Source organism: Arthrobacter sp. B0427-1-12, assembly GCF_059092905.1.
This window is the reverse complement of record NZ_JBNHIC010000007.1, coordinates 55877-111443: the sequence shown is the minus strand read 5'-3', so window position 1 is coordinate 111443 and position 55567 is coordinate 55877. Positions and strand designations below refer to the sequence as shown.

The 55567-nt window shown below is 67.6% G+C and carries 56 protein-coding genes (2 of these 56 cut by a window edge); 13 read left to right on the top strand and 43 right to left on the bottom strand.

The features are described from left to right. The 3 genes in view from argB to argC are tightly spaced (at most 6 nt apart) and all read right to left on the bottom strand, a layout consistent with a single transcriptional unit that may run on beyond the window. Window positions 1-680 carry the 5' portion of an acetylglutamate kinase gene (argB, locus tag AC5RWU_RS07345; protein WP_494028704.1) on the bottom strand. 244 nt of this gene lie to the left of the window's left edge, so 680 of the gene's 924 nt are visible here — the first part of the coding sequence; it begins with the start codon at window positions 678-680; the stop codon falls past the left edge of the window. A gap of 6 nt (window positions 681-686) precedes the next feature. Then, on the bottom strand, window positions 687-1886 hold the full coding sequence (gene argJ / locus AC5RWU_RS07340; protein ID WP_494028705.1) for a bifunctional glutamate N-acetyltransferase/amino-acid acetyltransferase ArgJ: 1200 nt from the start codon (window positions 1884-1886) through the stop codon (window positions 687-689). Continuing rightward, on the bottom strand, window positions 1883-2914 hold the full coding sequence (argC, locus tag AC5RWU_RS07335) for an N-acetyl-gamma-glutamyl-phosphate reductase (protein WP_494028706.1): 1032 nt from the start codon (window positions 2912-2914) through the stop codon (window positions 1883-1885). Before argC ends, argJ begins: the two co-directional genes overlap by 4 nt. 161 nt (window positions 2915-3075) lie before the next feature. Here argC and AC5RWU_RS07330 point away from each other — a divergent pair, with 161 nt between their 5' ends. The 3 genes from AC5RWU_RS07330 to AC5RWU_RS07320 all read left to right on the top strand — a co-directional run bounded on the left by AC5RWU_RS07330 (window position 3076) and on the right by AC5RWU_RS07320 (window position 9337). Then, window positions 3076-4041: a quinone oxidoreductase family protein gene (locus AC5RWU_RS07330; protein ID WP_494028707.1), complete on the top strand. Its 966-nt coding sequence runs from the start codon at window positions 3076-3078 to the stop codon at window positions 4039-4041. A 62-nt stretch (window positions 4042-4103) separates the two neighbouring features. Further along, the gene (locus AC5RWU_RS07325; protein ID WP_494028708.1) at window positions 4104-7985 is read left to right on the top strand and encodes a Pls/PosA family non-ribosomal peptide synthetase; all 3882 of its coding nucleotides are present in this window, start codon (window positions 4104-4106) and stop codon (window positions 7983-7985) included. Further along, window positions 7982-9337 carry a M1 family metallopeptidase gene (locus tag AC5RWU_RS07320; RefSeq protein WP_494028709.1) on the top strand — a complete coding sequence of 452 codons (1356 nt, stop codon included), beginning with the start codon at window positions 7982-7984 and terminating at the stop codon, window positions 9335-9337. Before AC5RWU_RS07325 ends, AC5RWU_RS07320 begins: the two co-directional genes overlap by 4 nt. Window positions 9338-9352: 15 nt before the next feature. On the opposite strand, the gene AC5RWU_RS07315 is transcribed toward AC5RWU_RS07320, so the two are convergent. From AC5RWU_RS07315 to pheS, 3 genes are all read right to left on the bottom strand, one after another. Beyond that, a complete protein-coding gene (locus AC5RWU_RS07315) occupies window positions 9353-10102 on the bottom strand; it encodes a 4'-phosphopantetheinyl transferase family protein (protein ID WP_494028710.1) in 750 nt (249 codons plus the stop codon). Window positions 10103-10195: 93 nt separating this feature from the next. Then, entirely contained in the window at window positions 10196-12724 is a 2529-nt protein-coding gene (gene pheT / locus AC5RWU_RS07310) for a phenylalanine--tRNA ligase subunit beta (RefSeq protein WP_494028711.1), read from the bottom strand. Further along, the gene (gene pheS / locus AC5RWU_RS07305; protein ID WP_494028712.1) at window positions 12725-13816 is read right to left on the bottom strand and encodes a phenylalanine--tRNA ligase subunit alpha; all 1092 of its coding nucleotides are present in this window, start codon (window positions 13814-13816) and stop codon (window positions 12725-12727) included. A gap of 212 nt (window positions 13817-14028) precedes the next feature. Between pheS and AC5RWU_RS07300 the strand changes: the two genes are divergently transcribed. Further along, window positions 14029-14535, top strand: a complete 507-nt coding sequence (locus AC5RWU_RS07300; RefSeq protein WP_494036947.1) for a hypothetical protein — start codon at window positions 14029-14031, stop codon at window positions 14533-14535. Here the strand turns inward: AC5RWU_RS07300 and AC5RWU_RS07295 are convergent. Genes AC5RWU_RS07295 through AC5RWU_RS07275 form a run of 5 tightly spaced genes read right to left on the bottom strand, consistent with a single transcriptional unit; the run spans window position 14421 to window position 17600 of the window. Next, window positions 14421-15257 (bottom strand): hypothetical protein, encoded by an 837-nt coding sequence (locus tag AC5RWU_RS07295; RefSeq protein ID WP_494028714.1) that lies wholly within the window; start codon window positions 15255-15257, stop codon window positions 14421-14423. The genes AC5RWU_RS07300 and AC5RWU_RS07295 overlap by 115 nt on opposite strands. Window positions 15258-15259: 2 nt before the next feature. After that, on the bottom strand, window positions 15260-15721 hold the full coding sequence (locus AC5RWU_RS07290) for a hypothetical protein (RefSeq protein ID WP_494036946.1): 462 nt from the start codon (window positions 15719-15721) through the stop codon (window positions 15260-15262). Between the two features lie 18 nt (window positions 15722-15739). After that, window positions 15740-16099, bottom strand: a complete 360-nt coding sequence (locus tag AC5RWU_RS07285) for a hypothetical protein (RefSeq protein ID WP_494028716.1) — start codon at window positions 16097-16099, stop codon at window positions 15740-15742. Continuing rightward, window positions 16090-17265: a hypothetical protein gene (locus AC5RWU_RS07280; RefSeq protein WP_494028717.1), complete on the bottom strand. Its 1176-nt coding sequence runs from the start codon at window positions 17263-17265 to the stop codon at window positions 16090-16092. The genes AC5RWU_RS07285 and AC5RWU_RS07280 overlap by 10 nt, the downstream gene beginning before the upstream one ends. After that, window positions 17262-17600 (bottom strand): DUF6507 family protein, encoded by a 339-nt coding sequence (locus AC5RWU_RS07275; protein WP_494028718.1) that lies wholly within the window; start codon window positions 17598-17600, stop codon window positions 17262-17264. Before AC5RWU_RS07275 ends, AC5RWU_RS07280 begins: the two co-directional genes overlap by 4 nt. Before the next feature lie 140 nt (window positions 17601-17740). On the opposite strand from AC5RWU_RS07275, the gene AC5RWU_RS07270 reads away from it, so the two are divergent. Continuing rightward, entirely contained in the window at window positions 17741-18763 is a 1023-nt protein-coding gene (locus AC5RWU_RS07270) for an Rv2578c family radical SAM protein (RefSeq protein WP_494028719.1), read from the top strand. Between the two features lie 8 nt (window positions 18764-18771). Here AC5RWU_RS07270 and AC5RWU_RS07265 read toward each other — a convergent pair whose 3' ends face one another. Continuing rightward, window positions 18772-18963, bottom strand: coding sequence for a DUF5302 domain-containing protein (locus tag AC5RWU_RS07265; RefSeq protein WP_494028720.1), 192 nt, complete (start codon window positions 18961-18963; stop codon window positions 18772-18774). A 179-nt stretch (window positions 18964-19142) separates the two neighbouring features. On the opposite strand from AC5RWU_RS07265, the gene AC5RWU_RS07260 reads away from it, so the two are divergent. Beyond that, window positions 19143-19511: a bleomycin resistance protein gene (locus AC5RWU_RS07260; protein WP_494028721.1), complete on the top strand. Its 369-nt coding sequence runs from the start codon at window positions 19143-19145 to the stop codon at window positions 19509-19511. A gap of 8 nt (window positions 19512-19519) precedes the next feature. Here the strand turns inward: AC5RWU_RS07260 and AC5RWU_RS07255 are convergent, their stop codons facing one another. Continuing rightward, entirely contained in the window at window positions 19520-19939 is a 420-nt protein-coding gene (locus tag AC5RWU_RS07255) for a (deoxy)nucleoside triphosphate pyrophosphohydrolase (RefSeq protein ID WP_494028894.1), read from the bottom strand. 201 nt (window positions 19940-20140) lie between these two features. Between AC5RWU_RS07255 and AC5RWU_RS07250 the strand changes: the two genes are divergently transcribed. Next, complete coding sequence (locus AC5RWU_RS07250; protein WP_494028722.1) at window positions 20141-21433, top strand: MFS transporter; 1293 nt, start codon at window positions 20141-20143, stop codon at window positions 21431-21433. Here AC5RWU_RS07250 and AC5RWU_RS07245 read toward each other — a convergent pair. Beyond that, window positions 21397-22335 (bottom strand): cation diffusion facilitator family transporter, encoded by a 939-nt coding sequence (locus tag AC5RWU_RS07245; RefSeq protein ID WP_494028723.1) that lies wholly within the window; start codon window positions 22333-22335, stop codon window positions 21397-21399. The genes AC5RWU_RS07250 and AC5RWU_RS07245 overlap by 37 nt on opposite strands. Window positions 22336-22509: 174 nt before the next feature. Here AC5RWU_RS07245 and AC5RWU_RS07240 point away from each other — a divergent pair, with 174 nt between their 5' ends. After that, complete coding sequence (locus tag AC5RWU_RS07240) at window positions 22510-22785, top strand: GlsB/YeaQ/YmgE family stress response membrane protein (protein WP_494028724.1); 276 nt, start codon at window positions 22510-22512, stop codon at window positions 22783-22785. Window positions 22786-22921: 136 nt separating this feature from the next. Here the strand turns inward: AC5RWU_RS07240 and AC5RWU_RS07235 are convergent, their stop codons facing one another. The 4 genes from AC5RWU_RS07235 to infC form a co-directional block, all read right to left on the bottom strand. Next, window positions 22922-23815, bottom strand: coding sequence for a TrmH family RNA methyltransferase (locus AC5RWU_RS07235; protein WP_494028725.1), 894 nt, complete (start codon window positions 23813-23815; stop codon window positions 22922-22924). A gap of 57 nt (window positions 23816-23872) precedes the next feature. Further along, the gene (gene rplT, locus AC5RWU_RS07230; RefSeq protein ID WP_494028726.1) at window positions 23873-24535 is read right to left on the bottom strand and encodes a 50S ribosomal protein L20, sunset domain variant; all 663 of its coding nucleotides are present in this window, start codon (window positions 24533-24535) and stop codon (window positions 23873-23875) included. 114 nt (window positions 24536-24649) lie between these two features. Next, the gene (gene rpmI / locus AC5RWU_RS07225) at window positions 24650-24844 is read right to left on the bottom strand and encodes a 50S ribosomal protein L35 (RefSeq protein WP_494028727.1); all 195 of its coding nucleotides are present in this window, start codon (window positions 24842-24844) and stop codon (window positions 24650-24652) included. A 145-nt stretch (window positions 24845-24989) separates the two neighbouring features. Beyond that, window positions 24990-26150, bottom strand: coding sequence for a translation initiation factor IF-3 (infC, locus tag AC5RWU_RS07220; RefSeq protein WP_494028728.1), 1161 nt, complete (start codon window positions 26148-26150; stop codon window positions 24990-24992). Window positions 26151-26460: 310 nt separating this feature from the next. Here infC and AC5RWU_RS07215 point away from each other — a divergent pair, with 310 nt between their 5' ends. Continuing rightward, window positions 26461-26874 (top strand): DUF1844 domain-containing protein, encoded by a 414-nt coding sequence (locus AC5RWU_RS07215; protein WP_494028729.1) that lies wholly within the window; start codon window positions 26461-26463, stop codon window positions 26872-26874. Between the two features lie 68 nt (window positions 26875-26942). Here the strand turns inward: AC5RWU_RS07215 and AC5RWU_RS07210 are convergent, their stop codons facing one another. The 7 genes from AC5RWU_RS07210 to AC5RWU_RS07180 all read right to left on the bottom strand — a co-directional run bounded on the left by AC5RWU_RS07210 (window position 26943) and on the right by AC5RWU_RS07180 (window position 31782). Then, window positions 26943-27806, bottom strand: coding sequence for an SseB family protein (locus tag AC5RWU_RS07210; protein WP_494028730.1), 864 nt, complete (start codon window positions 27804-27806; stop codon window positions 26943-26945). Between the two features lie 3 nt (window positions 27807-27809). Further along, entirely contained in the window at window positions 27810-28562 is a 753-nt protein-coding gene (priA, locus tag AC5RWU_RS07205) for a bifunctional 1-(5-phosphoribosyl)-5-((5-phosphoribosylamino)methylideneamino)imidazole-4-carboxamide isomerase/phosphoribosylanthranilate isomerase PriA (RefSeq protein ID WP_494028731.1), read from the bottom strand. 116 nt (window positions 28563-28678) lie between these two features. Next, window positions 28679-28843 (bottom strand): hypothetical protein, encoded by a 165-nt coding sequence (locus AC5RWU_RS07200; protein WP_494028732.1) that lies wholly within the window; start codon window positions 28841-28843, stop codon window positions 28679-28681. A gap of 7 nt (window positions 28844-28850) precedes the next feature. Next, window positions 28851-29492 (bottom strand): imidazole glycerol phosphate synthase subunit HisH, encoded by a 642-nt coding sequence (hisH, locus tag AC5RWU_RS07195; protein WP_494028733.1) that lies wholly within the window; start codon window positions 29490-29492, stop codon window positions 28851-28853. Then, window positions 29489-30106 carry an imidazoleglycerol-phosphate dehydratase HisB gene (gene hisB, locus AC5RWU_RS07190; RefSeq protein ID WP_494028734.1) on the bottom strand — a complete coding sequence of 206 codons (618 nt, stop codon included), beginning with the start codon at window positions 30104-30106 and terminating at the stop codon, window positions 29489-29491. The genes hisH and hisB overlap by 4 nt, the downstream gene beginning before the upstream one ends. An 85-nt stretch (window positions 30107-30191) precedes the next feature. Beyond that, entirely contained in the window at window positions 30192-31286 is a 1095-nt protein-coding gene (locus AC5RWU_RS07185; protein ID WP_494028735.1) for a histidinol-phosphate transaminase, read from the bottom strand. A 94-nt stretch (window positions 31287-31380) separates the two neighbouring features. Continuing rightward, window positions 31381-31782, bottom strand: a complete 402-nt coding sequence (locus AC5RWU_RS07180) for a LysM peptidoglycan-binding domain-containing protein (protein WP_494028736.1) — start codon at window positions 31780-31782, stop codon at window positions 31381-31383. Between the two features lie 263 nt (window positions 31783-32045). Between AC5RWU_RS07180 and lexA the strand changes: the two genes are divergently transcribed. Beyond that, the gene (gene lexA / locus AC5RWU_RS07175; RefSeq protein ID WP_494028895.1) at window positions 32046-32789 is read left to right on the top strand and encodes a transcriptional repressor LexA; all 744 of its coding nucleotides are present in this window, start codon (window positions 32046-32048) and stop codon (window positions 32787-32789) included. A 31-nt stretch (window positions 32790-32820) separates the two neighbouring features. Here lexA and AC5RWU_RS07170 read toward each other — a convergent pair whose 3' ends face one another. After that, the gene (locus AC5RWU_RS07170; RefSeq protein ID WP_494028737.1) at window positions 32821-34875 is read right to left on the bottom strand and encodes an ATP-dependent DNA helicase; all 2055 of its coding nucleotides are present in this window, start codon (window positions 34873-34875) and stop codon (window positions 32821-32823) included. Beyond that, window positions 34868-36502, bottom strand: a complete 1635-nt coding sequence (gene hflX / locus AC5RWU_RS07165; protein ID WP_494028738.1) for a GTPase HflX — start codon at window positions 36500-36502, stop codon at window positions 34868-34870. Before hflX ends, AC5RWU_RS07170 begins: the two co-directional genes overlap by 8 nt. Window positions 36503-36664: 162 nt before the next feature. Here hflX and AC5RWU_RS07160 point away from each other — a divergent pair, with 162 nt between their 5' ends. Next, window positions 36665-37282, top strand: coding sequence for a class I SAM-dependent methyltransferase (locus tag AC5RWU_RS07160; RefSeq protein WP_494028739.1), 618 nt, complete (start codon window positions 36665-36667; stop codon window positions 37280-37282). Between the two features lie 6 nt (window positions 37283-37288). Here the strand turns inward: AC5RWU_RS07160 and dapF are convergent, their stop codons facing one another. The 7 genes from dapF to AC5RWU_RS07125 all read right to left on the bottom strand — a co-directional run bounded on the left by dapF (window position 37289) and on the right by AC5RWU_RS07125 (window position 44464). Next, window positions 37289-38275, bottom strand: a complete 987-nt coding sequence (dapF, locus tag AC5RWU_RS07155) for a diaminopimelate epimerase (RefSeq protein ID WP_494028896.1) — start codon at window positions 38273-38275, stop codon at window positions 37289-37291. Between the two features lie 11 nt (window positions 38276-38286). Next, window positions 38287-39231: a tRNA (adenosine(37)-N6)-dimethylallyltransferase MiaA gene (miaA, locus tag AC5RWU_RS07150; RefSeq protein WP_494028740.1), complete on the bottom strand. Its 945-nt coding sequence runs from the start codon at window positions 39229-39231 to the stop codon at window positions 38287-38289. Next, window positions 39224-40747 (bottom strand): tRNA (N6-isopentenyl adenosine(37)-C2)-methylthiotransferase MiaB, encoded by a 1524-nt coding sequence (miaB, locus tag AC5RWU_RS07145; RefSeq protein WP_494036945.1) that lies wholly within the window; start codon window positions 40745-40747, stop codon window positions 39224-39226. The genes miaA and miaB overlap by 8 nt, the downstream gene beginning before the upstream one ends. Before the next feature lie 55 nt (window positions 40748-40802). Continuing rightward, window positions 40803-42158: a coiled-coil domain-containing protein gene (locus AC5RWU_RS07140; protein ID WP_494036944.1), complete on the bottom strand. Its 1356-nt coding sequence runs from the start codon at window positions 42156-42158 to the stop codon at window positions 40803-40805. A 95-nt stretch (window positions 42159-42253) separates the two neighbouring features. Then, a complete protein-coding gene (locus AC5RWU_RS07135) occupies window positions 42254-42796 on the bottom strand; it encodes a regulatory protein RecX (RefSeq protein ID WP_494028897.1) in 543 nt (180 codons plus the stop codon). A gap of 149 nt (window positions 42797-42945) precedes the next feature. Then, complete coding sequence (gene recA / locus AC5RWU_RS07130; protein ID WP_494028743.1) at window positions 42946-43998, bottom strand: recombinase RecA; 1053 nt, start codon at window positions 43996-43998, stop codon at window positions 42946-42948. A gap of 247 nt (window positions 43999-44245) precedes the next feature. Then, a complete protein-coding gene (locus AC5RWU_RS07125) occupies window positions 44246-44464 on the bottom strand; it encodes a DUF3046 domain-containing protein (protein WP_494028744.1) in 219 nt (72 codons plus the stop codon). A gap of 102 nt (window positions 44465-44566) precedes the next feature. On the opposite strand from AC5RWU_RS07125, the gene AC5RWU_RS07120 reads away from it, so the two are divergent. Next, complete coding sequence (locus AC5RWU_RS07120) at window positions 44567-45100, top strand: MarR family winged helix-turn-helix transcriptional regulator (RefSeq protein WP_494028745.1); 534 nt, start codon at window positions 44567-44569, stop codon at window positions 45098-45100. 84 nt (window positions 45101-45184) lie between these two features. Here AC5RWU_RS07120 and AC5RWU_RS07115 read toward each other — a convergent pair whose 3' ends face one another. The 7 genes from AC5RWU_RS07115 to AC5RWU_RS07085 all read right to left on the bottom strand — a co-directional run bounded on the left by AC5RWU_RS07115 (window position 45185) and on the right by AC5RWU_RS07085 (window position 53441). Continuing rightward, on the bottom strand, window positions 45185-45625 hold the full coding sequence (locus AC5RWU_RS07115) for a helix-turn-helix domain-containing protein (protein WP_494028746.1): 441 nt from the start codon (window positions 45623-45625) through the stop codon (window positions 45185-45187). A gap of 161 nt (window positions 45626-45786) precedes the next feature. Further along, window positions 45787-46329 (bottom strand): CinA family protein, encoded by a 543-nt coding sequence (locus AC5RWU_RS07110; RefSeq protein ID WP_494028747.1) that lies wholly within the window; start codon window positions 46327-46329, stop codon window positions 45787-45789. Continuing rightward, window positions 46326-46931, bottom strand: a complete 606-nt coding sequence (gene pgsA / locus AC5RWU_RS07105; RefSeq protein ID WP_494028748.1) for a CDP-diacylglycerol--glycerol-3-phosphate 3-phosphatidyltransferase — start codon at window positions 46929-46931, stop codon at window positions 46326-46328. Before pgsA ends, AC5RWU_RS07110 begins: the two co-directional genes overlap by 4 nt. Before the next feature lie 38 nt (window positions 46932-46969). Continuing rightward, a complete protein-coding gene (locus AC5RWU_RS07100) occupies window positions 46970-49885 on the bottom strand; it encodes an FtsK/SpoIIIE family DNA translocase (RefSeq protein WP_494028749.1) in 2916 nt (971 codons plus the stop codon). A gap of 96 nt (window positions 49886-49981) precedes the next feature. After that, a complete protein-coding gene (locus AC5RWU_RS07095; protein WP_494028750.1) occupies window positions 49982-51673 on the bottom strand; it encodes a ribonuclease J in 1692 nt (563 codons plus the stop codon). A gap of 8 nt (window positions 51674-51681) precedes the next feature. After that, entirely contained in the window at window positions 51682-52593 is a 912-nt protein-coding gene (gene dapA / locus AC5RWU_RS07090) for a 4-hydroxy-tetrahydrodipicolinate synthase (RefSeq protein WP_494028751.1), read from the bottom strand. Window positions 52594-52640: 47 nt separating this feature from the next. Beyond that, complete coding sequence (locus AC5RWU_RS07085) at window positions 52641-53441, bottom strand: alpha/beta fold hydrolase (RefSeq protein WP_494028752.1); 801 nt, start codon at window positions 53439-53441, stop codon at window positions 52641-52643. Window positions 53442-53622: 181 nt separating this feature from the next. Between AC5RWU_RS07085 and AC5RWU_RS07080 the strand changes: the two genes are divergently transcribed. Next, window positions 53623-54843: a heparan-alpha-glucosaminide N-acetyltransferase domain-containing protein gene (locus AC5RWU_RS07080; RefSeq protein ID WP_494028753.1), complete on the top strand. Its 1221-nt coding sequence runs from the start codon at window positions 53623-53625 to the stop codon at window positions 54841-54843. A gap of 27 nt (window positions 54844-54870) precedes the next feature. On the opposite strand, the gene AC5RWU_RS07075 is transcribed toward AC5RWU_RS07080, so the two are convergent. Together AC5RWU_RS07075 and dapB are read right to left on the bottom strand one after the other, a co-directional pair. Next, on the bottom strand, window positions 54871-55308 hold the full coding sequence (locus AC5RWU_RS07075) for a hypothetical protein (RefSeq protein ID WP_494028754.1): 438 nt from the start codon (window positions 55306-55308) through the stop codon (window positions 54871-54873). A gap of 4 nt (window positions 55309-55312) precedes the next feature. Next, on the bottom strand, window positions 55313-55567 hold the final stretch of the coding sequence (gene dapB, locus AC5RWU_RS07070; RefSeq protein WP_494028755.1) for a 4-hydroxy-tetrahydrodipicolinate reductase. It continues 507 nt past the right edge of the window; 255 of the gene's 762 nt are visible here — the last part of the coding sequence; its start codon lies off the right edge, out of view — the gene reads right to left on this strand; it ends in the stop codon at window positions 55313-55315.

Genomic DNA, 55567 nt, shown 5'->3' with positions numbered 1-55567 from the left:
GAGTACAGGCCCTCGACGTCGGTGAGGATGACCAGCTTCGACGCGTGGAGGGCCGAGGCCAGGGCTGCCGCCGCGGTGTCTGCATTGACATTGAGCACCTGCTGCGTGGCTTCGCCGTCGTGCCGGATCTCCGGAGCCACGGTGGAGATGACCGGGATCCGGCCCGCTTCAAGGATGTCCAGGATCGCGGACGGATTCACGCCGACTACCTCCCCGACCAGGCCCAGGTCCACTTCCTGCCCGTCGACAACAGTGCCGGTCCGCTCCGCCTGCAGCAGGCCGCCGTCCTCTCCGGACAGTCCGACGGCGTACGGACCGTGGGAGTTGATCAGCCCGACCAGCTCCCGCCCGACCTGCCCGGTCAGCACCATGCGGACCACGTCCATGGCGTCCGGTGTCGTGACCCGCAGGCCGCCCTTGAATTCGGATTCGATGCCGAGCCGGTTGAGCATCGCGTTGATCTGCGGGCCTCCCCCGTGCACCACGACCGGACGGATCCCCACGTGGTGCAGGAACACGATGTCCTCGGCGAAGGCGCGGCGCAGGTCATCGTTGACCATGGCGTTGCCGCCGTACTTGACCACCACGGTGGTGCCGGCAAAGCGCTGGATCCATGGCAGGGCCTCGATCAGGGTCGCCGCCTTGTCCTGGGCCTGGCGCATGGATGCAGTCACAGTCATTTTCTCCTAGCTGCTGTACGCGGAATTCTCGTGGACGTAGTCGTGGGTCAGGTCATTGGTCCAGATCGTGGCACGTTCGACGCCGGCACTAAGGTCAATCTCGACGGTCACGTCCCGCGGGCCAAGGTCCACGAGGTCGCGGGAATCGCCGATGCCGCCGTTGCGGCAGACCTGGACGCCGTTGATCGCAACGTTGAGGCGGTCCGGTTCGAAGACGGCGTCGGTGGTTCCGACCGCCGACAGGACACGTCCCCAGTTAGGATCCTTGCCGAAGATCGCCGTCTTGAACAGGTTGGAACGCGCGACGGCGCGGCCCACCACCTCCGCGTCCCGCTCGCTGGCCGCATTGAACGTAGTGATCGCAATATCATGGCTGGCGCCTTCGGCGTCCCGGATCAGCTGCAGGGCCAGATCGGTGCAGACCTCGGTGAGTCCGGCGGCGAATTCCGCACGGTCCGGAACCACGGAGCTGGCGCCGGAGGCCAGCAGCACCACGGTGTCGTTGGTGGACATGCAACCATCCGAATCCGCCCGGTTGAAGGACACCCGGACCGCCTCGCGCAGCGCAGCGTCCAGATCCGGGGCCGGCAGGTCCGCGTCGGTGGTCAGCACGACCAGCATCGTGGCCAGGCCCGGCGCCAGCATCCCCGCGCCCTTGGCCATGCCGCCAATGCGGTAGCTGCCTGCACCCTCGGCGCCCGGGCTGCTCCAGCCGGACTGCTTGGAGACGGTATCGGTGGTGATGATCGCGGCGGCAGCTTCAGCGCCGCCGTCGTGCTTCAGCGCCGCTGCAGCGGCCTCCACGCCCGGCAGGACCTTATCCATCGGCAGCTGCTCGCCGATCAGGCCGGTGGAGCAGACCACCACGTCGCCGGCGGAGACGCCCAGCGCCTCGGCAGTCTTCTCCGCCGTGGCATGCGTATTCTGGAAACCCTGGGGCCCGGTACAGGCATTGGCACCGCCGGAGTTCAGCACGACCGCATCCGCGCGGCCGTCGGTGAGGACCTGCCGGGACCAGTGCACGGGCGCCGCGGCAACCCGGTTGGACGTGAACACCGCGGCGGCCGCCTTGGCGGGGCCATCGTTGACCACCAGCGCCAGGTCCGGTTTCCCGGAAGCCTTCAGGCCGGCGGTGATGCCCGCGGCGCGGAACCCTTGGGGGCCGGTGATGCCTGCACCCTGGGCTGGATCTGTCACAACCGTCACGGTGCTACTCCTTGCATGGTCAGGCCCGCGGTTTCCTCGAAACCCAGGGCGATGTTCATGGACTGCACGGCACCGCCGGCGGTGCCCTTGGCCAGATTGTCGATCACGGCGGTGACGATGACACGGCCGGCATGCGGATCCAAGGCCAGCTGCATCGCCACGTGGTTGGAACCCAGGACCGCCTTCGTATGGGGCCACTGGCCCTCGGGAAGCAGGTGGACGAACGCCTCGCCGTCGTAGGCCTTGGCCCAGGCGCTGCGCAGCTGCTGGGCCGTGGCACCGTTCCGGACCCGGGCGGTGGCGGTGGTGAGGATGCCGCGGGCCATCGGCGCCAGGGTCGGGGTAAAGGAGACCTTGACAGGCTCTCCGGCCGCAGCGGACAGGCCCTGTTCGATCTCGGGTGTATGCCGGTGCCCGCCGCCTACACCATAGGGGCTCATGCCGCCCATGACCTCGGAACCAAGCAGGTGCACCTTCGCCGATTTGCCCGCGCCGGAGGTGCCGGAGGCGGACACGATGACGACGTCCTCCGGCTCCAGCAGCCCGGCGGCAAAGCCCGGCGCCAGGGCCAGCAGCGAACCGGTGGGATAGCAGCCGGGGACTGCGATGCGCCGCGCCTGCTTCAGCTTCTCCCGGTGGCCCGGCAGCTCCGGCAGGCCGTACGGCCAGGTGCCGGCGTGCGCCGAAGCATAGAACTTTTCCCACGCTGCCGGGTCTTCGAGCCGGTGGTCGGCGCCGGCGTCGATCACCAGCGTGTCCGCCGGCAGCTGGGCCGCGATTTCCGCGCTGGCCCCGTGCGGCAGGGCAAGGAACACCACATCATGACCGGCCAGGTTTTCAACGGTGGTGTCGACCAGCACCCGGTCGGCCAGCGAGTGCAGGTGCGGCTGCAGTTCACCCAGCCGGGAGCCCGCATTGCTGTGGGCCGTGATGGCGCCGATGGACACCTCTGGATGGGCCGCCAGCAGGCGGAGGACTTCACCGCCGGCGTAGCCGCTGGCACCGGAAACAGCCACTGAAATCGTCATGGGACCCACTATAACAGCAAGAATATTCATTGCAGTAAATATTTATGCATCGGCACCTGTGCCATACACGACAGTACCCACTCAGCCACATTGTCCACGGCTGACTCTACGATGGGAAGCGGCGCAACCGATGTTTCATACTTCCCGAAGAGGAGCCCTCCATGAGCAGAGCGATTGTTGCGGCGGAACCAGGAGGCCCGGAGGTACTCCGGCTCGTGGACGCCGAACTCCCCGTTCCCGGCCCGGACCAGCTGCTGGTCAAAGTCGCGGCCACCGGCGTGAACTTCATCGAGACGTACGAACGCAGCGGTATCTACAAGATCCCGTTTCCCTACACTCCCGGCACGGAGACCGCCGGGACCGTGGTGGAGACCGGTTCCGGCGTCCGGGACTTCGCCGTGGGCGACCGCATCGCCACCGCAGAGGCCGCCAGGACTTACGCCGAATACGCCGTGGTCGACGCGGACAAAGCCCTGCCCGTCCCGGACAGCGTTTCCGACGAAACCGCCGGAGCCATCCCGCTGCAAGGCATGACCGCGCACTACCTGTGCAACTCCACCTTCAAGGTGGAAGCCGGCCATACGGTCCTCACGCACGCCGGAGCCGGCGGCGTGGGACTGCTGCTGACACAGCTGTTGAAGGCCAAGGGCGCCAAGGTCATCACGACGGTATCCACGGACGAAAAGGAGGCCCTGGCCCGCGAGGCCGGGGCGGATGAGGTCCTGCGCTACGACGGCTTCGCGGACCAGGTCCGGGACCTGACCGGTGGTACCGGCGTGGATGTGGTGTTCGACGGCGTGGGCAAGTCCACCTTCAATGAGTCCCTGGCCAGTCTGCGCACCCGCGGCATGATGGTGCTGTTCGGCGGCGCATCCGGGCAGGTCCCGCCGTTCGACCTGCAGCGGTTGAACGCCGGCGGTTCCCTGTTCGTCACCCGGCCCAAGCTCAAGGACCACCTGCTGACGGCCGAGGAACGCCGCTGGCGTGCCTCGGAATTGTTCCAGGCGGTGTCCACCGGAGCGCTGCGGGTCCGGATCGGCGCCAGCTACCCGCTGGCCGACGCCGCCCGGGCCCACGAAGACCTCCAGTCGCGCCGGACCACCGGCAAACTCCTGCTCATCCCCTAGCAGCACCAACAATTCATCCGACAACTCTGCCCAACACTCAAGAGACAAGAAATACTGACTACGTGACTGTCCACCTCCCCCAACTGCCGGGGTTACATGCAGTGCCACCACCGCGGACGCTGATCGATATCCTGACTCAGTCCGCCCAGGAGAATCCGGACGCGTCCGCGCTGGACGACGGCGAAGGAAGCCTCAGCTACAGCGAACTTCTGGACGCCGTCCGCGACAAGGGCCGCGAACTGCACCTAGCCGGCCTGGGCGCCGGGGACAAGGTCGGCATTCGGATCCAGTCCGGCACCCGCGAGCTCTACATCAGCATCCTGGCGGTGCTCATGATCGGTGCCGCCTATGTGCCGGTGGACGCAGACGATCCGGACGAACGCGCCCGGCTGGTGTTCACCGAAGCGAAGGTGGACGGCATTCTCCGCACCGGAGGAAAGATCAGTGTCGGCAAGGACAAGCCCGCGCCCTTCCCGCACCCGCGGATGCCCGCCGGGGAAGACGATGCCTGGATCATCTTCACTTCCGGCTCCACCGGAACGCCCAAGGGCGTCGCTGTGTCCCACCGTTCCGCTGCCGCATTCGTCGACGCCGAGGCGCGGATCTTCCTGCAGGAGGATCCGCTGGGACCGAATGACCGCGTGCTGGCCGGCCTGTCCGTGGCCTTCGATGCCTCCTGTGAGGAAATGTGGCTGGCCTGGCGCCACGGTGCCTGCCTGGTGCCGGCGCCACGCTCGCTGGTGCGCAGCGGCATGGACCTCGGCCCGTGGCTGGTGAGCCGCGGCATTACGGCCGTGTCCACCGTGCCGACGCTGGCCGCGCTGTGGCCTGCGGAGGCCCTGGAGTCCGTGCGCCTGCTGATCTTCGGCGGCGAGGCCTGCCCACCTGAACTGGCCCAGCGGCTGGCGGTCGAGGACCGCGAAGTATGGAACACCTACGGCCCCACGGAAGCCACCGTCGTCGCCTGTGCCGCCCCGCTGGGCGGCCCCGGTCCGGTGCGCATCGGCCTGCCCCTCGACGGCTGGGACCTCGCCGTCGTCGACAAGGACGGCGTTCCGGTCGCCGAAGGCGAAACCGGTGAACTCATCATCGGCGGCGTTGGCTTGGCGCGCTATCTGGATCCGGCCAAGGACGCCGAGAAGTACGCGCCGATGGAGACCCTGGGCTGGGAGCGGGCCTACCGCAGCGGCGATCTGGTGGTCTTCGATTCCGCCGGCCTGCTGTTCGTCGGCCGCGCCGACGAACAGGTGAAACTGGGCGGCCGCCGGATCGAACTGGGCGAAATCGATGCCGCGCTCCAGGCCCTGCCGCGCGTCTCCGGCGCAGCCGCAGCGGTCAAGACGACGGCGGCCGGCAACCAGATCCTGGTCGGTTACCTGGCTGCCGCGGAGGGCGAAGCGTACGACGTGGAATCCGCCCGTGCCGAGCTGCTGACCAAGCTGCCCGCCCCGCTGGTACCACTGCTCGCCGTCGTCGATACACTACCGACCAAGACCAGCGGCAAAGTGGACCGCAATGCGCTCCCGTGGCCGCTGCCCGGCGCCGCGGAGGACGAGGCCGCCGGCAGCCTCGACGTCGACGATGAGAGCCGCTGGATCCTCGAGCAGTGGGGCTCGGTCCTGGGCACCCAGGCCGCGTCCCTCGACGCGGATTTCTTCGCCCACGGCGGCGGCAGCCTGGCCGCCGCCCAGTTGGTGTCCGCGCTGCGGCGCCGCTACCCCACCATCACCGTGGCGGACATCTATTCGCATCCGCGCGTCGGCGCCCTGGTGGAAGCCGCCAAGGCGTCGCTGCCCAACGGGCCGGCGGCGCCGGTTGCTGAACGGACCGTCCGCCGGACGGCCCGCAGGACCCAGGTGGTCCAGACGCTGCTGGGCATTCCGCTGTTCATTCTCGTCGGAATGCGCTGGATCACGTACCTGATGGCCATCAACAACGTGCTGGCCGGATTCGGAGTGCTGACCGGAGCCCCGGTGGTGTCCTGGTTGTGGGTTGCCGCCCTCTGGCTGGTCTTCGCCAGCCCCTGGGGACGCATGGCGATCTCGGTGGCGGCGGCCCGCCTGCTGCTGCGCGGCCTGAAGCCGGGCAGCTACCCGCGCTCCGGGCGGGTGCACCTCAAGCTGTGGCTGGCCGAGCACATCGCCGAATTGGCCGGTGCCGTGAGTCTGGCCAGTGCGCCCTGGGTGCCGTACTACGCCCGCGCCCTCGGTGCCAAGATCGGCCCCAACGTCGACCTGCACTCCATGCCGCCGGTCACCGGCATGCTCTCCCTCGGTGCCGGCTGCTCGATCGAACCGGAAGTCGATCTGTCCGGCTACTGGATCGACGGCGACTGGGTCCGCATCGGCAGGATCCAGGTCGGCGTCGGCGCTACCGTGGGCGCCCGCAGCACCCTCATGCCCGGCTCCCGGATCGGCGCCGGTGCCCATGTTGCCGCAGGATCCGCCGTGTCCGGCAAGGTCAAGGCGGGAGTGCAGTTCTCCGGTTCGCCCGCGGTCCGTGTGGGCAAGGCGAAGCCGGCATGGCCCGAGGAGCCGATCCAGCCCAGCCGCCTCTGGACGGGTGTCTACGCCGTGGCCTCGGCCCTGCTGGCGCTGATCCCCTACGTCAGCGCGGCCGGCGCCGTAGCCGTCTTCGGCTGGGCGGTGCGCGGACACGAGACTCTCAGTGCCGCCGTCGTTCCTCTGCTGGCGGCGGTGCCGCTGGCCACGATCGTCTGGTTCCTGCTGAACCTGCTGCTGATCGCCGGCACCACCCGCCTGCTGGGGCTTGGGCTGCGTGAGGGGTACCATCCGGTCCGCAGCCGGATCGGCTGGCAGGTCTGGGCTACCGAACGCGTCCTGGACATGGCACGGGACCTGCTGTTCCCGATCTACGCGAGTCTTGCCACGCCCGCCTGGCTGCGGCTGCTGGGAGCCACCGTGGGCAAGGGCGTTGAAGCCTCCACGGTGCTGCTGGTGCCGAAGATGACCACGATCGGCGACGGCGCGTTCCTGGCCGACGACACCATGGTTGCCTCCTACGAACTCGGCGGCGGCTGGATGAAGGTGGCTCCGGCGAAGGTGGGCAAGCGCGCGTTCCTGGGAAATTCGGGCATGACGGCGGCCGGCCGCCGCGTGCCGAAGAATTCGCTGGTGGCCGTGCTGTCGGCGACGCCCGCAAAGGCCAAGGCCGGCACCTCCTGGCTGGGCAGTCCGCCGGTCCGGCTGCGCCGCACGGCCATCGCCTCGGACACCAGCCGCACCTTCGAACCGCCGACCCATCTGAAAATCGCCCGCGGGCTCTGGGAGCTGTGCCGTTTCATCCCCACAATGCTGACCGTCGCCATCGCCGCAGGCGTGCTGGCAGTGTTCGACTGGATTGCGGTATCGACCAACTACCTGGTCGCCATCGCAGCAGGCGGACTGGTCATGATGGCCGCCGGCGCAACCGCGGCCGCCGCCGCCGTCGCCGCCAAGTGGCTGCTGGTGGGACGCATCCAGTCCGGGGAACATCCGCTCTGGAGTTCCTTCATCTGGCGCAACGAAGTGGTGGACGCGTTCATCGAAATGGCGGCCGCCCCGTGGTTCGCCCGCTCCGCCGGCGGCACGCCGGCACTCGTGTGGTGGCTGCGGGCCATGGGCGCCCGGATCGGCCACGGCGTCTGGTGCGAAAGCTACTGGCTGCCGGAGGCGGACCTGGTCACCCTCGGCGACGGTTCCACCGTCAACCGGGGCTGCGTCGTCCAGACCCATCTGTTCCATGACCGCATCATGGCCACGGACACGGTCACCCTGGCCGCAGGCGCCACCATGGGTCCGCACGGGGTCATCCTCCCGGCGGCTTCGATCGACGCCGGTGCCACGGTGGGACCGGCTTCCCTGGTCATGCGCGGCGAGTCCGTGCCCGCGTCCAGCTACTGGATGGGCAACCCCGTGGCCCCGTGGAACTACGCGGTTTCATGAGTCCAAAGAAGGCAAACGGAAGCACCGGTCCGTGGATCCCGGACCCCTACATCAAAGACTCCGGCTCCCCGGACTTCCGGATCATGCACTACGACCTGGAGCTGGACGTCCGGCTGGCCAGCAACCGGCTGGCCGGCCGCGCCGTCCTGACCGGCCGCGCCGCGGAGAAGCTAGCGAAGTTCGAGCTGGATCTGAACGGCATGAAGGCGTCCAAGGTCCAGGTGAACGGCACCAAGGCGCAGAAGTTCTCGCACCGGAACGGCAAGCTGGTCATCACCCCGAAGAACGCCGTCGGCGCCGGATCGGACCTGCTGATCGACGTCCGCTATGAGGGCAACCCCTCGCCGAACAGGGGACCGTGGGGTGACGTCGGCTGGGAGGAGCTGGAGGACGGCGTGCTGGTCGCCGGCCAGCCCAACGGTGCGTCCTCCTGGTTCCCCTGCAACGACCATCCCAGCCAGAAGGCCACCTTCCGGATTGCCGTGACCACCGACGCCAACTACCGGGTGGTCTCCAACGGCCGGCTGGCCAGCCACGCGCGCAAATCCCGCGGCGATACCTGGGTCTACGAGCAGCCTGAGCCCATGGCCACCTACCTGGCCACGGTGCAGATCGGCCGGTACGAGCTGCACACGCTGGCCGGCGGCAAGGGGGCCGGACCCGCGCAGCTGGCCGCCGTGCCCGCGGAACTGGCCAAGGAGGCCAAGCGGGGGCTGAGCCGCCAGAAGCACATGATGAAGGTCTTCTGCGAGGTCTTTGGTCCGTATCCCTTCGGCAGCTATACCGTGGTGGTCACCGAGGACGAACTGGAGATTCCGCTCGAGGCGCAGTCCCTGTCCGTGATCGGGCGCAACCATCTGGACCGCAGCTGGGATTCGGAACGCCTGATCGCCCACGAGCTCTCCCACCAGTGGTTCGGCAATTCACTGACGCTGTCCACGTGGAAGGACATCTGGCTGCACGAAGGCTTTGCCTGCTACGCGGAATGGCTCTGGTCGGAGGCCTCCGGATCAACGGAAACCACGGCGCGGGCCAAGGAAGCCTGGCAGAAGCTGCGCCACGAGCCGCAGGACATCGTCGTCGGTGACCCCGGTCCGGACCTGATGTTCGACGACCGTGTCTACAAGCGCGGCGCCCTGGCCGTCCACGCCGTCCGGCAGGAGGTCGGCACGCACCGCTTTTCCGTCATGCTCCGCAAGTGGATCGCGAAGAACCAGCATGGCTCCGTGACCACGGAGATGTTCCTCGACCATCTGGACGCACAGTTCAGCGACATCCGCGGCTTCTCCGCCACGACATTGCTGGAGCCTTGGCTGTTCCAGGCGCGGCTGCCCGACTGGCCGTGGAACTAGCCGCCCTACCCGGCATCAGCGGTAGGTGACGCTGACGGCGCAGGTATCCTGGCCGCCGTCGGGCGCGCCCACCACCGCCCAGGAGGCAGCGAACGACGGCGGCAGGCCCAGCGTGTGTGCCGGCAGCCCGCCCAGGCGGACCTGCCCCGGATGCGCTGCTTCCGCGGGCCAGGCCGTCAGCTCCGCGCGTCCGGCGGTGCCGGTGCCCACCCCGGAGGGATCCGTCCGCAGCCCGGTTCCGGTGGCCTTCAGAACCGCTTCCTTGCGCGACCAGAACTCCGCCCGCAGCCGCGCCCTGGCTCCGCGGCGCCGGCGGCGGCGCACCTCGGCGGCCTCGGCTTCAGTGAGCATGACAGTGTCGATGGCTGTCCCGTCCGCGAAGGCAGCGGACGCGGAATCCTCCACGTCCACGCCCAGCCCCAGCCCGGGGTCCGAGACAGCCAGCAGCAGCCAGCCCCCGCTGCGGGAGAAGCTGACCGACGCCGGGACCACCTCCCCCTGGTGCCGGTAGCGCGGCCGGCCGTGGCCGCCGTCGTTGCCTTTGAGGCAGCCGGGACAGTCGAAGTCCGCCGCCAGCTCCTGTTCCGGCAGCCCGAGGCAGGCAGCCAGTTCCCGGCGCACCGCCAGCCGCCCGGCGAGGAAGTCCCGGCGGGCCTGCCCGTCCATTAGAGTTTGCGCCCTGTTCAATTCCGGTGCAGTGAGTGTGGACACGCTGTCCATCGGCACTTCCGCCAGAAGCCGGGCAACTACAGCAATCTCAGGCATTCCGGCTCCCAGGAAATCAAGCGCCGAAACCTCAGTTTTTGCTGGATTTGACCTCTCAAATCAGCAAGAACTGAGGTTTCGGCGTTAGAAGGGCTAGCGCTGGACGGCGCCGAAGCGCTCCGCGGCCAGGGCCACCGCCGCAGCCCGGGCTTCGGACGCTTCGTCTGCCGTCAGGGTGCGGTCGTTGGCGCGGAAGCGCAAGCCGAAGGCCAAGGACTTCTTCCCCTCGTCGATACCCTTGCCCTGGTAGACGTCGAACAGCGCCACATCCTCGAGCAGCTCGCCGGCCCCCTCGCGCAGGGTTTCCAGCACGGCGTCGGCCGCCACATCGGCGGCAACCACCAGGGCAACATCCTGGGTTGCCAGCGGGAACGTGGAGATGTGCCTAGCCACGATCACATCCGCGGCGGCGTCGAACAGCTTGTCTGCGTCCAGCTCCAGCGCCACCGACCGCGGCGGCATATCCATTTCGGCCAGGAGCTTGGGATGCAGTTCCCCGGCGAAGCCGACTAGCTCGCCGCTGCGCAGCGACAACTGCGCCGTGCGGCCCGGGTGGAAGGCCTGGTGCGTTCCCTGGCTGACCACCAGTTCAACACCGAGCACATCCCCCATCAGCCGCGCGACATCCAGCGCATCGGACCACTCCCACAGCCGCGGCGTGTGTCCGGCACCGGCGGGTGAATCGTGGCCGGTCAGGACCGCGCCCACGTGCAGAGGCTGGGCGGGCAGGCCCTCATACAGCGCATCAAGCACGTCGTCGGCGGGCCTGGCCCCCAGCGGCGGGATGGTCTCCGTGCCCAGTTTGCCGTCCGGCAGGAACACCAGACCGGCTTCGAACAGCGCCAGGTCGCGGAAGCCGCGGGAGTGGTTGCGCTTGGCTGCCTCAATCAGTCCGGGCAGGATGCTCGTGCGCAGGTAACCGTGGTCATCGCTGAGCGGATTGGCCAGCTTGACCGCAGTACGGACGGCGCCCGCCTCGGGAGTCCCGAAGGTGTCATTGGCGGCCTTGGTAACAAACGGGTAGGCCAGGACCTCGGTCAGGCCGGCGTCGGCCAGCGCCTGCAGAAGGCGCCGCCGCTGCTGCTGTACGCGGGTCAGGCCGCGGCCGGGAGGCGCCACGGGCAGCCGGGACGGGATCTTGTCGTAGCCGACCAGCCGGGCGATCTCCTCGGTCAGGTCCTCCTTGGTTTCCAGGTCCTGCCGCCAGCTCGGCGCAGTCACCCGGTAGCCGCCGTCGCGCTTTTCAACGGCCGCACCCAGGTCCGTCAGCGAACCGACGATCTGCTCCTCGGTGAAGTCGATGCCGATGCGCTCGGCGGCGAAGCCGGCCGGCAGGTCAATGACGACGGCGGCAGGTTCCGTGCCGACGTCGGTCACCGCGGCGTCGGCGGTGCCGCCAGCCAGTTCGACCAGCAGGTCAACGGCGCGCTGCGCCGCCTCGTCGGCGACGTGCCAGTCCACCCCGCGCTCGAAGCGCTTGGACGCCTCCGACGGCAGCTTGTGGCGGCGGCGGGAGCGGGCGATACTCACTTCCTCGAAGTGCGCGGCTTCGACCAGCACGTTGACGGTGCCGTCCGAGACCTCGGTAGTGGCCCCGCCCATGACGCCCGCGATGCCGATCGGACCGGAATCGTCGGTGATCAGCAGGTCCTCGGCGTCAAGCGTACGCTCCTTGTCATCCAGGGTCCGCAGCTTCTCCCCCGGCTTGGCACGGCGCACCACGATGGCCCCGGACAGCTTGTCCTGGTCGTAGAAGTGCAGCGGCTGGCCCAGCTCCAGCATGACGTAGTTGGAGATATCCACCACCAGGGAGATGGAGCGGATGCCTGCCAGCCGCAGGCGGGAGGACATCCAGGTCGGCGTGGGCCGGGTCGGGTCCACGCCGCGGACCGTCCGGGCGACGAAGCGGTCGCAGCCGGGCTTGCCGTAGATGGGCGACTGGTCCTCGAGGCGGACCGGGAAGCCCTCGCCTTTGGCGGCGGGAACAACGACGGCTGCAGCCGGGTCCGTGAACTGCGTTCCGGTGGCGTGGGCGTACTCACGTGCGACGCCGCGGATGGAGAAGCAGTAGCTGCGGTCCGGGGTGACGTTGATTTCCGCGGCCTGGTCGTAGAGGCCGAGCAGTTCCATTGCGTCCGTGCCGACCTCGCCGTCCAGGCCCAGGGACTTGAGCGTGAGGATGCCGTCGTGGTCCTCGCCGATGCCCAGTTCGCGGACGGAGGCGATCATGCCTTCGGACAGGTGGCCGTAGGTCTGGCGCGGGGCGATCCGGAAATCGCCGGGCAGCACGGCGCCGGGGAGGGTGACCACTACCTTGTCGCCCTCCTCGAAGTTGTGCGCGCCGCAGACGATGCCGTGGATGTGGTTGCCGCCGTCGGCCGCCTCCTGGCCCTCGGGGGCCACCTGGACCTGGCACCAGTTGATGGTTTTGCCGTTGCTCTGCGGTTCCTTGACCACGGAGAGCACTTGGCCGACCACGATCGGACCCTGCAGGGAATCGGTGGGGCGGTGGACGTCTTCTTCCTCCAGGCCGACCTTTACCAGCTCGGCCATAACGTCCTCGGCGGTGGCGTCCGCCGGTACCTGCGCGAACTCACGCAGCCATGAAAGGGGGATTCGCACTTAGATCTCCATCCCGAAATGCTCGCTGAAACGTACGTCGCCTTCGATCATGTCGTGCATGTCGCTGACTTCGTTGCGGAACATGAGCGTGCGTTCCACGCCCATGCCGAAGGCGAAACCTGAATAGACCTCCGGGTCGATCCCGGCGGCGCGCAGCACGTTGGGGTTGACCATGCCGCAGCCGCCCCACTCGATCCAGCGGGGACCGCCCTTGGCGCCCGGGTGCCAGATGTCCAGCTCGGCGGAGGGTTCGGTGAACGGGAAGTAGTTCGGGCGCAGCCGGATCTGCGCTTCGTCGCCGAACATCTGGCGGGCAAAGTGCTCCAGTGTGCCGCGCAGGTCCGCCATGCTCAGGCCCCTGTCGATGGCCAGGCCTTCGAACTGGTGGAAGACGGGGGTATGGGTGGCATCCAGCTCGTCGGTGCGGAAGACCTTGCCCGGGCACAGCACGTAGATGGGCACCTCCCGTTCCAGCATGGAGCGCACCTGGACCGGGGAGGTATGCGTGCGCATCAGCAGGTGCGCGCTGGGCGGCTCCACGAAGAAAGTGTCCTGCATTTCACGGGCCGGGTGGTCCGGCTTGAAGTTCAGGGCATCGAAGTTGAACCACTCCGATTCCACCTCGGGGCCTTCGGCGATCTCCCAGCCCATGCCCACGAAGATGTCGCTCACGCGGTCCTGCAGCGTGGACAGCGGGTGGCGGGCGCCGGCGCGCCGGCGGCGCGGAGCGGCGGTGACGTCCACCGCCTCTTCCACCAGGATCCTGGCATCCCGCTCGGCTTCAAGCTCGGTGGTGCGGCCGGCGAGCGCCTTGTTGATCCGGCCGCGGGCCGGGCCCAGGACCTTGCCGGCGGCGGCTTTCTGGTCCTTGGGCAGCTTGCCGATTTCGCGGTTGGACAGGCTCAGCGGCGACTTCTCCCCCGCATGCGCCAGGCGCACCGTCTTCAGCTCATCGAGATCGGCGGCGGCTGCGATATCGGCCAGTGCGCGGTCGACCGCAGCATTGACCGCGGCATCGTCCAGCGGACTGGGCACCGCGGCCTCGGCGGCAGTCTCGTGTGGGGTCAGTGTCCCCTGGGTGGAGTCAGACATTTATTGTTCTTACCTAATGTCGGTGGTGGTTCGTCCCGCGACCTGGTGCTGCAGTGGTCCTGGGACCGGGAAGAGGCAGGCCCTACGGTCCTGCCCGGCATTTCCAGTCTAGTTGACAGCGGCCGGGCACTTGCCACGGGGCGGGACAGCACCGTCAAGTACGACGGCGGCTGGTTACCATGGGCTGCATGGGAGCCGGCCTGCGTTTGAGAATGGTCCTGAACTGGCTGAATCTGTCCACGCCGCTGGGACTGCTGCTGGCCGCCGGGACGCGGTGTGTCGTGGTGCGCGGCACAGACGGGCTGATCTATGCCTGTGGCTACCGCCCCAAGCTTCCCCTCGCCGGTGCCTTCGCCGTCGGGAACGTGGTCCTGTTCCGCGCGGGCCCGGACTATCCGCCGGCCCATCCTGTGCTGGTCCGGCACGAGGGTCGGCACAGCACCCAGTACGCCGCCTGCCTGGGGCTGCCGTTCCTGCCCCTGTACTTCCTGGGCATGCTGTGGTCCTTCCTCCGCACGGGTGATCCGGCATCGCGCAATCCGTTCGAGCGGTGGGCCGGCCTGGCCGAGGGCGGGTATGTCGAGCGTCCGGTCCGTCCGCTGCGTCAGCGCCGCCGGCCGGCGGCTGCGCCGCCGATTTCGTTGACCAGCACGCTCCACAACTGTCCGGACGGCAGCGGCGTCAGTCCCACACCGCCGTCGACCTTGCCGAAGCGGTAGAAACCGGACGCTGCCGCGTTGATCAGGCCGGCCCGAAAACCGCCCGGTGACATCGCCACGGTGTAGACCGCCCAGGGCTCATGCCACATGCGCAGGAAGCGGGAGTCAGCCTCCGCCGGCGCGGGCGCCGTATCGTCCGCGATCCGGGCCTCGAGCACCGCTGCCGGGAGCACCCCCGGTTCGCCCGCGATCGACCACGCCGGGCCAAGTCCCAGCCACTGGCCGACGGCCGTTGGAATGGATTCGTGGCCCACGAAGTCCAGCTGCATCAGCTGGCTGTTGACCGGCTCGCCGCGCCGGGCGGCAGCCAGCAGCGCGTGGTACGACGGTCCTGCCGCCACCAGCGCACCGGACTCGCCGATCCACAACTGCAGCCCCGTGCGCAGGCTTCCCAGCGAGCCGCTGAGCTGCACGCCCGCGGCCGCGGAACGGGCAGGTCCGGCCAGGAATTCGCCTTCCCGGGTCAGTTTTCCCGTGACCGTCATCAGCCCGGCCTCCGCGAGCCGGTCGATCGGCTCCTCCTGGCCGCTCAGCTCGAACCTTCCGAGCTTGCCTTTAGGGGCAGCCTTGAACAACAGCTGCAGGGCCGCCAGGTCCACCCACGGGCCGCCGGAGGTGTACGGCTGCTTGGCCGAAATTCCGGACAGCACTTCCAGCTCCTCCTGGGCAATGCCGGAGGTCCACTCATCCAGCCGGGGCTGCTTGGGGGGATAATCCGTCATGGTCAGCGTCCTCCCGCAGTTTCCGAAGTGAACTCCACGGACGACGCCATGAAGGTGAACAGCTGCGCATAACTCTGCAATTGCGGCACGGTACAGCTGAAGGTCAGTTCAACGGCCCGGCCGGAAACGGCAAAGATGTACTTGTTGACGTAGATGCAGCGGCCCTCAGCCTCATAGGTGAATTCCAGGCTGCGCGCCGGCACAGCGGCCGTCGGCCAGAGGTTGACCGCGATCATGTACACGTTGGGCAGGTCCGCCATGGCGGAGGCAATGGACCAGGTGGACAACTGCTGGATCGTGGCATCCGTGGCCTCGCTGCGGATCACCGCATTGGCACGGAAGGTGCCCTTGCCCGCCTCCGGTGCGGCGAGCGCGAAATCAACCTGTTCCTGCTGTACCGGCTGCCAGTTGATGGGGTGCCGCAGGCGCAGCACGCCGGCGTTGATCACCGGGTAATCATCCATTGGAAGTTCCGCCACCTGTTATCCCCACCACGCTTTCTCTCCGGGTCGTGCGAACTCGTTCCGGTCCGCCCCGCGCGCTTCCCATTCACGGTACCAGCGCGGCCGCATGAACTTCGGCAGCCAGAAAACGGCCATGATCGTGATCCACGTCCCGGCTATGCCGAGGATCATCAGTATCCGCGCCGGCCACACCAGATCCACCTCGGCCGCAAGGGCAGCAACCGGGAACAGCAGAAACGCCAGGCCGGCGTACAGCATTGCGAAGCCGAAGTACCGCCAGTTGAGGATGTCCCTGACGAGCCAGCGCTTCCACCGGCCGGTGTAGGCGGCCAGGCCAAGGCTGGTGAAGAGCAGTCCCGCGACGGCTGCTAGCCCCATATGGATTCCCACATTTCCTTGGCCGCTTCGCCCAGGAACTCGCCCGCGCTGCTGCCGACGATGCCTCCCACGAGACCGCCGATCACCGCTCCTGCGGCCGCTCCGACCGGGCCGCCGAGCGCCCCTATGGCGGCGCCGGCCTGGGCGCCTGCCCAGGCGCCAGCTGCGCCTCCGGCCAGGGATAATCCTCCCACGACGGCAACATTGGCCCCGGCACTGGCTGCCCGCTGGCCGGTATCCCACTCCGGGTGCGCCTGCAGGTCTTCGTTCCACTGGGCGCTGCCCTCGTCCCAGACGGTGATTCCGGCGTCGAGGGCAAACAAGCCTTTGCCGGCGAACCGCGCCCAGCCGGGCGGCGAAGCCATTTCCGGATCCGCCACAAGGCGCGTTCCCGGTTCGTCGAACGCCGCCATGCTGATAGGCGTCTGCGCCCTGATCTGCGGATCGGCGGCGGAGCCTGCTTCAACGGCGATGCCGAAGGGCAGGGTGACGTACTTCTTCCCGTCGGGGCCGATGAAGTCATGGACCAGTTCGTCCACGTGCAGCGGAGCCCCGGGTGGCCAGGTCAGCGGCGCTCCGTCCTCCAGCGGGTACAGCTGAGGGTCTTTTGGCGTGTAGAGCCGCTGGTGGTGGACCCGGTCCACCACGTCCTCGGCAAGGCCCGTGTACGTTCCGAAGGCGTCGGTGCTCAGGAAACCCGGCGTGGGAGCCTGGGCGAATGCCGCGTTGATCGCGCCGGCGCAGCGCAGCTCGGCCGCGTCGTAGTCGGCCAGCAACGTGTTGATCCGCTCCTGCAGCGCCCAGTAGGTTCCGGCATCCGGTTCCTCCGCCGTCAGTTCGGCGGTGTTATGGCTGCCGATATCCGCCATCAGGGCCGTGCGGCGGGTCAGCAGCCCGCGCACGTCCTCGGCGAAGTCCTTCAGCGCCCCGCCCACCACCTCCGCCACCCGCTTGGCTTCGTTGCCATGCTCGCGGACCTGGTCGAACGCCGAGAGCACCTGCTCCTGCTCCGGGGCGTGGTAGACCGCGGCCAGGCCGGACCACGTGGTTTGCGCGGTCTGTGCTGTCTCCTGCATGTCCGATGCACCGGTGATGATGGTGTCGGCATGCCCTGCCAGGGTGCCGGGATCCGCCCACTCAGGAAACGTCGCAGTGACCTGCGTCATTGGCCGGATTCCTCACTGGTTTCGGGGGTCTTCGCCGCCTGCTGCTGGGCGTTCCCGGCCATCTCCAGGTCACCCCTGACGTAATGGTCCACCGCTTCGGACGTGGCGTTGGCCGCGTTCGCCGCCCGGTCGCGCGCCCACTGGGCCTGGCCGACGATGCCCAGGGAGGCCGCGCTGTACAGTGCGTCGGAGATCCTGGAGCTCTTGCTGGCTGCGGCCGCATCCTCGATGGCGGTTTCCAGCTGAGTCTTCAGGGATTCCAGAGCCAGGTACTCCTCCACCGTCTTGCTGATGATCGTGCGCGCCAGCGCCGCATCGATGTCCCACTTGGCCACAGGCCCTCCTCGCAATCTTCTCGCTTGCCACCGTAGCGCAGCCCGATCACGGCGCTCCATTCGGTGGCATGGGGAGAAGTACCCATGCCACGGCGCAGCAGGCCTCCACTGAGGTCCGAAACTATGTTCTAATAGCTTTTATGAGATGGGAAGGCCAGGAAACAAACGTTCCCGCCGAAACGGCGCTCCTGCCCCTGCAGGGCCTGGTCCGAACCGTCAGGACCCCGGAATTCGCCGGGGTGACGTTCCATGAAGTGCTGGCCAGGAGCGTGCTCAACCGCGTGCCGGCGACCTCCGCCATGCCCTTTGAATGGACCATCAACCCCTACCGCGGCTGCAGCCACGCCTGCGTCTACTGCTTCGCCCGCAAAACCCACACGTACCTGGATCTGGATGCGGGACTGGATTTCGACAGCCAACTGGTGGTGAAGATCAACGCCGGAGACGTGCTCCGGAAGGAAGTCGCGAAACCTTCGTGGCAGCGGCACCACGTTGCCATGGGAACCAACACGGACCCGTATCAGCGGGCCGAAGGCCGCTACCGCCTGATGCCGGACATCATCAAGGCGCTGGCGGACTCGGGAACACCGTTCTCCATCCTCACCAAAGGGACGCTGCTGGCCCGGGACATCCCGCTGCTTAAGGCTGCCCGCGAAAGTGTCGACGTCGGCATGGGCATTTCCCTGGCACTGATCGATCCGGCGCTGGCGCGGGCGGTGGAACCGGGGACACCGGCACCGAAGGCGCGGCTGGAACTGATCAGCCGGCTGCGGGACGCAGGGCTGCCCTGCGCCGTCATGGCCATGCCGATCCTGCCCTGGCTGACCGACGGGGACGAGGCCCTCGACCATTTGTTCGGCAGCCTGGCGCAGGCCGGAGCCACCGGCGTCACAGCCGGGGCCCTGCATCTACGTCCCGGCGCGCGGGAATGGTACATGCAATGGCTGACGTCCGAACATCCGCGGCTGCTCGGACCCTACCGGCGCCTGTACCGCGGCGGCGCCTACGCCTCGAAGGAGTACCGGCAGTGGCTGGCCGGACGGATCAACTACTTCCGGAGACGCCACGGCTTCAGCAGCGGCGCCCGGTTTATCCGCGACACCGGCACAGCGGCGGCGGATGCCGGCATGCCGGACGCTGCCGCCCAGCCGACGCTGTTCTGAGCGCAGGCTCAGCCGCTTTTGCGCCGGAAGTCCCGCTTGTGGCTCTCCGGACCATGGGCGTTGTTGATTTTGGCCGGCCCCGCGGCCCGGACGGACGCGTGGCGGCGTTCGTTCTTCTGCTCCAATGCCTCGCGGAACTTGCGTTTGATCTCCTCAGTGTCTGCTGCAGCCTCGGGATCACCGTCTGACTCTTTGACCATGCCGCCTGTCTCCTCACTCCCCTTGTCGATGCGCTCACCAAACGGCGCGCCCACTCATTGTTGCGCCCACCAGTTGGATTCAGCCAGTCTGCCACCCTGCAGCTGGCATGACCAGCATCACCCGCTGCGAACCTGCCTGTACTTGCCCGAAGCGAGGCGGGTGCCGTTAGGCTCAAGCCATGGTCAACCTTGAACTGGCAGCTCCCGTTTTTCCCGTTCTCGATATCAACCGTTCGATCGCCCATTACCGTGCGCTCGGATTCGATGTGACCCCTTTCGACGGCGACGAGGCCTACGCCTATGCCCGCCGCGGAGCCGTTCGGCTTCATTTCTGGGAAGCCCCAGGCCTGGATCCGGCCGAGAACTTCGCCTCCGCCTTCATTTACGTGGACGATGCGGATGCCCTGGCCGCTGAGTGGCAGGCCATTTCGGCAGCATCGGAATATGACTGTCCCACCAGCGCGCCCGTTGACACGGACTATCAGCTGCGTGAAGGAGCGCATGTAGATCCGGACGGCAACCTGATGCGGTTCGCCCACCGGCTGTAGCCACAGCCTCAGGCTGCCGCCAGCAGCGCCTTGACGATCGGGAAATCCGCCGGAATCCACGGCAGGTCCAGGACGTCAGCGGGTGATCCAAGGTCCAGCCAGCGAAGTTCGTCGTGGTCCTCCAGCGGCTGAGGCGTGCCGGCGTCGATCTCGGCGAACCAGACCCGCATCGCAGCAGTGTCGTTCAACGGCCAGCCCTGCGCCAGCGGACCGGCGACCTCGGCGCCCAGCCGCACCCGGATCCCCAGCTCTTCAACCAGTTCCCGGCGCAGTGCCGCCTCGCAGCCTTCGCCGGGCTCCACTTTGCCGCCCGGGAATTCCCACAGCCCGGCCAGCTGCACGGGCGCGCTGCGGCGTGCAGCCAGAAGCCGCGACGGCGCGGCGAGGGAATCGACCACGGCGCCGCCGACGATCTGCTTGAGCCTCATGTCCTGGGAACGCAGTTCCGAATCGGTGATGTCCACGCTCCGAGTCTAGACTGGACGCCGCCTGCCCTAGACTTAAGACCGGCCCTGCCGATCCGGCAGGTCAACCGGGCAGCCGCCTGCCCCCTTCCTTCGCCGCAGCGCCGCGTGCCTCCCCTGCCCCGGCCGGACATCCAGCACCGGCACCCCCTGCGAAAGAGCCACATGACCCAGCAAACCGGCGCACCGACCACCGGCCGACAGAATTACCGCACCGCCCCTTCCGCTCCGGCCGGCCGTCGCCGGCACTTCGCTCTGGCCCTCCTGGCCCTGGCCATGGGCGGCTTCGGCATTGGAACCACGGAATTCGCCATCATGGGGCTGCTGCCCAACGTCGTCAACGAGTTGGGCATCACCGAGCCCGAGGGCGGCCACCTCATCTCGGCCTACGCCCTCGGCGTTGTGGTCGGAGCTCCTGTCTTCACCGCGCTCGGCGCGCGCTGGCCCAGGAAGTATCTGCTCCTGGCCCTGATGGCGCTCTTCACCGTGGGCAACGTCTCCTCGGTGATCGTACCGGAATATTGGACGCTGATGGGTACCCGTTTCGCCGCCGGACTGCCGCATGGAGCGTTCTTCGGTGTGGCCTCGGTCGTCGCTGCCTCCATGGCGGTCCCCACCAAACGCGCCAGGGCCATCGCCATGGTGCTGCTGGGGCTGTCGGTCGCAAACGTCATCGGGGTTCCGTTCGCCACCTGGCTGGGACAGAGCTTCGGCTGGCGGCTGATGTTCGTCGTCGTCGGCCTGATCGGCGCCGCGGCCTTCGCCATGATCGCCGCCTTCGTGCCGTTCCAGCCGGCCCTGGCCGAGTCGAGCATCCGCCGGGAACTGGGCGCGCTGCGGCGGGTGCAGGTGTGGCTGGCGCTGCTGATCGGCGTGGTGGGCTTCGGCGGGTTCTTTGCTCTCTATTCCTACATCGCCTTCACCATGACCGAGGTCTCGGGTTTCTCTCCCGCGGCCATACCCTGGATCGTCGGGCTCTACGGAGCTGGCATGGTCGCCGGCAGCCTTGCCGGTGGACGGCTGGCCGACATCTCGGTCATGGGCAGCATCCACTGGGTCATGGTGGCCATCGCCGTGCTGCTGCTCACTTTCAGCCTGACCGCACAGAACCAGGTCGCCGCCGTCGTACTGGTGTTCCTGATCGGCGCCAGCGGCTCCACGCTGGTCCCAGCCCTCCAGACGCGGCTGATGGATGTATCCCCCGATGCACCGTCGCTGGCGGCATCGCTGAACCATTCGGCGCTCAACACGGCTAATGCGCTCGGAGCCTTCCTGGGCGGCCTGGTTATCGCCTGGGGCTGGGGATACCTGGCCCCCGCCCTCGTCGGGGCGGTGCTTGCCGCCGTCGGGCTGGTGGTCGCCCTGGTGAGCGGGGCACTGGACCGCACCAACGGGACTGATAGGAACCGGAGCGCCGCCCGTCAGGTAGCGGAGGCTCCCGCGGTCTTCGTGGAGTAGATGTCCGGTTCCAGGTAGATGACCCGGGCGCTGGACACCGCGGCGCGGATGCGCTGTTCGGCGGAGTTGATGGCGGCGGCGATCCGCTCGCCGGTATCGCTGTGCTCCACGGAAATCTTCGCCGCCACCAGCAGCTCGTCCGGGCCAAGGTGCATCGTCTTGAGGTGGATGATGCGCGTCCCGTCACTGCAAATGGCTTCTTCGATTCGGCGGACGTCCTCCTTCGTGGCGGCTTCGCCCAGGAGCAGAGACTTGGTTTCCAGCGCCAGGACGACGGCGATGCACACGAGCAGCAGCCCGATCATGGCGGTACCGACGGCGTCCCAGATGCCGTTGCCCGTGATCAGGGTCAGGCTAACGCCGAACAGGGCAAAGACAAGGCCCAGCAGCGCGCCCAGGTCTTCAAGCAGGATCACCGGCAGCTCCGGCTGCTTGGCCGTGCGGACGAACTCCACCCAGCCCTTGCTGCCGCGGACGTGGTTCGATTCCCTGATGGCCGTCCGGAAGGAGAACGCCTCGGCGATGATCGCGCCGACCAGCACGGCCACGGGCACCCACCACCACGCGCCCTCAATGGGGTGCGGATCCTGCCACTTGTGGTAGGCCTCGTACAGCGCGAACAGGCCGCCGACGCTGAACAGCACGATCGAGACGATGAACGCATAAATGTACCGTTCACGTCCGTAGCCGAAGGGATGCTCGGGGCTGGCCTGGCGCCGTGCCGCCTTGCCGCCGACCAGCAGCAGGATCTGGTTGCCCGAGTCCGCCACGGAGTGGATCGCTTCCGCCAGCATCGAAGAGGATCGGGTCAGCGCAAACGCAATGAATTTGAGAACGGCAATGGTCAGGTTGGCGGCCAGCGCCGCCACGATTGCCTTCGTACCACCACCACTAGCAGCCATGAATTCCATCCAGGTCTCGGTCGATTGCCCCGCAGCACGCGGCCGCCGCGGACGGCTTCCTGAAGCTACGGTACATCGGCGGACCGCAATGCCGCAGCGCTATTGAAATGGTAAGCCTGCTGAGCAGATACTTGAACCTGTAAGAACCATGCACGGCGACACAAAGGAGGAACCGTGGGTTTCGTCGCTTGGATCATTCTGGGTCTTATTGTGGGCGCGATTGTGAAAGCAGTCATGCCCGGACGGGTAGGCGGAGGATGGGCCACCAGCCTGATCCTCGGCGTCGTGGGAGCCATCGTCGGCGGCTGGATCGGCAGCATGCTCTTTGGATCGGGGGTTGAAGGCTTTTTCGATCTCGGCACCTGGATCCTGGCCATCGTGGGTGGCCTGATCGTGGCCGGGATCTACGGTGCTGTCACCGGCAGAAGCCACGGCCGTGGCCACGCCTGACGCAACCTGCCCATAGCTCCTGCGGGATCAACAGCTCCTGCGGGATTAACGACACGGCCCGGCGCACCAGCGCCGGGCCGTTCTGTCGAGGACCAGACAGCTCTGTTGCGGGCCGGACAGCTCTGACGCCGATGAGTCAGCGGCGCCGCTGGGCGCGCGCCGAGGCATACAGGCAGACCGTGGCCGCCGTGCCGACATTCAGGCTTTCCGCCGCCCCGTACACAGGCACCGCTACGCGGTGGTCCGCCGCGGCCAGCTCGGTGTCGGACAGGCCCTGGGCCTCGTTGCCAAACAGCCAGGCGGTGGGCTCCTCCAGAAGGGGAACGACGGCGGCACCGGCCTCGGTCTCCTTCACGCCCCGGGCGCGCTCCGCTCCGATGCCCAGCCGCCGGCCGGCGCTTTGGTCCTGGAGTTCGTCGAGGTCCAGCTTGCCGTAGCCGTCGGCGGCCAGCGCCGCGATGCCGGCCGCGCGCAGCCCGGCCATCAGAGCGTCGAAGTCCAGGCCCATGACCACGGGAAGGTGGAAGATCGAACCCACGGTGGACCGCACGGCCTTGGGATTGTAGATGTCCACGCTGGCCGCGGTGAGCAGGACTGCGTCCGCTCCCGCCGAGTCGGCGGCCCGCAGGATCGTGCCGGCGTTGCCCGGATCCTGGACCCGGACCAGAACGGACACCAGCGCCGGCCGGCGTGCGAGGACTTCGTCCAGGGTCACATCGATGAAGTTACAGACCGCCACGATTCCCTGCGGGTTGACGGTGTCCGCCATCGCGGCCAGCACCTCGTCCGTCGCCAGCCGCAGCGGCAGGTCCCGGGCCAGGTCCGCCAGTTCGGGCAGCCTATCCAGGCATGCCGCGGTGGCATAGATTTCGGCAACCACCGGTGTGCCGGCGTCGCTATTCCGGTGCGCCAGCAGCGCCTCACGGACAGCCTGCGGGCCTTCGGCCAGGAACTGGCGGCGCTTTAAACGCGCTGGGCGCCCAGCAAGCTTGGCCACGTCGCGGACCCGATCGGCTCGGGGATTGGACATGACGGCAGCCTGCGGGCGCCCGGCGTCGTTATTCAATGGTGCGTGAAGCGTCAGGAACTAGCCCTGGAACTTCTGGCGCGCCTCGCCGCCTGCCGGCTCGAAGCCGGCGGCCTTGGCGGCCTCAACGGACTCGAACCAGTACTCGGCCTCGGTCTGCTCGTACCAGGTCGAACCCGGCACGTGGTACTTCTTGGACGCGGCGTTGCCCTTGATAATGAAGCCTTCAGGGGCGGAAGCGCCCTGCACGCCCTTGACGGCGCCGGCAACCTCGCTCTCGGCCAGGACCTTCTCGGCCACCGGAGCGGCAGTCGCTGCGGCCACAACCTTGGCCTTCGGCGCCTTCTGGGCCGGAGCCGATGTGTCGGCCGGCAACGCATCCTTGGCCAGCTGGACCAGCGCGGCGAAGGCAGTGGCGTCGTTGACGGCCAGGTCCGCCAGCATGCGGCGGTCAACCTGGATCTCGGCGGCCTTCAGGCCCTGGATCAGGCGGTTGTAGGTCAGGCCGTTGGCGCGGGATGCAGCGTTAATGCGCTGGATCCACAGGCGGCGGAAGTCGCCCTTCTTCTTGCGGCGGTCGTTGTAGCTGTAGACCAGCGAGTGGATGACCTGCTCTTTGGCCTTGCGGTACAGACGGGACCGCTGTCCGCGGTAACCGGATGCGCGCTCAAGGATGACCCGGCGCTTCTTGTGGGCGTTGACTGCCCGCTTCACACGTGCCACGTGCGTACTCCTTAAAAATCTCTCCCAGACCTTGCGCGCCCGCGACCGGGCCGTGCCTGAGATGCTTTGGTGGAATGATGAGGGATCGAGCGATCCCCCAATCAAAGGTCTGGGTTAGACGCCCAGCATCTTCTTGATGCCCTTGGCGTCGGCCGGAGACACGAGCTTGTCGCTGGCCAGACGGCGGGTCAGCGTCGAGGCCTTGTGCTCCAGGTAGTGGCGGCGATTGGCCTGCTGGCGCTTGAGCTTGCCGCTTCCGGTCAGCTTGAAGCGCTTCTTGGCGCCGCTGTGGGTCTTCATCTTCGGCATGGCTACCGATCTCCTTACGTAAGTCCGCGGGCATGGCCCTTGGGTCTTGGGGCGCGCCTGGCGGCGCGCCGGTTGTTTATCTGCTCGCCCGGCCCGTACCGCGGCACTCGGCCGTGGCCGGCACCGCTGCCAACGGCCGTGGCCGTTACCTGGCGGTCCCGGGCCTGTTCTGGCCGGAAGTGCTGCGCGGAGCACCCTTGCCGGGCTTGGGCGCGGCAGGCTTGGCCATCGGACGGGGCTTGGGCATGGCTGGCTTGGGTGCCGCAGCCGGCTTGGTCTCAGCAATCGGCTTCGGTGCCGCTGCCGGCGCTGCTTCAGCAGCAGGCTTGGACGCCGCAGCCGGCTTGGTCTCAGCAATCGGCTTGGTCTCAGCAACCGGCTTCGGTGCCGCGGCCGGCGCTGCTTCAGCAGCAGGCTTGGGTGCCGCAGCCGGCATGGCCTCAGCAGCAGGCTTGGGTGCCGCAGCCGGCGTGGCCTCAGTAGCAGGCTTGGGCGCCGAAGCCGGCTCAACCGCAGGCTCGGCCTGCGCAGCCGGAGCCGCCACCGCCGGAGCCTCCTGCGCTGCGGGCGCTTCCGGCACTGCTTCCTGTGGCGCGGCCTGAGCCTTGGTCAGTCCCTCGGGAAGCAGGTCGCCCAGGCTCTGGGTCAACGGCGCCTTGTCCGATGAAACATCCACCCGGCCATCTTCCTTGGCGCTCTTGGCGGCCTCATTGGCAGCCTTGGCCTCGGAACGCTGCGCTTCGCGGCGGGCCTCCGCCTTGGCCTCGGCCTTGTTCTTGACCGGGCCGATCACCATGACCATGTTGCGTCCGTCGATCCGCGGACTCGATTCCACAATCCCGACTTCAGCAACGTCCTCGGCGAAGCGCTGGAGCAGGCGGATGCCCATCTCCGGACGCTGCTGTTCACGGCCGCGGAACTGGATCATAGCCTTGACCTTGTCACCGGCACCGAGGAACCGCAGGGCATGACCACGTTTGGTTTCGTAATCATGCTTGTCGATCTTCAGACGGAAGCGGATCTCCTTGAGCACCGTGTTCGTCTGGTTCTTGCGGGCCTCACGGGCCTTGACAGCAGCTTCATATTTGTACTTGCCAAAATCCATGAGTTTGCACACCGGAGGCTTGGCCTGCGGTGCTACCTCAACAAGATCAAGGTCGGACTCGGCAGCAAGGCGAAGGGCATCTTCGATCCGGACAACGCCAACCTGCTCACCAGCCGGTCCGACCAACCGCACCTCCGGGACGCGGATTCGATCATTGATTCGTGGCTCGCTAATGTGTAGCTCCTGTAACTCTAGGTCCACCGTGGTGGTCTGGTTTCACCTGCAAAAGGAGAAGGCCTCCGACTGCAGTGCAATCGAAGGCCTCGGAGGATCGGCGGCAACCGCCCCCGAGGGCAACTGCCGTCACGGCCGGGGCTTCCGCCGGAAGCCTGCCGTGAATCACCGACCGGAACCCGGCAGCACTTGCTTCCCAGTGGGAAGAGGCCAACGCGGGTGGGAGAGGTCTCCGCTTGCGAACCGGATGCCGCCCCGTCCGGTGACCGCCCCTGGGGGCAGTTTCACGGGCCGGTTGAATAACGACATCCAGTCGGTCTGTGACAAGCTTACCAGTATGAGTACCGCAGACAATAATCCGTCCACCGAGAGCACCCGCCACTCCTTCCCAGGCGACCAGCCCAGCGCTGAGGAGCTGGAGGCCAGCCGGCAGATGCGCGACATCGCCGAAGTTCCCGCCGTGGAGGTGATTACGACGGCGGCAGTCCACCTGATGAGCGCCGCTGCGGTGAAGTGCGGCCTCGCCGCGGGCGAGGACGCCGACGAACTCAAGGACCTCGACGAGGCACGGAAGCTGATCACGGCGCTTGCCGGGTTCGTCACGGCAGCCGCACCGGAGATCGGCAGCCAGCATGCCGGCCCGTTGCGCGACGGCCTGCGCTCACTGCAGCTTGCCTTCCGTGAGGCCTCGGTCCTCCCGGACGAACCCGGCAAAGGCCCCGGCGAAAAATTCACCGGCCCGGTGAACTAGCCCGCGGCACCGGGCCGTCCCGCCCAGCGCGGGGCGGCCCGGTGCCGTCCAGGCCGACTGCCCGCGGCTCAGCGCGTGAGCTTGACCTCAAGAGAGTCCACCCGCTCCACGAAATCCTGGTTCGTGCTCAGGGAGCGCTGCAAGGCGCCGACGATATCCCTGACTTCGTCCTGCTCCAGTCCGGGTTCGAGGCGGACAACCAGCCGCAGTTCCGGCCCCGGCCCACCGCCGGGGACCGCCTGGCCCGCCGCCGTGCGGGTAGCAACGCCGCTGCCGGCCTCCAGCCGGATTTGCAGGATGCGAGGCTCGCCCGACGCTGCTGAGGACACAATACCGGCCAGCGCCGCATCGGCATACGCCGGCAGCCATGCCTTCTGCTGCGCCAGCGCCCATACGGCCGGACGGCGCGCCACGAAAGTCATTTCCGCTCCCGGGTCCAGGACCATCAGCTCCGCCTGCTCCGCGACCGCGGACAGGGCCGCCCGGGCGGCATACACCGCCACCGGCCGTGCCTGCGGGTGCCAGGCCTGGAGCGCACGAACCGAGCTGAACACCGGCAGGGCCTTGCGGCCGTCCGGCGCCTTCAGCGTCACCAGCGCCATATCGGCCTGCTTGTCGGCGGCGAGCCCGTGGCCGCCGTCCGCTTCCTCGCCCAGTTCCGCGACGATCGGCACGAACACCCTGGCGCTGGCCAGTGCCTGAATGACGCCGGCCTCGGTGCCGTCGCCTGCGATGAGCCGGCGTACTGCGGCGGCATAGCCGGCGTCGGCCAGGCCGTCGTCGTCATCAAAATTATGCAGCGGGTTCCCGTCGCCGCTGAGGTCCCGGCCGGCCCAGGGCCGGCCGGCGGAGTCCGCCGGCCCGCCGGCCTTAGCCAGAGCCGCAGCAATATGTCCGGGAAGGTGCCGTTTGGGCACCTGCGGTTCAGTCACGGACTACTCGGCCCGGCGTCCGGCCACGTCCAGCGCCTGCGGCAGCGTGAAGGCGCCGGCGTACAGCGCCTTGCCCACGATCGCTCCTTCGACGCCCTGCGGGACCAGTTCGCGCAGGGCGGCGATGTCGTCAAGGCTGGAAATGCCGCCGGAAGCGACAACCGGCTTGTCGGTCCGCGATGCCACCTCGCGCAGCAGCTCGAGGTTCGGGCCCCTCAGCGTGCCGTCCTTGGTGACATCGGTGACCACATACCGTGAGCAGCCCGCGTCCTCGAGGCGGGCGAGGACCTCCCAGAGATCGCCGCCTTCCTTGGTCCAGCCCCGGGCAGCCAGCGTGGTGCCGCGGACATCGAGGCCGACGGCGATCGCGGAGCCGTAGCGGGCAATGGCGCGGGCCGTCCATTCCGGGTTCTCAAGGGCCGCGGTTCCCAGATTGACGCGGTGGGCACCAAGTTCCAGCGCATTGTCCAGCGACCTGTCATCCCGGATGCCGCCGGACAGTTCAACCTTGATATCCAGCTGCTTGACCACTCGTTCGAGCAGCTCCAGATTGGAGCCCCGGCCGAAGGCGGCGTCCAGGTCGACCAGATGCACCCATTCCGCGCCGTCGTTCTGCCACGCCATGGCCGCGTCCAGCGGATCCCCGTAGCTGGTTTCGCTTCCTGCCTCGCCCTGTACCAGGCGGACCGCCTGGCCGTCCGCCACGTCAACGGCGGGGAGGAGTTCCAGGATGGGCGTTTCGTTGAACGAAGTCATGGTTGGGGTCTGCTTTCTCAGCGGTTGGTTTGGGTTCGACAGAGCCGGCAGACTGGCTGCCGGCCGGTGGGGCTCCAGTCAGGAAAACGGCTCCGCGCCAATGGAAGCCGGCGCGGTCAGGACGCTGGTGGCTCCAACGTCAGCAGCCACGCAGCCAGGAGGGCCATGGCCGCCAGGACCCAGAAGCTGGCTACCAGCCACACGGGCAGCTTCTGCCGGCGGAAGGAAATGGCACCGCCAGCCAGCAGCCCGGCAGCGCCCATCAAGACAATACTCCACATGCTTGTCCTACTTCAGCCCCGAGGTCCAGTTCCTCAGGAGCTGCGCTCCTGCGTCACCGGATTTCTCCGGGTGGAACTGGGTGGCGGACAGCGGCCCGTTCTCGACGGCGGCGATGAACGGACCGCCGTGGTCGGACCACGTGACCAGCGGAGGCGCCATCAGCGGCTGCGTCACATCGAAATTCCATGCCTGCACGCCGTAGGAATGCACAAAATAGAACCGCTCGTCCTCGATGCCGGTGAAGAGCCTGGAGCCTTCCGGCACCCTGACCGTGTTCCAGCCCATGTGGGGAACCACCTTGGCGGGCAGCCTTTCCACAGTGCCCGGCCACTCCCCCATGCCCTGGGTGCGGACACCATGTTCGACGCCCTCTTCGAAGAGGATCTGCAAGCCCACGCAGATGCCCAGCACCGGCCGGCCGCCGGCAACCCGCCGGCCGATCATCCGCAGCGCATCCACGGACTTGAGTCCGTTCATGACCGCAGCAAAGGCGCCCACGCCGGGGACAACCAGACCATCGGCATGGAGCACATCGTCCGGCTTGGCGCTCAGCGTCACTTCGGCGCCAACGTGCTCCAGCGCCCTGACCGCGGACCGGATGTTCCCGGAACCATAGTCAAGAACGGTTACCCGCGGCGGCACGCTCACAGTGCGCCCTTGGTGGATGGGATGCCCTCCACCCGCGGGTCCGGCTCAACCGCTGCGCGGAGTGCGCGGGCAAAGGCTTTGAACTGCGCTTCCACGATGTGGTGCGGATCCCGCCCGGACAGCACCCGCATGTGCAGGCAGATCTGGGCGTGCAGGGTGATGGCCTCGAAGACGTGGCGGGTCAGCGATCCCGTGAAGTGGCCGCCGATCAGGTGGTATTCCTGTCCGGCCGGCTCACCTCCGTGCACCAGGTACGGCCGCCCGGAAATATCGACGACGGCGTTGGCCAGCGCTTCATCGAGCGGCACCGTTGCCTCACCGAAGCGGCGGATTCCGGCCTTGCTGCCCAGCGCGGACTTGAGCACCTCGCCGAAGGTAATGGCGACGTCCTCGACCGTGTGGTGGACATCGATGTGCGTGTCGCCGGTGGCCTTGACGGTCAGGTCGATCAGCGAGTGCTTGGACAGCGCCGTGAGCATGTGGTCGTAGAAGGGCACGGAGGTGCTGATGTCCGAGCGGCCGGTGCCGTCCAGGTTGAGCTCCACGAGCACTGATGATTCGCTGGTGGTGCGCTCGAGGCGGGCGGTCCGTCCGGTGGAAATGTCCACGGTCATTGCTGTCCTTTGGAAAGTGGTGGTGGGTGCGCTGGCCGCGGGAGGCGCAGCTGCCGCGCTTAATAGTCTAGGAGAATAATGAAAATCAGATGAGCTGCTCGAGCCGCTCGAGGAACGCCGTAGTCTCCGCTTCCGTTCCCGCCGTCACCCGCAGGTGGCCCGGAATGCCGACGTCGCGGATCAGGACGCCGGCTTCCAGCAGTCCCTCCCAGACCGCCTGCGGGTTCCGGAGCCCGCCGAAAAAGACGAAGTTCGAGTCCGAGTCAGCGGGCGTCAGCCCCATCCGCTTCAGCTCGCGGACGATCCGGTCCCGCTGGGTCTTGATGTCCTCCACATTGGCCAGCAGCGCCGATGAATGCTTCAGCGCCGCCGTCGCCGTGGCCTGGGTGATGGCGGAAAGGTGGTACGGCAGCCGCACCAGGCGCAGGGCGTCGGCAACCTGGGGCGCCGCGGCGAGATAGCCCAGCCGCGCACCGGCCAGCGCAAACGCCTTGCTCATGGTCCGCGAGACGATCAGCCGCTCCCGCCCTGGCAGGAGCGTCAGGGCACTGGGTGTGCCGGCGTGGGAGAACTCAGCGTAGGCCTCATCGACGATCACGATCGCATTGCTGGCCCGGCCTGCCTCGTACACCGCTTCCACGACGTCGAGCCCCAGCGCCGTGCCGGTGGGGTTGTTCGGTGAGCACAGGAACACGATATTCGCGCCGGAGGCGGCCACCTGCTCCGCCGCCGACGCCGCGTCCAGTCCGAAGCCGGCATCCCGGGTTCCGGTGACATACGCAGTACCGGTGCCGCTGGCCAGCAGCGGATACATGGAATAGGTGGGCGGGAAGCCTATCGCGGTGCGGCCGGGGCCACCGAAGGCCTGCAGGATCTGCTGCAGCACTTCGTTGGAACCGTTGGCCGCCCAGACGTTGTCCGCGGTCAGTCCATGTCCCAGGTACTGCGCCAGCAGCTGGCGCAGTACCGTAAATTCACGGTCCGGATAACGGTTGAGGCCAGCCACGGCCTGGCCTACTGCCTCAACAATGGCCCGGTGCACCTCGGCGGGTACACCATGGGTGTTTTCGTTGACATTCAGCAGGATCGGCACGTCCAGCTGAGGCGCCCCGTAGGGATGCTTGCCGCGCAGGTCATCACGGAGGGGAAGGTGGTTCAGGGCCTCAAGCTGTTCAGTCACTGGCCTAGTTTAAGACGATTCAGCGTGCGAGACGGAATCCTGTGGCGGGCGCCACAGACAGCGCCATCCTGGCTGGACCGTGCAATCCGAACGCTTAGCGGGATGCCGGGACGAACAGTTGCCGTCCGGAGTGGACCAGCGGGGTGTCCAGATTGTTAAGTTGGATAATCTCTGCCACCACCTCGCGCGGGTCCTGTCCGGGAGCAAGCTCAACGGCGAGCGACCACAAAGATTCACCAGGGCCGACGGTGACAACCTCCGGCTCCGCAGCGACAAGCGGATCACCCGATGCCGTGGCCGGGGCCGTGACGGAGCCGGCAAGGGTCAACAGAGCCACCGCCAGCAGCATCAGCGGAAGCCCCACCAACACCAGCCTGCCGCGGCGCGTCAACCGGAACCGGGCAGCAGCCGGCCGGACGGCCGGGAGCAGGGCCCCGAAGCCCTTCGCAGGGCCGGTGGTGCCAGGCGGAAAGTGCAGTGCAATCTGGGCGGTCATAGCGGTTACCTTTCTGGCTCGAACGGTTCGATCCTTCGAAACCCTCCACGTGCCGCATCGAATCCCTGTTCGATTCCGGCACAAGAGCAGTTTTAGCACTAACCAACGACACATGTCGAGACACAGTCGAACAAATGTTTGAAATAGTGCCGTGCCTCACCTAGCGTTAAAGCAAGAGGAGGCCGCACGCACACAGCACCAGCCGCCACTGACGAAATAAGGAAGGAAGTACGGCCATGGAAGGCAGTACCGCGCAGGAGAACGTGCCGGCACCCCAGACCGAATCCGGCGGCAAGGCCCGGCGTACACGGCGGCAGTCAAAAGGGCTGACGCCCCGGCAGAAGAAGATCCTGGAGACCATCCAGCGTTCGATCAGCGCAAACGGCTATCCGCCGTCCATGCGCGAGATCGGGGATACGGTTGGGCTGGCCAGCCTGTCCAGCGTCACCCACCAGCTGATCCAACTGGAGAAACTCGGCTACATCCGGCGGGATCCCAAACGGCCGCGCGCCATGGAGATCCTGATTCCGCTCACGCTGGACCAGGGCAAGGTGGAGATCGCCGGCGTTGATGAACCCGGCGTGCTGCGGAGCACCAAGGGAACCCCGGTGGCTGACCTGGCCAGTGCGGCGGATACGGCCATGGTCCCACTGGTGGGCCGCATTGCCGCCGGCGGCCCTATCCTGGCCGACCAGTCGGTGGAGGACGTCGTACCTTTGCCCCGGCAGTTGGTGGGCCACGGGGAGCTCTTCATGCTCCGGGTGTCCGGCGATTCGATGATCGATGCTGCCATCTGCGACGGCGATTGGGTGGTCGTCCGCCGCCAGCAGAGCGCCCTGAACGGCGAAATCGTGGCCGCGCTGCTCGATGACGAAGCGACGGTGAAGACCTTCCGGCAGCGCGACGGCCATACCTGGCTGCTGCCGCAGAACACCCGCTACGAGCCGATCCTTGGGGACCACGCCACGATCATGGGCAAAGTCGTGTCGGTGCTGCGGTCGCTCTGACCTGGTGGCCTGCCGCTGACGGTGGCAGGCCTCATGCTGTCCCGGCCAGCCGCTGCAGCACCGCAAGGACCGTCGCCCGGTCCGTGGTGCCCCAGAACGGCGGCAGCGCACTCCGGAGGAATCCGCCGTAACGGGCCGTAGCCAGCCGGGAGTCCAGTACTGCCACCACGCCCCGGTCGCCGGCGGCCCGGATCAGACGCCCCGCCCCCTGTGCCAGCCGCACAGCCGCATGGGTCGCCGAAACGCTCATGAAGCCATTGCCGCCGGCCTGGGCCACCGCCCGGGTGCGGGCCGTCATCAGCGGGTCGTCCGGCCGGGGAAACGGAATGCGGTCGATGATGACCAGCCGGCACGACGGCCCCGGCACGTCCACGCCCTGCCACAGGGACATTGTGCCGAACAGGCAGGTATCCGGCTCCGCGGCGAACTGCTTCACCAGCGCTGACATGGACGACTCGCCCTGGCAGAGGATGTCCAGGTCCAGGCGCAGTCGCATGGCATCGGCCGCCTCCTCGGCTGCGCGCCGGGAGGAAAACAGTCCCAGGGCACCGCCGTTGGACGCCCGCAGCAAGGCCTCCAGTTCGTCGAGCTGCTGTTCCGAAACGCCGCGCCCGGGCTTGGGCAGGTCCTTGGCTACATAGAGCACGCCCTGCTTCGGATAGTCGAAGGGACTGCCGACGTCGGTTCCCGACCAGCTGGGCGCTCCTTCTCCGAGCAGGCCCAGCGATCCGGCCACCGGTTCGAACGCCGAGCCGATGGCCAGGGTGGCCGAGGTAAGAATGACCGTATGGCCGTCGAAGAGGCCTTCCCGCAGCCGGCCTGCCACGGACAAGGGTGCAATGTTGATCGTGGCCGGCTGCGTCTCGTCTTCAGCGGCGTAGCCGCCCTGCGGAGAAAAGGCGGCGGCGCGGGAGATCCACAGGACCTCGCCGGCGCGGGCAGCGTCGATCATCCGTTCGCACAGTTCCAGGATGACCGTCAGCCGGGAACGCGCCAGCTGCCGGCCCCCGTCGGCGGCCGCGGTGCTGTCCGGCTTCGAATCGGAGAGCGCGGCCCGGCAGGCTTCGCGCACCTGGACCACCGCCAGTTCCTGCGCTTCGCTGAGTCCGGACGGCACCAGGCCGGAGGGGACGCCGTCGAGCACCGCTTCCAGATGCCCGGCGGCGGCGGTGAGGGCCTCGCCGCTGACGCCGGTATGCTTGCGCACCGCGGACGCCGCCGCGGTTACCATCGCTGCGGACAGCTGGCCGGAGACCGCGCCGGTGACGCGGTCCTGGAGTTCATGGGCCTCGTCGATGACGACCACGTCATAGTCCGGCAGGACGGCAAGGCCCTCGAACGCGCTGATGGCCAGCATCGCATGGTTGGTGATTACGACGTCGGCCTCCGCCGCCGCCGCGCGTGCCCGCTCACTGAAGCATTCCTCGGCGAGCGGACATTTCTGCGCGCCGAGGCACTCCATCGCGGTGACCGACACCTGCCGCCAGGCGCGGTCGCTGACCCCCGGCGTCAGATCGTCACGGTCGCCGGTCTCCGTCTCCTCGGCCCATTCGCGGAGCCGGACGATGTCCCGGCCCAGGGCGGTCGCCGGCCCACCGGTGCGCCCGCCGCTTCCTGTGCCGCCCGGCCCCGCCTCCGGGGCGGGATGGGAGGCTGCGGCGTCCTCACCCAGCGTGAACAGCGCTGCGGGCGCGTCCTCGTCCGGAAAGCCACCCTGCAGTTTGTGTTTGCAGACATAGTTGCCCCGGCCTTTCAGCAGGGCCACGTCCACCGGACGGGGCAGCTTCGGCTGGACCGCATCCAGCAGCCGAGGCAGGTCCCGGCCAACGATCTGCGCCTGCAGCGCCAGCGTCGCAGTGGAGACGATCGCAGGCTTGTCACTGTCCAGCGCATGGCGGATCAGCGGAATAAGGTAGGCCAGCGATTTGCCGGTTCCGGTGCCGGCCTGGACCAGCAGATGGTTTCCGGTCTCGATCGCTTCAGCCACCTGGCGGGCCATTTCATGCTGTCCGGCCCGGTTCTGCCCGCCCATGGCCGCCACGGCCACATCCAGCAGTTCCAGGGCGCCGCGGGAGCCCTCAGCCATGCCGGACAAACGGTTCCAGTTCGGCGGCCAGGCCCTCGCGGACCAGGACCTGGACCTCGGTGCCCTCCTCCACATGGTCCAGGGACAGGATCTCGGCGTCCTCATCGTGCAGCCGGCTAAGGACGTCCCCGCGGTGGTAGGGAATCAGCAGCTGGAGCTTGACGCTGGGCCGCGGGATGCCGTCGCTGATCGCTTCCAGCAGTTCCGGAATACCCTGGCCGGTCCTGGCCGAGACCACCACGTGCCGCGGCTCCCGTTGGCGCAGCCGTTCAACCACGAACGGATCAGCCGCGTCCGCCTTGTTCAGCACAATGATCTCCGGAATGTTGCGCGCATCCACTTCGGCGAAGACTTCCCGGACCGCGGCGATCTGGCCCTCCGGATCGGGGTGCGAGACATCGACCACATGCAGGATCAGATCCGCGTCTGCAACTTCCTCCAAGGTCGACCGGAACGCCTCCACCAGCTGGGTGGGCAGGGAACGCACGAATCCCACGGTATCCGCCAAGGTGTAGCCGATGCCGTCAGGGGTTTCGGCCCGGCGCACGGTGGGATCCAGGGTGGCGAACAACGCGTTCTCGACCAGCACGCCCGCATCGGTCAGCCGGTTCAGCAGCGAGGACTTGCCCGCGTTGGTGTAGCCGGCAATGGCTACGGACGGAACAGCATTACGACGCCGGTTGGCCCGCTTGGTCTCACGCGCGGGCTTCATGCCCGCGATTTCCCGGCGCAGCTTGGCCATCCGGGTACGGATGCGGCGGCGGTCCAGCTCGATCTTCGTCTCGCCGGGACCGCGTGAGCCGATGCCGCCGCCGGCGATGCCGACGCGGCCGCCGGCCTGGCGGGACATGGACTCGCCCCAGCCGCGCAGGCGCGGGAGCAGGTATTCGAGCTGGGCGAGCTCCACCTGGGCCTTGCCTTCGCGGGACTTCGCATGCTGGGCGAAGATATCCAGGATGAGGGCTGTCCGGTCGATGACCTTGACCTTGACAATGTCTTCCAGTCCGCGCCGCTGCGACGGGGACAGCTCGCTGTCCACGATCACCGTGTCCGCACCGGTGGCCATGACGATTTCCCTGAGTTCCTCCGCCTTTCCGGAGCCCAGGAATGTACCCGGGTCCGGCTTGAGCCTGCGCTGGACGAGCCCGTCCAGCACCTCGGAGCCCGCGGTTTCGGCCAGCGCAGCCAGTTCCTTCAGTGAGTTTTCCGCGTCCGCCGCTGTTCCCTCGGTCCAGAGCCCGGCCAGGACGACCCGTTCCAGGCGCAGCTGACGGTATTCGACCTCGGTGACGTCTTCGAGTTCCGTGGACAGCCCCGCCACGCGGCGCAAGGCGCGCCGTTCGGCGAGATCCTGCTGGTCCCCGTCGTATTCCGAGTGCTCCTCCGCCAGGTCGGAAATGGCCTGGGCCCGGACGCGCTGCCCGGCACCGGCGTCCTGGTCAGCAGCCGACTCCGGCTGCCTGCGGGCGGGCCCCTCTGGAATCCGCCGCGCTGCTGCCCCCTTGGCGGCGGACGCGGCGTCATGGGAAAGAATGCGGTTGATGACTGCCTGGATCTCGTCCCGGCTCAGCTCCGCTTCGGAATCCTTGCGATCCGGAGAATTGGCGCTGGAGTTGTTGGTTGTCATGCTCTCCTTTGGAAAGTGTGTATATCAATGGTAGACCCCGCCGCGGACATTTCCCCGGGAAATCCACAGCCGGCGCGACAGCGCCTGCGATTATCAGGGGCGTAAATTTGTTAGGCAAGCATAAATTTCCTTCCCCGCCGGGGCGCATTATCCTGAGCAATCATGGCCTCCGATCACTACTTCAGCGCACAGCCGACCGGTCCCGGAACCCGCCGGCCGCTCCAGGTTGTGCTGGCGGGTGAGACCCGGAACCTGCAGACTTCCTCCGGCATCTTCAGCCCGGACGGCGTGGACAAAGGCACCGCCGTTTTGCTGGCGGACGTGCCTCCGCCCTCCCCGACCGGAAACCTCCTGGACATCGGCTGCGGCTGGGGGCCCATTGCACTGACCATGGCGCTGAAAGCACCGCATGCCAAGGTCTACGCAATTGACGTCAATGAACGCTGCATCGCGCTGACCAATGACAACGCGCGCCTGCTGGGCCTGGCCAATGTTGCGGCGAGCCTGCCCGATCAGGTGGACCCGGCGTTGACGTTCGACACCATCTGGTCGAATCCGCCAATCCGCATCGGCAAGAACGAACTGCATTCCCTCCTGATGCGGTGGCTGCCGCGGCTGGCACCGGGAGGTTCCGCCTGGCTGGTGGTCCAGAAGAACCTTGGTTCGGATTCCCTGCAGCGCTGGCTGGGGGCGGAACTGGACGAGGACTTCAGGGTGACGCGGGAGAGCACGTCGAAGGCCTTCCGCATCCTGCGCGTCCGCCGCAGTTCCGGCGCCTGAGCTGCGCTAAACGATGCTGCCCCGGGCAACCAGCACGGCGGGACCGCTCAGTTCCACATGCTCGCGGCCGTCGGCGCCCGGCAGGAACCGTACGCGCACCAGTCCGCCCGGGACGGCTACGTTCCATTGGACCGGCGCATCCTGCCCGGCCCAGTAGCGGATGGCAGCGGCCGCGGCGCATGCACCGGTGCCGCAGGACTGGGTCTCCCCCACGCCGCGTTCATGCACGCGCATCGTGATATTGCCCCAGCCGTCCTCCACGAGCGGCTCCGCCGGCACCACGAACTCGACGTTCGTGCCGTGTTCCGGAACCGGTTCCACCCGCGGTGCCTCGAACAACTGGGTGGCCCCGAGTTCCTCCAGGTGCGCCAGCGCAACGACGGTGTGGGGGTTGCCCATGCTGATGGACAGCGCAGGACGCGGCACTTCCAGGCCCTCGGCTTCCACCACGGAATCCATCGCCTTGGCCCGGGCGCGGTCCGGGAAGATGAATTCCCAGGGCCCCATGTCGACGGCATAACCGTTGGCGGACCGGCTCACGACCTTGATTCCGCCGCGCGTGCCGATCGTCAGGGCCTCACCGGAAGCCAGGTCCACGAGGCCTTCCGCAAGCAGGAAGTGGACAAAAACGCGCACGCCGTTGCCGCACATCTCCGACAGCGACCCGTCGGCGTTGCGGTAATCCATGAACCATTCCGCCCGCGGATCCTGCTCAAGCAGCGCCTGCCCCTCCGGGAGGAAGCGCGACGGCACCGCGCGGATCAGCCCGTCGGCACCGATTCCGTGGTGGCGGTTGCACAGCAGGGCGGCTTCATCGCGGCCGATTTGGCGCACACCGTCCGGATCGGCGACCAGGACGAAGTCGTTGCCGGTGCCATGTCCCTTCGCGAACGCCAGGCCCTGCAGGGCAGCCAGGCCGCCGGCCGGTACGGGAACGGCTGCCTGCGCGCCGGTTGCCTGCGGGGTACGGGAGTTCGGTTCACCGGGGGTCATTTCCGTCGTCGTCACCTTTCAAGCCTACCCGGTGCGCCCGGCGCCGCCGGATCCATGGCTGCCGCCGCTGCCTTGGCGACCAGCTGCTGATCTTCCCAGTCCAGCCAGTGGATCCGCGGGTCCGCCCGGAACCAGGTCAGCTGGCGGCGGGCGAACTGGCGGGTGGCCACGATCGTTTCCTCAGCCGCCTGCCCAACGGTACGGACGCCGTCGAGCACGCGCAGGAACTGGGCGTAGCCCAGTGCGCGGGAGGCGGTTTTGCCTTCCCGCAGTCCCGCTGCGTCCAACGACTGCACCTCGCCCAGCAGGCCGGCGTCGACCATCCGGTGCACGCGCACTGCCAGTCGCTCCTTCAGCAGCTCACGATCAACGGCCAGTCCGATCTGCACGGCGGGCTGATGGTACCGGCGCTCGGGCATGAACGAACTGAACGGCCGGCCCGTCAGCCGGTGGACCTCGAGGGCGCGCACCACCCTGCGGCCGTCTCCCAGGCGCTCCGCAGAGACGGGGTCCACCTGGCGCAGCCGCTCCCGCAAGGCATCGAGGCCGGCTGTCTCCAGCTCCTGCTCCAAAGCCCCGCGGAGCGCCGGATCCGTGCCCGGGAACTCGAGCACATCGAGTGCGGCACGGACATACAGGCCGGAACCGCCCACGAGGATCGGCAGCCGGCCGCGGCTGCGGATCTCCGCGATGGTCCGGCGGGCCAGCTGCTGGAAGGCTGAGACGCTGGCTTCCTGGCGGACATCCATGATGTCCAGCAGATGGTGCGGTACGCCCCGGCGCTCGGCAACGGAGATCTTGGCGGTTCCGATGTCCATGCCCCGGTAGAACTGCATGGCATCGGCGTTAATGACTTCGCCGCCCAGCTCCAGCGCCAGGGCCACGCCCAGGTCCGACTTGCCGGACCCGGTGGGCCCGACGACGGCGACCACCGGCAGCGCGCCGGTATCAGGCATTCCGGACGGGAAGCGACGGCATGCCGAGCGAGACGTTCTTCCGGCCGCCCGACGGCGACGGGGCGGCGCAGGACTCTGCCTGGGACCGGTCCCAGGCGTCACCCGCGCGGGAGCGGCGGACGGCGTAGTCCGCGGCCGACGCCGGGTCGGCGATCAGGTGGAACGGTGCCGCTCCGGTGACGGTCACGGTGACCAGGTCGCCCGGGCGGGGTGTTTCCGCGCCGTCCGGAACGGAGAAGTGGACCAGGCGCTGGTCCTTGGCCCGGCCGGAGAGCCGGCCGGTCTCGTCCGCCTTGCGTCCCTGCTGGGCAGTGACCATGACCTCCACGCGCCTGCCGACCTGCTTGGCGTTTTCCTCGGCGGAGATCCGGTCCTGCAGTGCAATCAGCCGCTCGTAGCGTTCCTGCACCACGGCCTTGGGCAGCTGGTCCGGCAGCTCCGCCGCCGGCGTTCCCGGGCGCTTTGAGTACTGGAACGTGAAGGCGGTGGCGAACCGCGACTGTTCGACGACGTCCAAGGTCGCCTGGAAATCCACTTCGGTTTCGCCGGGGAAGCCTACGATGATGTCCGTGGAAATGGCGGCGTGCGGAATCTGTTCCCGGACCTTCTCCAGGATGCCCAGGAATTTCTTCGAACGGTAGGAACGGCGCATGTCCTTGAGAACCTTGTCCGAGCCCGACTGCAGCGGCATGTGCAGCTGCGGCATAACATTCGGCGTCTGGGCCATGGCCTCGATGACGTCATCGGTGAACGCCGCCGGATGCGGACTGGTGAAGCGTACCCGTTCAAGGCCCTTGATGTCCCCGCAGGCCCGCAGCAGCTTGCTGAAGGCCTGCCGGTCACCGAACTCCACGCCGTAGGAGTTCACGTTCTGCCCCAGCAGCGTCACCTCGATGGCGCCGTCGTCCACGAGCGCCTGGATCTCCGCCAGGATGTCCCCCGGACGCCGGTCCCTTTCCTTGCCGCGCAGGGACGGAACGATGCAGAAAGTGCAGGTGTTGTTGCAGCCGACAGAGATGGAGACCCAGCCGGAGTAGACGGCATCACGCTTGGTCGGCAGGGTGGAGGGGAAGACGTCCAGGGACTCGAGGATCTCAAGCTGGGCTTCATTGTTGTGCCGGGCCCGCTCCAGCAGAGCCGGCAGCGCGCCCACGTTGTGGGTGCCGAAGACGACGTCCACCCAGGGGGCCTTCCGGAGGATGGTTTCGCGGTCCTTCTGCGCCAGGCAGCCGCCCACGGCGATCTGCATGCCCGGCCGCTTTTCCTTCACCGGAGCCAACTGGCCAAGGTTGCCGTACAGTTTGTTGTCCGCATTCTCGCGGACGGCGCAGGTGTTGAAGACGACGACGTCGGCCTGCTCCCCCTGGGCCTGCACCAAACCGGCGTCCTCCAGCAGGCCGGCCAGCCGCTCGGAATCGTGGACGTTCATTTGGCAGCCGAAGGTCCGCACCTGGTAGGTGCGCGGAGCCGGGGCCGTGGGATCGGTCAGCGGGGCGGGGACAGTCAAACTCACCATTAAAGGGTACGGCCTGCAGCCGGGTCGCTTGCAATTGTCCGCGTGCGGACCTGGATCAGTACCAGCCGTTCCGCTCCGAATGGCCCCACGCACCGCAGGGAGAACCGTACCGTCCCTTGATGTAGCCCAGCCCCCAGTCGACCTGGGTCCGGTAGTTGGTTCGCCAGTCCGCGCCGGCCGCGGCCATCTTGTCGCCGGGAAGGGACTGCGGAATTCCGTACGCCCCGCTGGAGGAGTTCAGCGCATTGGTACGCCAGTTCGATTCCCGGTTCCACAGGTTGACCAGGCACTGGAACTGGTCCTGACCCCAGCCGAACGACTCCAGCCGACCGGAAGCATACGCCTGCGCCCCGGCCGGATCATTAACGGCCGTCACCTGCGGTTTCGGTTCGGGCGGCTGCGGCCCCGGCGACGGCGAGGGCGGGCCGGAAGGCTGCGCGGACGCGACGGGAGCAGGTTCCGGGTCCGGCGCCGGCGGAGCCGGACGCGGCTGCTCGGCGGGAACCGGTGCATCGTCCCGGCTCCCCGCCCCGGCGCGGGCAACGGCGGGTCCGGCCGTCGGCAGGGGAACAGCAGCAGGAGGAGCCACCGGAACTGCGGCAGGAGGAGCCTGGCTGGCCGCCACCTCGGCGGCTGCTGCCGCGGCCTCCTGCTGCGCCTTGTACGATTCCTCGGCCGCCAGTCCGCGCCGCCGCTCCTCCTCCGCCTGGGCGCTGGTGTCCTTGAGCTCGGCCAACTGCTCCAGGAGCACGGCGCTGCGGGCCTGCTGTTCGGCGACCTTGTCCTGAGCAGCCCGGCTCGTCTGCTCCGCCTCCGCCCAAGAGGTTTGGGCCCGCGCGGCCAGCCGGTCCCGTTCGGCGCGGGCCTCTTCCTCCTGGGCCACGAGCCCGGCGGAAACGCGTTCCGCAGCCCTGGCATCTTCATAGAGCCTGCTGGTCCGCTCCGCCACCATCTGCACCAGGTCCAAACCCTGGAGCGTCTCCTCGGCGGCGCCCGGTTCCAGCAAGACCAGCAGCGTCTGGTTGGTGGCGCCCGTCTTGTAGGTCTGTGCGGCCAATTCTCCAGCCTGCCGCCGGTGCTGCGCCGCCTGCTCCTCGGCCTGCGCCCGATGCGCGGCAAGGATGTCGATTTTGCGGTCGCTGAAAGCCAGTTCCGCCTCCGCCTCGGTATAGCCGGCGGCCGCGGCAACGGCCGCGTTCCCCAGTTCCCCTGCCTGCCGCTGCAGGCCGTCCAGCAGCGCTTCGACTCCCGCGATCTGCGCAGCCTTCGCCTCGACATCGCCCTTGGCCTGGTGAACCTCGTCCCAGGAGGGATAGGCAGCGGCACGGGCGGTAGCCGGTGAATGCAGCCAGGCGGCAGCCAGGGCAACAGTCAGCACGGCCGCAGCCACGCCGTGGAACCTGACCTTCAAGCTGAACCTGAACATAACGGGGTTCAGCATACAGGCCGCCGGAAGGACAGCGTGAACCGCTGCGCGGTCCTGTTTCCCGGTCCTACTCGCCGGTTCTACTCCCCCGGGCCGGGGTCAGCGAAATCGTCGGGATCCCACGAACCATCTGCCAGTTGGCTGTCCAGCACGTCCCGGACAACACCGAAGGCCATACCGGAGGGATAGCCCTTCCTGGCCAACATGCTGACGAGGCGCCTGGTCTGCCTGTCCCGCTCGGCCCGGTCGGACAGATCCGTGCCTTGCCGCAGCTTCCGCTCCACCAGGAAGCGGGCCGCTGCACGCTCATCCTCGTCCGACCGCTCGGCAAGCGCGGCTTCGGCTGTCTCACCGGTGATTCCCTTGTCCGCAAGTTCCCGCTTGAGCGCACTCCGTGCGAGCGACCGCGTCCGGGACCTGCTTCGGACCCACATCCTTGCGAATTCCGCGTCGTCCACCAGGTGGACTTCCTCATAGCGGCCCAGGACCTCCTCGGCCACTTCTGCCGGAACATTTCGTTCCGCCAGTTTCGCGGCCAGCTGGGATCGGCTCTTGGGCGAACTGGTGAGCTGGCGCAGGACGATCGACCGGGCGACCTCGAACGGATCCGCTTCCCGGTCCAGCTCGGGCGGCGGCTCTTTCCGGGTGTTCCTGCGTTTCCGGCCGGCCGGCGACCCGGCAGCCGCCGCATCGCCGCGCGGCGGTGCGTCCGGGCCGGATTCCTCATCCGGCCCGGACGCACCGGCTCCGCGGATTGACTGCGTCACGTGGCCTAGAGCCCGTCGACGGCCTTGAGCTTGGGTTCGCCCTCACCCTCGCCCGGGGCCTGGACACCTACCCCGAGCTTTTCCTTGATCCGGCGTTCCAGTTCGTCGGCCAGGCCGGGATTGTCCTTGAGGAAGTTGCGCGCATTTTCCTTGCCCTGCCCCAGCTGGTCCCCGTCATAGGTGAACCAGGCCCCGGACTTCTTGACCAGTCCGTGCTCGACGCCCATATCGATCAGGCCGCCCTCGCGGGAAATGCCGTGGCCGTAGATGATGTCGAATTCCGCCTGCTTGAAGGGCGGGGCCATCTTGTTCTTGACGATCTTGGCACGGGTCCGGTTGCCCACCGGATTGGCGCCTTCCTTCAGCGTCTCGATCCGGCGCACATCGATGCGGACCGACGCGTAGAACTTCAGGGCCTTGCCGCCGGTGGTGGTTTCGGGACTTCCAAAGAAAACACCGATCTTCTCACGCAGCTGGTTGATGAAGATCGCCGTCGTCTTGGTCTGGCTCAGGCGGCCCGTGATCTTGCGCAGTGCCTGGCTCATGAGGCGCGCCTGGAGGCCAACATGGCTGTCACCCATTTCACCCTCGATTTCGGCCCGCGGCACCAGGGCGGCGACGGAGTCAATGACGATGATATCCAGCGAGCCGGAGCCCACCAGCATGTCCATGATCTCCAGGGCCTGTTCACCGGTGTCCGGCTGGGAAACGAGCAGCGCGTCAGTGTCCACACCAAGCTTTTTGGCATAGTCGGGGTCCAGGGCATGCTCGGCGTCAATGAAGGCGGCGATGCCTCCGTTGCGCTGCGCACTCGCCACGGCGTGGAGTGCGACTGTGGTCTTGCCGGAGGATTCCGGCCCGTAGATTTCCACGACGCGCCCGCGCGGCAGGCCGCCAATGCCCAGCGCAATGTCGAGGGCAATGGAGCCTGTGGGGATGGTTTCGATGGGAGCGCGCGCATTGTCCCCCAGACGCATGACGGAGCCCTTGCCGAATTGCTTGTCGATCTGGGCCAGTGCCGCTTCGAGGGCTTTTTCGCGATCGGCTGGAGCAGCCATTTTTCACCTCAGGTATGTTGTGGATTTGCCGGCCGGAGAGCCGGTTTCTTGCTCACTCTGAACCGTAGCCGGTGCCACCGACAGTATTGCGCCGGCGTCGACAGTTGTGGACAGCGACGGCCGTAAATTTCGTTTTCAGTTGCTGTGTAGGAGCATATCCCCACCCGAACAGATCTTCGAAAACCTTCGGCGGCGTGTCAGCAATGGTACTCCTCCTGCGGAGGCCGTGGGGGGCCCGGGCAACCGGCTATTTCGGTTTAATGTCCCTGCCCCAGCGCCGTTCGGCAGGAATGTCCTGGACCTCGCAAATAGCCAGCCAGACAGCCTTCGGGTCGATGCCCGATTTCAGCGCTTCCACGGCAGTGCGCCCGCCCAGTTGGGCCATCACGAGCCCGCCAGCCAGCACCCGGGAGTAGCCCGAACCGAATTCGTCATCCATTAATCGCCAAAAATCACTCGACCGCACCTGCCGATTTTCGCACGGCCGCCGCGCACAGGGAACCGCTGGACCGTGCAGGGCGTCTGGATCCGCGCCCGGCGGCCGGAGCAGGACTCTAGAATGGAGCCCATGACCCATCAGGCCAATGGCCCCGCCGGAACGTCATCGAACGAACCGGCCGTAGATGCCGCGATCGAAACCGTTGAACAGCAGTTGAGCATGCTGTGGCGGCGTTCAAGATCCGACTCGCACAAAGTTGCGCGCCAGGTCCATCCGGATATGGAACCGGCAGCCTACGGACTGCTGCTCATCCTCCAGCGGGAAGGCTCGATGAGGCTGACGGACCTTGCCGGCGCGATCGGCATCGGCAAACCGTCGGTCAGCAGGCAGGTTGCGCTGCTGGAACAGCTGGGATTGATCCGCAAGGATGCCGATCCACTGGACGGGCGTGCACAGGCCATCAGCCTGACCCCGAACGGCATCAACCAGCTCCGCGCGGCCCAGACCGCGCGCAAGAAGGCCTTCCACGGCGTCATGGCCGACTGGAAACTGGAGGACCTGAAGGACCTGGGCCGGTTGCTTCGGCAACTGAACGACACCTACGCATCCGACCATCAGGAGCAGCGCACGGAACGGGATCCCGGCGCGCCGCCCGCTTCATAGCCGCCCACAGCTTAAAGCAGACCGGCCCGTCAATCCGACGGGCCGGCAGCGGTCCGCGGCATCCCTAGGAGCCGCGGCCACGTCCTAGTAGCGGCTCGAGGCCAGTCCCCTGGTCATTTCCTCGGTCAGTTCGTCAGTGATGTCACCAACGAATTCGCGGGAGAATTCCTGGGGAATAGTGTCCGGGATGGACACGCCCTCAGCAACCGCCAGCCGGTCACTGACCTCGCGAAGCATGTGCGAGAGCGGCACCTCCAGCGCGCTGCAGATCGAGGACAGCAGTTCCGAAGATGCTTCCTTCTGCCCGCGTTCAACTTCGCTGAGATAACCCAGGGAAACCCGGGCGCTGTGGGAAACCTCGCGGAGGGTACGGCCCTGACGCTGGCGTACGTCGCGAAGAACATCTCCGATCTCGTGGCGTAGGACTACCATTTTGCGCTCCTTTGGTTCCCTGTGTGTGTCTTCAGACAAGCCCGTATCACGCCAACGGACAATGCCGTTCACAGCTACGGGCTGCTTAACCATGTGTATCGCCTTGCTCCCTTGGACTTGCAGCTGCTGCCGCACGTTTCCTAAATCCTATGCCGACACGGCCAATTCTGCCGACATGTATGGATAACTATTGCGCCAACTATTTTGTTCCCGGCAGATCCGAGGCTCCCGGGTGGGGCAGGAGAAAGGGAGCCTCAGCGAGACTCTGTGGGTTCCTCCACGGTTTCCTCCACGGCGCGCAGCAGCAGTTCCAGTGCAGTTGTGCAGGCCCGGAGACGAATGCCGGCCCTGCCGCCGTCGAAATGGTATTCCGCCGCCCGGCTGCCGGCGGCGTTCGCGACCCCGATGAAGACTGTGCCGACGTCCTTGCCGTCATGGGCATCCGGTCCCGCGACCCCGGTGGTGGCAATTCCGACGTCGGCCCCCAGCGCCCGGCGCGCGCCCTCGGCCATCTGCCGGGCGACATCCGCATCGACCGAGCCGGCACGCGCAAGCAACTCCGGGTCCACGCCCAGAACCGCTGCCTTGACTTCGTTCTGATAGGCAACGACTCCGCCCTGCAGGGCGGCCGACGCACCGGGAACCGTGGCGAGCATCGAACACACCATGCCCGCAGTCAGCGATTCCGCCGAAGCTACGGTCAGGCCTTTGGCCGTTGCCGCGGCCAAGACTCTCCGCGCCGCCGCTTCAGGATCGGGCACCGTATGGTCCGCAGGCAGGCCGGCAGCATGGCTCATGCGGCGCCGCCTTCGCTCCGCGCCGCCTTGGCCCGGAGCCGGACCGCCTGGAAGACATAGTCGACGCCGGTGACTACCGTGACCACGACGGCCGCCGCCATCACCGCAGCCGCGATCCAGAAGAACCAGGGCCCGAGCATGGCCGGCAGCGGCAGCAGGAACAGGAAGATGGCCAGCGACTGCAGTACGGTCTTGAGCTTTCCGCCGCGGGACGCGGGAATGACGCCGTAGCGGATGACCGCAAAACGCAGCAGCGTGATGCCGATTTCACGCACCAGGATCACGATGGTGACCCACCACCAGAGCTCACCAAGGGCCGACAGCAGGATGAGCGCGGCCCCGATCAGCATCTTGTCGGCGATCGGGTCGGCGATCTTCCCGAAATTGGTGATCAGCCCGCGGCTGCGCGCCAGATCACCGTCGAGCTTGTCCGTGTAGATGGCGACCGCAAACGTCAGGACCGCCAGCCAGCGGAACAGGCCGTACTCCTGGCTGTCCGCGACCATGAACCAGATGAACAGCGGCACCAGCAGGATCCGCACCACCGTCAGTACATTGGCGATGTTGAGTACGGGCACGGGATTGGCCGGGGAATCAGTCACTAGTACAGGGTATCCCTTGGGTTCCGACGCTGCGCACGTCACCGGCCGGTCAGCGACCAGGCGTCCTCGGCGCCTTCCTCCCCGTCGCCGTCGTAGTAGTCCACGGCCTGCGGGCGGGAGTCCAGGTCCTCGCCGACCAGGTCGCGGCCCAGGCCATGATTGGCATTGGCGTTGTCCGCCAGTGCCGCCGTGGCAGGATCCGCGGCGGCAGGTGCCGGCGGCTCGTCGCCCCGGATGGCTGCCAGCGTCGCCGCCAGATCGTCCGGCTTGACCAGCACGTCGCGCGCCTTCGAGCCTTCGGACGGGCCCACCACGCCCCTGGATTCGAGCAGGTCCATGAGCCGGCCGGCCTTGGCGAAGCCAACGCGGAGCTTGCGCTGCAGCATGGAGGTCGAACCGAACTGTGTGGTAACCACCAGCTCGGTGGCCTGCAGCAGCACGTCCAGATCGTCTCCGATGTCCTCGTCAATCTGCTTCTTGGGCGCTTCGACGGTAATGTCTTCGCGGTAGTCGGCCTGCAGCTGCGTTTTGACGTGTTCGACCACCCTGTGGATCTCCGACTCGGTGACCCAGGCACCCTGCACGCGCATCGGCTTGCTGGCACCCATCGGCAGGAACAGCGCATCGCCCTGGCCGATCAGCTTCTCAGCTCCCGGCTGGTCCAGGACGACGCGCGAATCGGTGACGGACGACGTCGCAAACGCCATCCGGGAGGGCACATTGGCCTTGATCAGACCGGTCACGACGTCCACCGACGGCCGCTGGGTGGCCAGCACCAGGTGGATGCCCGCCGCACGTGCCAGCTGGGTGATGCGGACAATGGCATCTTCCACATCGCGGGGGGCGACCATCATCAGGTCGGCCAGCTCGTCGACGATCACCAGCAGGTACGGGTACGGCTTGACGACCCGCTTGGATCCTTCCGGCGGCACGATCTTGCCGTTGCGGACGGCCTTGTTGAAATCGTCGATGTGCTTGTAGCCGAAATTGGCCAGGTCGTCGTAGCGGGTGTCCATCTCGCGGACCACCCACTGCAGGGCCTCCGCTGCCTTCTTCGGATTCGTGATGATCGGGGTGATCAGGTGCGGCACGCCCTCGTAGGCTGTCAGCTCCACGCGCTTGGGGTCCACCATGACCATGCGGACCTCATCCGGGGTGGACCGCATCAGGATCGAGGTGATCATCGAGTTCACGAAGGACGACTTGCCTGCGCCGGTGGCGCCGGCGACCAGCAGGTGGGGCATCTTGGCCAGGTTGGCCACGACGTAGCCGCCCTCGACGTCCTTGCCCACGCCCATGACCATCGGGTGGTCCGTCTTGCGGGCGTTGCCCGAACGCAGGACGTCCCCCAGCGCCACCGTCTCCCGGTCGGTGTTCGGAATCTCGATGCCGATCGCGGACTTGCCGGGGATCGGCGACAGAATGCGCACATCGGAGCTGGCCACGGCGTAGGCGATGTTCTTCGACAGCGCGGTGACCCGCTCCACCTTGGTGCCCAGCCCGAGCTCGATCTCGTACCGGGTGACCGTGGGCCCGCGGGAGAAACCGGTGACCTTGGCGTCCACGCTGAACTGTTCCAGCGTCTGGGTCAGCGCCGCCACGACGGCGTCATTGGCCTCGGAGCGCTCCTTGGACGGCGGGCCCGCAGGCAGGTAGTCCGACGGCGGCAGCGTGTAGGTCACGTCGCCGGCCAACTGCAGCTGTTCGGTCCGCTGCGGGATCGGGGACGACGGCGCCGGGACCTGCACCGGGGCTGCCGGCACCTTGGGTACAGCCTCCGGAGGGACGGCGCCGGCCGGGGCGGCAGCGGCCGCCTGGGCCCGGTGCGCCGCCAGCTGGGCGGCTGCGGCCGGCACGGTGGAAATTGCCTCGGTCGCGGCGCCTTCGCTGCCGGTTTCCAGGCCCTGGTCGCGCTTGATCTTGTCCGCCGCCAGCTGGGCGGCGGTGGGGCGCTTGACGCCCGGCGGAACCTTGGGCGCGGGCGGCGCCTGCTGCTCATCGTCGCGGATAACCGCCGTCGCATAGGCTTCGTCGCCGAAGTAGCCGTCCAGGCCGACGTCGACGGTGCCCTCTTCCTCCTGGCGGCGGCCGAACAGTCCGCGCTTCCTGCCGGACTTTGCGGGCTTGGCCTTCTTCGGCTGCTTGGCCTCACGCTCGTAGAGGTAGCTCTGGTCGTGGACGTCCCGCTGTTCTTCATGATCCCGCGGATCCTGGCCCATGAGGTGCTCATACAGGGCGCGCAGGCGGGAAGGAATGTGGCGGAATGGGGTGGCCGTGACAATGAGGACACTGACGAACAGCAGGAAAATGAGGATGGCCAGCACCGGCCACTTGGTAATTGCCGCGGCCAGCGGGGCGGCCACCAGGAAGCCGACCATGCCGCCGGCCTGCCAGAGGCGGTCGAAGCCGTCCGCCAGGGCCGGTTCACCACCCAGCAGGTGGGCAATGCCGCTGCCGGAGAACAGCATGATGGTCAGACCGATGCCGATCCGGTTGTTGGCGCGCGGGGCGTCCGGGTTCCGGATGAAGCGGACCGAACTGATCAGGAGCATGAACGGCAGCACCAGCGCCATCCAGCCGAAGGTGCCGCCGGCGACGGCGTGGACACCGTCCCAGAACACGCCCCGCAGGGCCCACCACTCCACGGCCGCGACAAGCACGGCGAGGAGCAGGAGGAAGAATCCGGTGCCGTCCCGGCGGAGCTCCCGCTCCGGATGCACGTCGGCGCCGATCTTCCGCACGCCCGCCGCGACCAGCCGCGCCACGCCCATCCAGGCGCCCTGTGCGGCGCGCAGCGGCCAGGCCTGCTGTTCCGCCGGGATTGGCTCCAGCTGCTTTGTGGCGGCGGTGGAACGGGAGGACGAGCGCGCTGACGCCGGGCGCGCAGAAGTACCTGAGTTCTTGCTGCGCGACTGCTGGGTGCCTTTGCGGGCGGGGGAAGTACGGGTCGCCATATCCGCCACGGTACCGGCAAGGGGCCCCCAATCAGCGGATTTGGGGCCCCTTGGGGCACTGTGTCGACCGGGATACGCCGGCCGGATTCCGGGCGCTTAGGCTTCCAGGATCACCGGCACGATCATCGGACGGCGGCGGTGCCGCTTGCTGACCCAGCTGCCGATCACCCGGCGCACCACCTGCTGGAGCTGGTAGGTCGTGTGGTCCTTGTTGCTGGTGACTGCTTCCTCGAGTGCCGCGTTGATCCGGGGGATGATGTCGTCGAAGACCGAATCGTCCTCGGCGAAGCCGCGGGCGTGGATTTCCGGCCCGGACACCACCTTGCCGGTGGTGCGGTTGACCACGGTGATGACCGAGATAAAGCCTTCCTCACCCAGGATGCGCCGGTCCTTCAGGTCGGCATCGGTGATGGCGCCGACGCTGGAGCCGTCCACATAGACGTAGCCGCACTCGATACTGCCGGTAATGCGGGCCTTGCCGCCTTCCAGGTCGACGACGGTTCCGTCGTCCCCGATGAGGACATTCTCTGCGGGGATACCGGTGTCCTGCGCGAGCTTGCCGTTGGCGATCAGGTGGCGGGTCTCGCCGTGGACCGGCAGCACGTTGCGCGGCTGCAGGATGTTGTAGCAGTACAGCAGCTCACCCGCGGCGGCATGGCCGGAAACATGGACCTTCGCGTTGCCCTTGTGGATGACATTGGCGCCCAGCTTCAGCAGCCCGTTGATGACGCGGAAGACGGCGTTCTCGTTGCCCGGAATCAGCGACGACGCCAGGATCACGGTGTCCCCGGCGCCCACCTTCACGCGGTGGTCGCCATTGGCCATGCGGGACAGCGCCGCCATGGGCTCACCCTGGGAACCGGTGGACATGAGCACGATCCGGTCGTCCGGGAAGTCCTCCACGTTCTTGATGTCCACCAGGATCCCGTCCGGAACGGTCAGGTAGCCCAGCTTGGCGGCGATCGCCATGTTGCGCACCATCGACCGCCCCACGAAGGCGACATGCCTGTCGTGGGCCGCGGCGGCGTCGAGCACCTGCTGCACCCGGTGGATGTGCGAGGAGAAGGAAGCCACGATGATGCGCTTCTCCACCTGCCCGAACAAACGCTCCAGGACCGGACCGATCTCCCGTTCGGCGGTGGTGAAGCCGGGAATGTCCGCATTGGTGGAGTCCGGCATGAACAGGTCCACGCCCTCCTCCCCCAGGCGGGCAAAGGCTCGCAGGTCCGTGATTCGCCCGTCCAGCGGCAGCTGGTCCATTTTGAAGTCGCCGGTGTGGAGCACCGTGCCTGCTTCAGTGCGGATGAACACCGCCAGCGCGTCCGGAATGGAGTGGTTCACGGCGATGAATTCGCACTCGAACGGACCGAATTGTTCGATCTGGCCCTCCGACACGGTGAGCGTGTAGGGCTTGATCCGGTGCTCGTACAGCTTCGCCTCGACCAGGGCCAGCGTCAGCTGGGATCCGATCAGCGGAATGTCCTGCCGCAGGCGCAGCAGGTAAGGGACGGCGCCGATGTGGTCTTCGTGGCCGTGGGTCAGCACAACGCCGACCACATCGTCCAGCCGGTCCTCGATATAGGAAAAGTCCGGCAGGATGAGGTCGACGCCGGGCTGGAACTCCTCGGGGAAGAGCACACCACAGTCCACGATGAGCAGCTTGCCGTTGATCTCGAAGACGGCCATGTTCCGGCCGATCTCCCCCAGCCCGCCCAGCGGGACGATCCGCAGGGTCCCGTCCTGCAGCGGCGGCGGTGGCACCAGTCGTGTGTCTGTAGCTGTGCTCATACTGTTTCCTAGACCTCCAGGTTCCAGCCGGCCTCTTCGAGGTCTGCCCGGATCAGTGCGATCTCGGCGTCGGACGGCTCCACCAGAGGCAGCCGGACCACCGAGTTGGGCAGGACTCCCTGCCACTTAAGTACTTGCTTGACCGCCACGGCGCCCTGGATGTGGCTCATGACCGCCCGCTGGACCGGGTCCAGTTCGAAATGCAGCCGGCGTGCGGTGAACAGGTCACCGGCCAGCATGGCATCGACGAGCGCGCGGTACTGGCCCGTCGCCACATGCGCGGTGACGGAAACGACGCCGACGGCACCGGCAGCCATCAGCGGCAGGGTGAGTCCGTCGTCGCCGGAGTAGACATGCAGGTCGGTGTTCGCCAGCACGCGCGTCGTGGCCTGATAGTCGGCCTTGGCGTCCTTGAGGGCGACGATACGCGGATGGTCCGCGAGCCGGATCAGGGTCTCGGTCTCGATCCGGATGCCGGCGCGGCCGGGAATGTCATAAACCATGACCGGCAGGTCGGTGGCGTTGGCAATCGCCTCGACATGTGCCTGCACCCCGGCCTGGCTGGGCTTGTTGTAGTACGGCGCGGTAACCAGCAGGCCGTCCACGCCAAGATCGGCCGCCTGGCGCGAAAGTTCGACGGAATGCCGGGTGTCGTTGGTCGTCGAGCCGGCAATGACCTTCGCACGGCCCCCTACGGCCTCGCGCACGGCCTTGAACATCCCCAGGTTCTCGTCGTCGGTCAGCGTCGAGGTTTCACCCGTCGTCCCTGTCACGACCAGGCCGTCGCAGCCGTCATCGACGAGCTTGTTGGCCAATTCCGCAGTGGCCTTGTAATCTACTTCGCCCTCGTCGGTGAAGGGCGTGACCATTGCCGTCACCAGCGTGCCAAACGGAAGGTTACGAATATCAGAATCAGCCATAAAGAAAACGTTACCCTCTCGCACCCGGTTTAGCCTGCCGGCGGCTCTTAGCCACGCTGCGCGGCGATGAAGGCCCGCAGCCGCCCGGTGACGTCCCGCATCGGCACGAGCGAGGACGAATGGCCGTAGCCGGCCAGTTCATGGAAGACCGCATGCGGCATCAGGCCGGCCGCCGTGCGGGATTCGATGTGGCGCTGCACATCCTCGGTACCGGCCAGCAGCAGCGTCGGCGTCGTGATGGTGCGCAGCGTGTCCTCGGCCAGCCCCGGCTCGGCCTCGCCCTGGCGCAGGTAGGCCAGCAGCGCCCCGGCGTCGTTCGCCATGAACGCATGCCGGGTGACCGGATCCAGCGGGTGCCCCGCGTGCTGCTCCCAGCCCTCGACGAAGGCGGCCATGCCGCCGCTGTGCAGCGCGTGGTCCCAATCCGGGAAAAACAGTTCGCCGATCTGCCCAGCGAGCGAGCGGTACCCGCCCCCGATGGTGGTCAGGCTTAGCAGCCGGCCGGGGTGCCGGGCCGCGAGGGCCAGCCCCACGCGGGCGCCGAAGGAGTAGCCCGCGTAGTGTGCCGAGGCGATTCCGAGGGCATCCAGCACCGCCAGCACATCCTGGCTGAACGCAGCCATGGTGTAGCTGGCGGTGTCGTGCGGTTTCGAGCTCCTGCCGTGCCCGCGCATGTCCATGGTGATGACGGTGAAGTCCCGGGCCAGTTCCCGCTGGTAGCCCAGGCCGCGCCACGTCGCCTTGGACAGTGCCGTCCCGTGGACCAGCAGCAGCGGCTCGCCGCTGCCCGCCGTTTCATAGGCCAGGCGGACGCCATCCTGCGGATTCGCTGCGGAGCCCCTGGTCATTCGGTCCCTCCACCTTTCTCGTCCGTCCTTGACGGGTTCCTCCGTGGCGCGCAATGTTCGGTCATATGCTCAACCTATCGCGCAATGTGCCGTGGGCCGGCGGTCCGGGCGTGAGACGATCGGAACCATGGCGGCGACAGCAGGAGAGCGGATTCCGGAACAGCCTGAGCGGAGCGGACAAGTGAACCAGAAAACCGTACGACGGCGGCTGCTGGGCATTGATGCTGCGCGCGGCATTGCGCTGCTGGGCATGATGGCGGCCCACATCCTGCCGCTCTACGATCCGCAGACCGGGGATCCGACGTGGGTCGGGCTGGCCGTCTCCGGCCGGTCCGCCGCTCTCTTTGCTGTACTGGCCGGCGTCGGGCTGGCGCTGCTGACCGGCGGCGGCAACCCGCACGACCGCTACAGAACCTCCGCCGGCGGAGCCTCGCTGATCAGACGGGACCGGCGCGGAATCGCCGCCCGGGCCGGCGTCATCGCCTTCATTGGCCTGACCCTGGGCACCCTCGACACCAATATCGCCATCATCCTGGTCCATTACGCCTTCCTGTTCCTGCTGGCGCTGCCCTTCGTGGCCCTGCGGCTCCGCTGGCTGGCGGTCTGGGCCGCAGGCTGGATCCTCCTCGCGCCGCTGCTGGCGTACCTGGTGCGCCCGTGGCTGCTGGACAGTCTCAGGCCGTCGCCCAGCCTGCGCCACAACCCGGTCCTGGAGGACCTTTTCACGCCGGGGGTGCTGCTGGCGGACCTCACCGTGACCGGCATCTACCCGGTGCTGCTGTGGCTGGGGTACCTGCTCGTGGGGCTGGTGATCGGCCGGCTGGCCCTGCAGAAACTGCACGTCCAGCTGATGCTGCTGGCGGCCGGTGCTGCCGTGGCTGCCAGCAGCAAGCTGCTCGGCGCCTTCTTCATGGGTCCGCTGGGCGGCGAGGCGGCCCTGCGCCAGACGGAGGAAGGAAGCCGGTGGCCGCTGCATGAGATGCTGCAGGTTAACCTGACCGGCGTCGAACAGACCGGTTCCTTCTGGTGGCTGCTGACGGCGGCGCCCCACTCGGGCACGACCCTTGACCTGCTGCACACCAGCGGTTCCGCGGCTGCGGTGATCGGCCTGTGCCTGCTGGCCGCGCGCCGCCTGGGGGCGTTCCTGCTGCCGCTGTGCGGTGCCGGCGCCATGACGCTGACCCTCTACAGCACGCATGTGTGGGTGATGAGCATCGTCGACGCGCAGCCGGAACTGCTGGACCCGAACGCCGTGTACGTCATCCAGGCCCTCGCGGTGCTGGCGATCGGGTTCCTCTTCGCCGCGCTGCGGTGGCGGGGTCCGCTGGAGTGGGTCGCCTCGAACGTCGCGCAGCTGGCCCGCGGCGAAGAGCCCGCCGGGCAGCGGCCTCCGGGGCGCTGAACCCGGCCACCAACCGGCGCCGGCCCGTCAGGCGCGGAAAAGGCCGATCGCGTCGCGCATCGCCTGGCGGGCGCGCTTGCGGTCCCCGGCGGCATCGTAGGCGCAGGAGAGCCGGAACCAGCTGCGCCAGTCCTCCGGCTCGGCCTCGGCCTCGGCCTTGTACTTGAGGAATTCGGCATCGGCCGCTGCCCGAACGATGCGGCCGCCCGGAGTGCGCGGCAGGTTGTCCTCCGGCAGGCCGCCCTCGGCCTCGAGGATCTTGGCCATCTGCTCCGTCCGGGCACCGAACAGCACCTCGCGGATCAGTACCCAGGCACCGATGAACGGCAGCACGAAGATTCCCGCGCCCAGGATCTTGGCCGGCAGTTCCGGCGCGCTGAGCATGGTCCAGCCGCGCTGGAACGTCAGCGCCAGGTAGAACACAAACAGGACAATGATCAGCCCGACCCAGATTTTGGTCTTCATCCGCCTACGCTTCCAGATCCAGGTAGCCGTCCAGTCCGACCGTCAGCCCGGGACGCTGCCCCACGGTGCGGACGCCCAGCAGCACGCCGGGCATGAAGGAGGCGCGGTCGTAGGAATCGTGGCGGAACGTCAGCTGCTCGCCCGGGCCGCCCAGGAGGACCTCCTGGTGCGCCACCAGCCCGCGCAGCCGCACGCTGTGCACGCGCACGCCGTCCACATTCGCGCCGCGGGCACCGTCCAGCTCGCTGGTGGTGGCGTC

Coding starts and splice junctions, on each gene's coding strand:
- argC (WP_494028706.1), bottom strand. CDS start 2,914: ATGACGATTTCAGTGGCTGTTTCCGGTGCCAGCGGCTACGCCGGCGGT.
- AC5RWU_RS07330 (WP_494028707.1), top strand. CDS start 3,076: ATGAGCAGAGCGATTGTTGCGGCGGAACCAGGAGGCCCGGAGGTACTC.
- AC5RWU_RS07320 (WP_494028709.1), top strand. CDS start 7,982: ATGAGTCCAAAGAAGGCAAACGGAAGCACCGGTCCGTGGATCCCGGAC.
- AC5RWU_RS07315 (WP_494028710.1), bottom strand. CDS start 10,102: ATGCCTGAGATTGCTGTAGTTGCCCGGCTTCTGGCGGAAGTGCCGATG.
- pheS (WP_494028712.1), bottom strand. CDS start 13,816: ATGTCTGACTCCACCCAGGGGACACTGACCCCACACGAGACTGCCGCC.
- AC5RWU_RS07300 (WP_494036947.1), top strand. CDS start 14,029: ATGGTCCTGAACTGGCTGAATCTGTCCACGCCGCTGGGACTGCTGCTG.
- AC5RWU_RS07295 (WP_494028714.1), bottom strand. CDS start 15,257: ATGACGGATTATCCCCCCAAGCAGCCCCGGCTGGATGAGTGGACCTCC.
- AC5RWU_RS07290 (WP_494036946.1), bottom strand. CDS start 15,721: ATGGATGATTACCCGGTGATCAACGCCGGCGTGCTGCGCCTGCGGCAC.
- AC5RWU_RS07285 (WP_494028716.1), bottom strand. CDS start 16,099: ATGGGGCTAGCAGCCGTCGCGGGACTGCTCTTCACCAGCCTTGGCCTG.
- AC5RWU_RS07280 (WP_494028717.1), bottom strand. CDS start 17,265: ATGACGCAGGTCACTGCGACGTTTCCTGAGTGGGCGGATCCCGGCACC.
- AC5RWU_RS07270 (WP_494028719.1), top strand. CDS start 17,741: ATGAGATGGGAAGGCCAGGAAACAAACGTTCCCGCCGAAACGGCGCTC.
- AC5RWU_RS07265 (WP_494028720.1), bottom strand. CDS start 18,963: ATGGTCAAAGAGTCAGACGGTGATCCCGAGGCTGCAGCAGACACTGAG.
- AC5RWU_RS07260 (WP_494028721.1), top strand. CDS start 19,143: ATGGTCAACCTTGAACTGGCAGCTCCCGTTTTTCCCGTTCTCGATATC.
- AC5RWU_RS07255 (WP_494028894.1), bottom strand. CDS start 19,939: ATGAGGCTCAAGCAGATCGTCGGCGGCGCCGTGGTCGATTCCCTCGCC.
- AC5RWU_RS07250 (WP_494028722.1), top strand. CDS start 20,141: ATGACCCAGCAAACCGGCGCACCGACCACCGGCCGACAGAATTACCGC.
- AC5RWU_RS07245 (WP_494028723.1), bottom strand. CDS start 22,335: ATGGCTGCTAGTGGTGGTGGTACGAAGGCAATCGTGGCGGCGCTGGCC.
- AC5RWU_RS07235 (WP_494028725.1), bottom strand. CDS start 23,815: ATGTCCAATCCCCGAGCCGATCGGGTCCGCGACGTGGCCAAGCTTGCT.
- rpmI (WP_494028727.1), bottom strand. CDS start 24,844: ATGCCGAAGATGAAGACCCACAGCGGCGCCAAGAAGCGCTTCAAGCTG.
- AC5RWU_RS07215 (WP_494028729.1), top strand. CDS start 26,461: ATGAGTACCGCAGACAATAATCCGTCCACCGAGAGCACCCGCCACTCC.
- priA (WP_494028731.1), bottom strand. CDS start 28,562: ATGACTTCGTTCAACGAAACGCCCATCCTGGAACTCCTCCCCGCCGTT.
- AC5RWU_RS07200 (WP_494028732.1), bottom strand. CDS start 28,843: ATGTGGAGTATTGTCTTGATGGGCGCTGCCGGGCTGCTGGCTGGCGGT.
- hisB (WP_494028734.1), bottom strand. CDS start 30,106: ATGACCGTGGACATTTCCACCGGACGGACCGCCCGCCTCGAGCGCACC.
- AC5RWU_RS07180 (WP_494028736.1), bottom strand. CDS start 31,782: ATGACCGCCCAGATTGCACTGCACTTTCCGCCTGGCACCACCGGCCCT.
- AC5RWU_RS07170 (WP_494028737.1), bottom strand. CDS start 34,875: ATGGCTGAGGGCTCCCGCGGCGCCCTGGAACTGCTGGATGTGGCCGTG.
- hflX (WP_494028738.1), bottom strand. CDS start 36,502: ATGACAACCAACAACTCCAGCGCCAATTCTCCGGATCGCAAGGATTCC.
- AC5RWU_RS07160 (WP_494028739.1), top strand. CDS start 36,665: ATGGCCTCCGATCACTACTTCAGCGCACAGCCGACCGGTCCCGGAACC.
- dapF (WP_494028896.1), bottom strand. CDS start 38,275: ATGACCCCCGGTGAACCGAACTCCCGTACCCCGCAGGCAACCGGCGCG.
- miaA (WP_494028740.1), bottom strand. CDS start 39,231: ATGCCTGATACCGGCGCGCTGCCGGTGGTCGCCGTCGTCGGGCCCACC.
- miaB (WP_494036945.1), bottom strand. CDS start 40,747: ATGGTGAGTTTGACTGTCCCCGCCCCGCTGACCGATCCCACGGCCCCG.
- recA (WP_494028743.1), bottom strand. CDS start 43,998: ATGGCTGCTCCAGCCGATCGCGAAAAAGCCCTCGAAGCGGCACTGGCC.
- AC5RWU_RS07120 (WP_494028745.1), top strand. CDS start 44,567: ATGACCCATCAGGCCAATGGCCCCGCCGGAACGTCATCGAACGAACCG.
- AC5RWU_RS07115 (WP_494028746.1), bottom strand. CDS start 45,625: ATGGTTAAGCAGCCCGTAGCTGTGAACGGCATTGTCCGTTGGCGTGAT.
- AC5RWU_RS07110 (WP_494028747.1), bottom strand. CDS start 46,329: ATGAGCCATGCTGCCGGCCTGCCTGCGGACCATACGGTGCCCGATCCT.
- AC5RWU_RS07100 (WP_494028749.1), bottom strand. CDS start 49,885: ATGGCGACCCGTACTTCCCCCGCCCGCAAAGGCACCCAGCAGTCGCGC.
- AC5RWU_RS07095 (WP_494028750.1), bottom strand. CDS start 51,673: ATGAGCACAGCTACAGACACACGACTGGTGCCACCGCCGCCGCTGCAG.
- dapA (WP_494028751.1), bottom strand. CDS start 52,593: ATGGCTGATTCTGATATTCGTAACCTTCCGTTTGGCACGCTGGTGACG.
- AC5RWU_RS07085 (WP_494028752.1), bottom strand. CDS start 53,441: ATGACCAGGGGCTCCGCAGCGAATCCGCAGGATGGCGTCCGCCTGGCC.
- AC5RWU_RS07075 (WP_494028754.1), bottom strand. CDS start 55,308: ATGAAGACCAAAATCTGGGTCGGGCTGATCATTGTCCTGTTTGTGTTC.